The organism is Undibacterium pigrum (assembly GCF_003201815.1).
GTDB classification, from domain to species: domain Bacteria; phylum Pseudomonadota; class Gammaproteobacteria; order Burkholderiales; family Burkholderiaceae_D; genus Undibacterium; species Undibacterium pigrum.
On the sequence record NZ_QJKB01000002.1, the window covers coordinates 461,371 to 519,041 of the forward strand.

The following is a 57,671-nucleotide window of genomic DNA, read 5'->3' on the forward strand; positions in this document are numbered from 1 at the left end:
CCGATTCTTCAAAACGGCGCTTTCACCTGTTTAGCTTGAGACACAAAATGGTGGATGGTGATGGAATTGAACCACCTACGTCTAGCGTGCTTGCGGGTTACAGCCGCACCCCTTACCGTTCGGGCAACCATCCGTAAAACTGTTAATACTGGAGTCTTTGAGCGGAATCGAACCGCTATTAGCTGAACGAAAATCAGCTGTCCTACCATTAGACGACAAAGACATCATGAAAATAACCTCGGCAATAGTAAGTACTTATAAAGTCACTTTCATGATGGAGCGGGAGAAGGGAATTGAACCCTTATCTTAAGCTTGGAAGGCTTCAGCTCTACCTTTGAGCTACACCCGCATCTAGTATTAATTTTCAGCTTTACCCCAAAAGCAGATGTTCCTGCCCTTGGGATAAAACTGTTTGAACTTCCCAAATTGTTAAAGAGCTTCCATGATCCGGTGTTGTCCGGTCACGACCGCGTTGGCGGGTTTGACTGCGGTGGTTTGCATCAAGTGTTTTATGCAAACCAAAAAATCTAAAATAAAAAATCAAAACCAAAAAATCAAAAAGCCCAGAGCTTTTCAGGGCATCCGGGCTTTTCAGCGCTAGGGTCTTGGGTAGCTTTAACTGCCGCCTGTGACCTTCAGGGTTTCCCCTCGAATGCTTGTGTTACTAAACCATGTCGCCGCAAAATTAATTGGGCTGACATCATTGGACATTTGACTATCTGTATCTTTAGTTGTGCGTGTGGCTGTACTCATGCGATACGAGGCTTCATCCTTATTCCATGTGCCATTCGCTGCAGCTTCAACTTTGGCAACCGACGCCAAAGCCCGCGCTGTCTTGCGCAAGTTTTGTATCAGTTCTTGTATCAAAGTTGTTTTCACGATTTTTCCTAAATGTTTGTTGGTGTTGCTTTGTTGATGTACGTATCTTGCCACAGCTTTTTTATAAAAACAAGCATGGCATGACGAATTTATTCAATTAATTGATATTTTTGTGCAACAGGTGAAAACTATCTGATTTCCCATGCACTTGAAAAAGCCTGCCTTAAGCCCTGTTTACACTATGAAAAAAAGAACACTCACATCAGGTGTTGATGCAGGATGTGAGCGCCAAACTGGTTTCGTATTTGTACTTATTTATTTTTGCAAATGAGCGAAATGAATCGCAAATCTGTTTGTTTAAGCCTCAATGGCAAAGGCCTTGCCACTGATATTTTTTATTTTTGCAGAACGTCGATTTGCTTTTGCAAAGATTTATCGACGACAAAATTTGGATAAGTCGTGCGGAATTTTTTCCATTCTTCCAGTGCTTCCTGGTGTTGTTTTTCCTTGAGCAGCTTTTCTATTTTTGCCAGCCAGTCAGGAGCATCTGGCAGTGGGGCCGGTGGCAAAGGCGCCAGGGATTGAAGCGGGAGGGGAACAATAACGCGAGCCGGACTATTGCCTTGCACATCGAGTTTCTTGTCTGCCACCATGCTGTCCATTGTTGCTCTGGGAGCAGGGGCCGTAGCATAAACGGGAGCAGCAGCAGGGGCGGCAGCAGGAGCAGGAGCAGCAGGAGCTGCGGCACTCCTTGCCATCACAGGTGGGGTGGCAGTTTGCAGGCGGCCTTCCGCTTCCGCCACCTTGGCAAGGTGTCTTGGCGCTTCTTCCCTGGCAGCGACTTTAAACGAGTCTGTATTCCTTGCGCGCTCTGCTTCAGCGGCACGCACTACCTCAGGCATCTTCTCGTTGGCAATGACTGCGGCTGCTGCTTTTGGTGCTGGTGGCGGTGCTTCAGCAATCACTACAGGCGCAGGCGAGGCTACCACCGGCATTGGTGGTGCAGCGAGAACAGGCTTGGCAGCTGTATCCGCAACAATGACGGGAGCTGGTTTCATTTCTACGTCGGCCCTGCGCTCAGACTTCACACTGGATTCTGTTGCAACATCTTTCGCAGCAATTTTTCGCTCTGTGTCAGGCTGCCGCTGTGGCATAGGTGCTGCCTGCGCCATTTCGGCCACTGCCGGAACCGGGACTATTTCCTTATTCTTTACTTCCCGCGGGTAAAAGATTTTTTCCGGTGCCGGGCCAGTATTTGCAGCTTCAATTTCTGCTTCATGCTCTTGATGTGAAAAGAATAGCGGAACCGCAAGCATGACACTGGCGGCCAGACCAAGAGGCGTTTTCCAGCGCCACAAGAAAGAAGGGCGATGGCGCGATGCTTCAGGATTTTGTGCGTCATTGGCAGCAGCAAGCATGCTATCAGCCCTAGGCTCAATCACTGGTGCAATGACAGCATCAGTTACAGGCGCAACTGCAGGCTTGCTACTTGTAGCCGTCAGCGCCGCTGCAGCATCCGCCATGATGGCAGCGTCCAGTTCAGCTGATGGTGTGTCTTGTGGCAGGTCTTGCAGCAAGAGTGCGAGTTCATCCCCGCCTTGTAAAAAAGCGTCGAATTCGGCATCTGCCAAATCCATGTCGATGTTGCTATCCTTGATGTTTTTATCACTCATGCTGGCTCACCTTGCTTCGTCTGGCTATGCAATTGGGAGCGTAGTTTTTGCATCGCATAGCGTAATCTGCTTTTGACAGTCTCCACTGGCACTGCAGTCACCTGGGCAATTTCTTCCAGGCCGAGTCCATTGAACTGCTGCAAGACCAGTGCTTCTTTCTGGTCATTCGGTAAAGTGCGTATGGCAGCATGCAGTCTGTCGTTTTGCTGCTTCTTGTCCAGCGCTGCTTCCGGTGACAAACCATCATGGGCGATATTGGCAGTGCCATTTGATTCAGTGTCGTCATGATCCTGGACGAGCTGGCTTTCTTTTTGTCGCAATAAGTCAATCAGGCGGTTGCGGGCAATCTGGTATAGATAAGTGCGAAAACCGGACAAGGGTGTGTAGCTGGCCCTTGCCGTATGCAGGGCAGCCCAACTGTCCTGCACAATTTCATCCACCCATTCACGGCGCGGTGAACGCCAACTGATAAAGCGGTACAAACCATGACTATGCCGCTGATACAGTTCCTTGAAAGCGAGCAAGTCGCCTTCGCAGTAAAGCAGCATCAAAGCTTCATCGTTGTCAGGTTGGGGTAGCATGTCTCCTAGTTTACCGGAAATCTCTGCGGCCCCGGAAAAATTTCTGAGACCCCGTGCTGGTAGATACTTGCATACCCATGCCAGGTACAGCACTTTTCCTTCAGCGTATATCCTGTGGAAAAAATGCTGCACCTTACCCCTGCTATTACTCAGTATGCTCAGGGCGTGATGTTGATGTTCAGTGGACTGGTCCACGTTTTGTCCGTATCGTTGTAGTACAGGTAGGCCGATGATGCAGGGCCGCTATAAGTGCCTGGCACACTTGCCACCAGGTCTATGCCCAGTTTCTTGACTTCACCAGGCTTCATGTCGCGGAAGTACAGTATTACTTCACGGGCACGGGTTTCAAAGAAAGCGATCTGGCCTTTTTCACGCAATTCCTTGAGCTGCCAGTTCTGGAAAGTCAGTCCACCAGGCAAGCCCAGGCGAACCAGGCTCATGGGTTGACCAGTCTGGGTCTTATTGCTGATGACTGCATCCAGCCTGACGGTTTCACCCATTTTTAATTCCGACCTGGCTAAATGGGTTTGCAGATCAAGTACCGCAGTTTTTGAAGATGCCGGTTCGGTAGTTCGATATTCAACGGCAATCGAATAAGGCAGGGCATCGCTGTTTTGCGACTTCAGAGTGATGGTATGTTTGCCAGGTGCCAGTGCCTGATCAAAGTCTGTAAACAAGATCGCGTCACGACGACCTGCCTCATAACTTTTTTCGCTGACGACAAGGCCATCAACCAGTAAGCTGATCTTGCCAGATTTAGGCGCAACGCGGGTGGCATTGTCAAAGGCAATCATGGCTTTCAAGGCCAGCACGGTTGCCTGTGTTGCACCCCATTGACCAAAGCCACTGCGGTTATTTTGCAGCCAGTTGATACCCTTGCGCGCCTGCTCCATATGATCGCCCGATTTCAGCATGGCCAGTATCGCCAGTGAAGTGGTTTCTATATGTAGATTGCTGCCACCACTGCGGGTGATGGAATGATCGGCATTGGTCCATGCGCCGGATGCAGCTTGCATATTCGCCAGTTTTTCTACTGCAGTTTTACGAGTTTTTTCTGCAACGACTGTTTTGCCATTGCCTTCCAGCATGCTGCCAACTGCCAGTGCCATTTGATAAGCATCCTGGGTGTTCTCAGCCAGCGCCACAGATTTGGCAATCTCTTTATCCAGACCAGTCTCACCTGCACTCACCAGTGCCCAGGTGATATAGGCATCGGTTACTGCAGGATTGGCACGGCCAAAACTATCAAGTGCCTTGTCATCTTTTTTATAACCACCATTGCCATCGCGCCTGGACTTCAGCCATGCTGCAGTGCGCGTCATCATGGACGTATCGACGGCACCGTAGACAGGTTTCATGTCAGCAAATTCCAGCAGGCCATAGGCAGTCAGTGCCTCATGTCCCGGGTCGCCACCAAACCATTCATAGCCTTTTTTCGGTGATTCAAAACCAGCCAGTTTCTTGTAGCCACTATCCAGCAATTTGCCTGTACGCTCCAGCAAGGCAGTGTCTGCTACATCATGCTGTTTCAGGTATTGCATGATCATCACATTCGGGTAATTGGTAGACGAGGTTTGCTCGAAACAACCAGATGGTTCACGCAACATGCCTTCCAGGCCAGAGATCATGGTAGACAGTGAAGAAGTGTAGACCTTGATACTGGCCTGTACACTGCCTTTACTGGCTTTGCTCAAATCGACCTCATAACTGGCTTCGCCTTTAATTTGCCCTGACTTTTCTGCCAGTTGCGGAAAACCAGGTGCTACCACAGGTATGCTGCGCAAGACCTCATCCTTCAAGCCCGATGCCTTGGCTGACAACTGCACTTCAGATTGCCCACGCGTGCCCGTCACTTCCAGCGGGATGAACATGCTCTTGCGCTGACCTGCTGCCAGCTTGTCATTATTCCCCTTGCTATTTGTCGCTTTCAACAACTTGCCAAAATTGGCATCCAGCGTCACATCCAGGGCTTGTTCGCTATCATTGCTGAGTGTTACCGGGATCAGCGGCTTGTCACCTGCCGATATTTCCAGCGGCAGTTTGGCTGACAATGAAAATGGCAGTGAAGACTTGATGACAGTTTCATCCCGTCCCGCCAGGCCCGCACCCGTGGCACTGATACCCTCAGTAGAAACGCGGAAAGAAGTCACAGCATCAGACAAGGTGAACTTTACCCTTGCTTTACCCTGCTTGTCGGTCTGGACTTTAGGTGCCCACATGACAGTTTCGCGATAGTCGTCGCGTGGCCCGGCATAATCTGGTTTGAATGTAGGTACAGGAAAGACCCGTACAGCGGCCCAGGTCTGGCGCCGTCTGGCTTCAGGTTCTTCCACTTTGGCGGCAGCCCGGGCAAAGTCCTTGTCTACGGCGATTTCCTTCGTGGCTTGAGCGGGGAAGAATTTTTCTTCAGCGACCAGACCATTTACCATATCGGCCCTGACGACAGGCTTAGCGAGAATTTCTACTTTTGGTGCAGGCGGCATGACGGCATTTGCTGCAAGCACAGATTTCACTTCAGGTCTGGCATCAGGTGGTGGAGCGGCCATCTTGTTTAATTCAACTGGTGCCGGGGCCATTTGCATTGCCATCATTGGAACTGGCACCATCACTACAGGTGGTGCTGCCATCGGCTGTATAAACGCTATCTCCGGACGCATGCCAGCTTTGCGCTTTACTCTGCCGTCTATCACTGTGCCGACGGACATATCGGCATTCAGCACTGCTTGCCATTCAAAACGACGATAGCCACGCGTACCCATCAACATGTCCAGTGCCAGTGCGCTTTTTTCTTCTGTCAGGTCAGTATAGAAATTGGGTTCTTCTATCTTGCCTGGCAATTCTGTTTCCAGCATAAGGCGCGACAAGAGATGCGCGCTCTTGTCATCTGCAAAAGAGATCACAGTGTCATCCACCACAGCCAGCGTCAACTCGGCGGGCACGACTTTGCCATTGCTATCTCTGGTCGTGATATTCAAGGCGACCTGGCCGCGCGGCACATAGGATTTTTTATCCGGCTCCACCTTCACATTCAGGCGGTGACGACGATTGCGGAACACCAGGCGTTCTGCCAATGGGTTCAGATTCTGATCAAACAAGGTGACCCTGGCAATGCCTGCCGCATCTTGTATTGCCGCATCCTTGGCTTTTAAATAAATCACCGCAGGCTTGTCAGTGCCAGCCTCAATAGAGCCGACATCAAAAACGTTTTCGCGTACCGTGGCAGCCACTACGACCTTTTGTTTTTCCGTGCACTGCACAGCTATGCGCAAAGCTTTTTCCTGACCATCGAGATCATCATAATTACGCAAGACGCAGCCTTTTTCTTCTACCAGTGGCAGTGCATACGTTTCGGTGACGGTATCAGGCTTACTGATTTCTGCACGATAACTGCGGCCAGTAGCGGGTGTGAAATTGATACGGCCCAAACCATTTTTATAAGTAGAGAAACGGGCAACGGCATTGCCCAGATCATCGACCAGACGACCCTCTACATCTGCTGGTTTGCCTTGCTTGTTCTTTGCTTCAAAATACAAACGGCTGGGCAAACCTGCCACCATCTTGCCACCTTCAGGGAAGAAATCCAGCGAGAGTTTTTTCTGCAGGATGGGGATGGATTTGGAGATGGATTCTGTAATGCCACCATCCTCCACCAGAATGGTGAGCAAACCTTCATCTGATTCAATTTTTTTGGGCAAGTCGAACTTGACCAGAGCATCACCGCTGGCATTGGTCGTGGTTTTTATACGCGGCAGCTCAACACCATCCACCGTTGCAATCGCAATCAATTGCTTACCCGCCAGCACTTCTCCAGTAGGTAGTTTGACTTCGATAGTGGCACTGACCTGGTCTCCTGCGCCATAAGATTTTTTGACAAATTCCAGTTTCTTTTTCATGCGTGGTGCTTCATAGGCCGAGACGATGATACTGCGCTCCGCTCTTTGCCCTTCACCTGTGCTGGCGCGCAAAGTGTATTCACCTCCCTGTGCTTCTGGCGGGATGATGAAATCATTGGCTGCGCTACCAGCAGCCACTTCCAGTTGCTTGCTCAATACCACGCTACCCTTGGGTGAAATCAATTCTATGGTGATGGCGGCAGTGTCTGCGGGGGCCAAGGTTTTGGTCTTCAAATCCCAGGCTTTGAACCAGATGGTTTCACCTGGTTTGTACAAGGGCTTGTCTACCTGTATCAACATCTGCCGCCCGGCATTGCCTTCAAAGTGATTATTGATCAAGGCTGGCAAGTCTTTACCGCGCACAGTGTTGTCACGATTGGCAGCGGCAGGCGCGGGTTCTGCGGCGACGGGTGCCTGCACAGTCTTGCTTGCAGCCTTTGTCGCATCCTTGCTGTCTTTGGTCTCTGTGACATCACTATCTGCTTCCAGCGGCCCGGCTTGTCGCGCCAGTTCTGTCACTTGAGCGGGATCTTGTTCAGCGACATTGCTGATCTGGCAGGCACTGAGCATGAGCGTCAGTATTAAGCTGCTTGGTTTTTTTATCATGGTGGTCTCCGAAAATTGGATGCTGTAGGGCGTGTTTTTCCACACGCCAGGTAAAACCATGGCGCGTGTGGATATGGATGATGGAAATTTACTTAGAACCTGTTTACGATCTGTAGCGAGCGTGCGTCAGCGGGGTGAAGAGCTGCACAAAAAACGGAATGCACTTAAGTACATGAGCATTTTGAGCCGCGCATGAGCCCCGCATCGATACAAATTGCGCACGCGCAGTAAGATCGTAAATAGGTTCTTAGCGGTAGTGACCAGGGTCAGGCACAAAACCACCAGGGAAGGGATTGGGCTGTGCAGGATAGACATCGCGACCGCGCGGGATAATCCCACGCGCCACCAGGTTGGCATAACTGTCATAGCGTATGCTGATGATTTCATCTGCCTGTGAACTGGCGCGCTGGAAGTCGGTTGACCTTACTGCGCTGTTAATCCTTTCGCCATGGCCTGTGCCTATGCGGGTATCGGCTTTTTCAGCGCGACTCTCTGCGCTCTTGGACATGATGCCAGATGCTGCGGGAGCAGGCGCAATGGGGGCCGTGGGTGCCATGCGTTCATATTCTGGCTGGACCACAGGCGCAGGCACAACATATTCGCGGAACAAGGCCACGCCTATGACACCGACATTGTCGGGCCGCCCTGTGCGCGCCGCATAAGAATCAGACAATTGCGTGAAGTAGAAAGCGGCCACTTCATCCATATTCTTGCGCCAGCCCTTGATTTCCACTGGCTGCCAGGCACCCAGCACATAGCCGGATTGCGCCTGTGATGCCGTGCTGCCTGTCAATGCATTGACGCCATCGACGGATAATACTGACAAGATGCGCTCACCAGTCTTGTTCCTGACTTCTATCGCATAACGCTCACCCGGCTTGCCAGCGACATAATTATTACCCTGGTGCCGCCAGACAGGCAGGCGTTCGCCTGTGCTTTGATTGATGATGCTGACTGCCGCCAATTGCCCGGCACCAGCAATGCTGGTGATACTGGCTAATACCAGGCTGGCCAGTATGGGTATCCATTTTTTCATTTTCTTCTCCATAAACATGAGGGCGATGATCATTAAACGGAGCAGCAAAACAAAAGGGGTTAAGATTTTTAAAAATAATTGAAGAGATTGCTGCTTTCTTATCATCTGGTGTCACATTTTCAATTTTTAAGGATAATATGAAGCCATCGCGAGCTTGTACCGTTCGCAGCAATCATCTGAGGAAGACCTATGAACACAGAAAATACCAGCGAATCAGGCAGCACAGCAGCCACGCCAGCAGCAGATGCACAATTCCTCGACGCAGTTGAAGTGCGCGTACTGGGCGTGCTGGCAGAAAAAGAAGCCGCTACGCCCGACAATTACCCCTTGTCACTCAATACCCTGGTCAATGCCTGCAACCAGCTCACCAGCCGCGACCCCGTCATGTCCGTCACTGAGTCTGAGGTACTGGAAGCCATAGACAGGCTGGCCGCCAAAAAACTGGTGAATGCCATCCACCAGGCCGGTGCTCGTGTCGCCAAGTATGAACATCGCATGCGCATAAAATGGATGCTGGACCAGCCCAAGGTGGCCGTGCTGACCATACTCATGCTGCGCGGTTTCCAGACCGCAGGCGAAATCCGTGCCCGCGTTGGCCGCCTGCATGAATTTGCCAGCGTCGCAGATGTGGAAAAATGCCTCGACTACTTGATGGATAAATATCCGCCCCTGGTCGCCCGCCTGAACCTGACACCTGGCACCAAGGAACCGCGCTATGCGCACCTGCTGTCTTGCGATGAAGAGGGCCTGGACCAGGCAGAAGCCAGTAGCCCTGCCAGCGCTGGTGGCTCAAAAAATGACAGGGTCAGCCTGCTCGAAGCAGAAGTTGCTCAACTCAAACAGCAGGTGAGCGACTTGAGTGCACAGTTTGCAGAGTTCAAGAAGCAGTTTGAATAATTGACTGTAAGACCAAAAAGCTCACCACAGAGACACTGAGACATAGAGATATAGAGATATAGAGACATAGAGTAGACACCGAGAATTTTCTACTGAGTGTGTTTTCTCTGTGTCTTGTTGAGAAATATTGAGTTTGATTATTTGTGATTCAACATGATTTCAAAACAGTACGTCAGCCGCGTCAGTTTGCGCAGGGATATCGTTGAGTCTTTTGAGCGTTACCCGTTTTCATTACCGGCGATAAAAAACTTCGAGTATGTGGATCTGCATCCCAAGATCACCTATTTTGTTGGTGAAAATGGTTCAGGTAAATCTACCTTGCTTGAGGCGATTGCTGTTTCTCTGGGCTTTAATGCCGAGGGTGGCACCAAGAATTTCAGCTTTGGCACACGGCGTTCGCACTCTGTGCTGGATGAATATCTGCGCATAGCCAAGGGCGTGCGCAAGCCGCGTGATGGTTTCTTTTTACGTGCCGAGAGTTTCTTCAATGTGGCTACGGAAATTGAAAAGCTGGATGAAGAACCTAGTTGTGCCCCACCGATTATCAATTCCTATGGCGGCATCTCCCTGCATGAACAGTCGCATGGTGAATCTTTCCTGAAACTGATGACAGAACGCTTTGGCGGCCAGGGCCTGTATATACTTGATGAACCAGAAGCTGCGCTGTCACCACAAAGGCAGCTCGCGGTCTTGTCGCGCATCCATGACCTGGTCGAGGACAATTCCCAATTCATCATCGCCACCCATTCGCCCATACTTATGGCTTATCCCGATGCCTGCATCTACCAATGCGGCAAGGAAGGCATCGCAGAAATTGCATATGAAGACACCGAGCACTACAAAGTCACGCGGGATTTCCTGGCAAATCCAAAGCGTATGCTGGATGAATTGATGCAGCGTTGAGCCTTGAACGATTTATCCAGGTGCATGGATTTCACATAGCTTATCAATGAATAATAACACCTTCAGTGCGGGCATCATGGCCGCTGAAACCCTGGAAGATCTTGCGCAGTATCTGTCCGCTTTTGCTGTAAAAGAACTGCGTACCAGACTGTTTGATGAACTGAAACAGCATGTCGAATATGAGGATGCTGATCAATGGGCCGTCGCTGTCAGGTTGTGTGAATCTCTGGCGATAGTCGGTTGGGGCGAGCTGGAGCGTGTAGATGCTGTCAGTCATTTCAATGGCGATTGTTGGAATACCCGCTTCATCAATGGAAAAAATCAAAGCAGGTTCAGGGAAGGTAGCTGGAGTAAAAGAAAAGCAGGCTGGGTATTACGCAACCCGAGTTATCACCTCAGCCCGGATTTGCCAGATACACCGGGCCACGACTGGCAGCGATATGCCAGTGTGGATTTCCCGGCAGTTGCATGCGCGTCATTGCCATCACAGCGTAATTATCAAGCACAAATGCCTGTCATCATGGGTATGTACGGCAGTGATAACCCCAGCTGTCTGGCAATGAATGAAATCAGATTGGCTTTGATGGCGCAGCTATATGAAAGCATGCGGCCAGCGCAGTATGGTGAAAATCTTGAGTATTTCTATTTCACTCTGCATGGGCCTGCCATATCTGAAGAGTCGCCAGCACCTCATTTGAAGGTAGCAAATTACAATGCAAATCAGCGCAGCTTCAGTGCCGCGCTTTACTTTGATCAGACGCTGGCAAGCTGGTCACCCGGGCAACAGCGCAAGTTTTACTTTGATAGTTTATTGGCCGCTATTGATGCGCTGGAAGAGAAGTTGCGCAAGCGCGGTATTGAATATGATACGCAGGCATTTCGCGCAGATGTGACTGCAGCAATCCAGGCTAGCATGCGTGCGCAGGGCGAGTAGCTGTTACCCGCCCCGCTCATGCCAATCAAGAGGCTGTACTAATACTATTGTTTTTGCCCCAGCATAATCACCACACCCACCACTATCAGCCCCAGCAAGATGGCACCTGCAATCTTCCATGCAGAATACGGACGCTCACCCTGCACTTCGCCAGTCTGGCCATTCACCAGAAAGCGGTATACCTTGTCGCTGTATTTGTATGACGACAGCCAGATAGGCAGCAGGATGTGCTTGAAACTGATATTTGAATAGCGCGGCTGCATGGCGCTGATGCGCTGGTGGTCACCGCCGATATCACGGCAAATCGCATCGCGGATCACGCTTTCCATCTTGCCCTGGGCATCTACAAAGCCGGGCTCCAGGCCAACCTGATAAGCCTCGACCGTGAAGCCGGATACATAATCATCACGGTAACCCTGCAATTTTTCAAGCTTCCAGGGAGCCAGGTTTTCTGCATATGAAGTCGGCAGGGTTTTCGAGCCTATGACCAGTACATCATCAAAGGCCACCTGCACCGCACCCGAAACCGGATACCAGTTGGTTCTGGTGACCTGCCGGGTCTTGGTTTCGCCATTCTCGGTATAGGTCTCAGTCACTGTGTAATCAACACCGCGCTGGCCCTGGTAGGTGGTATAGCTGTCGGCATCATAAGTCCAGTAAGGGGTGTAGATGCCCTTGAGACCACGCTCGGCCCGGTAAGCCTGCTTCAGCGCATTCGGGGCAAACCACAAACCTTTGACCCAGTCGGCAAACTTGCCGCGGGCTTCAGACTCCTTGATATCAAACGGGGCAATCGCCTTGGGCCTGATCTTGCGCGCAGCATAGGCATTGGTCGCAATCAGCGGTACGGCGCAAAACGGGCAACGGTCAGAGACCAGATTGGCCGCCAGTTGCGATTCTGCACCGCAACCCGTGCACTTCACATTCTGGCTGGCGATGGTGGGTTCATTGCCTGCCTGGTTTGCCAGGTAAGCCTGATAGTCCAGTTCTTCTACGGCCGCAATGGTGGCTTCCTGGTCTTCAGGAATGTCATTCTTGGCACCGCAATAAGGGCATTGCAGGGCATGCTGACCAGGCGCGTATTCCAGCTTGGCACCACAAGATTTACAGGGATAGTTTTTTGTCGTCACAGATGATGATTCCAGAACAAAACACTGGGCGTCGCTACCCGCAGGTGCGACGCCATATCAGATGAAGGATGGATTGCGCAGGACTGCTATGGATTGTTATGGCAAAGGCGGCGGCATGGATGCAAACAAGCCAGCCAGGTCAGCCTGGTCACCCGCCTTGCCCCAGGCAGCCATGCCCTGACGCCACACCAGGCTGTCACGTGTCAGGCTGCCATTGCCTACATGCGATTGCAGCACATGCTGATCAAACGGCCCGGTCTGTGCACCATTTTGCGCGACAAAGTATTGCACTGCCGTTGGTAACGGTGGTGGCATGCCAGCACCAGCAGCCGGGCTGGCGGCTGGTTGCGGGTTATTGCCAAACAGCGTGCCCATGCTCTGGCTCAGCATGCCACCCACACCCACGCCCATCATGGTGCCTGCTGCGCCCGGGTTTTGCGCAGCATCACGCAAGGCTTGCGCACCCTGGTACTGGGCAAACTGGTTCATATTGCCTATCACCCGCATGGCACCTTGCTGGTCTATGGCTTTTTCCACTTCTTCCGGCAAGCCTATGTCCTGCACCTGCACTTCACACAGTTCCAGACCATATTGCACAAAGTCAGGCGCAATTTTTTCCTGTATGCGCCTGCCCACTTCGGTGACCTTGGCTTCCAGGTCGATGATGGGCACGCCTATCTCAGGCATGACTTCCTTGATGCGCGTGCCTATCTTGCCGCGCAGGTTTTCTTCTATATCGGCTGTCGTGAAATCAGCCTTGGTGCCCACCAGCTCCACCAGCATGGCCTTGGCATCGACTATGCGTATGCCATAAATACCAAAGGCAGTCACACGCACCACACCAAATTCAGGGTCGCGCATGGTCGCAGGGCCAGCCGTACCCCATTTCATATTGGTGAAACGAGTCGTCTTGAAGAAATACACTTCTGCCTTGAAAGGGCTGTTGAAGCCATACTTCCAGCCCTTGAGCGTACTCAGCAAAGGCATATTGGCGGTCGACAATTCATACATGCCGGGCGTGAACACATCCGCCACCTGGCCCTTGCCCATCTGGCCTTCATTGACCATCACCGCAATCTGCCCCTCGCGCACCGTCAGCTTGGCACCCATCTTGATTTCATTCTGATAGCGCTCAAAGCGATGCACCATGACATCGGGACTGTCATCCAGCCATTCGACAATATCGATAAATTCATTGCTGAGCTTATTCCACAGACCCATAGTGTTCTCCAAAAAACAAAATTCTTGCAGGATGCTGGCAGGCAATTCATTGATAGCGGCCAGCAGCTATTCGGCGAATAGGCGCAAGTGACTGAATTTCACCAGCACATTCGGCGTAGGCAGAGTATTGCTGAATTGGTACATTATCACAAGGGTGGGGAGGGGAATTATTGATATTGTTTCTGAAGGTAAATAAGCAAAACTGGTATTTTCAAAAACACATTAATTGCTTTAATTACTTTTTAATAGTACATGTCCTGTTTTAATATGGATTCCTATATTCTTCTTTAGTTTTGCAATTTATCTCCAATAGGAGTATTTATGCCCGTTTCCTGGAATGAACTGATTGCAAAGGCCATTGGACCTGAAGGCCTGAAAGCAGATGGGCAATTAACATTGCCTAGAAGTTACGGTGTGTACGAGATTAAGGGGGCGAAGCAAGACACCATTTACAGGCAAGGAAATTATCCTGGGCGTTTGCGTGAGATTCAAAAAGAATTTCCTGAGGCTGCATTGAAGTATTTATTTTCCTCAAAAGAAGATGCAGTTCAGGTAGCTGCCATACTAAATTCCAAAGATAAAAACACAGTTCCGGAGAGAATATCCAGGCGGACTAGTATTCCATCAAGTCCGAAGTCGACAATTTCTGGACAAAGTATCGTACATCCAAGCAAAATCCTGGTTGAACTTTTCGTGCATAAGCCATATCAAGGTGTTGCACCCGAACGATCGCGTTTTCTGTTTATCGGGCTTGATGCAAATTATGATGTCGATATAGAAAAGATATCTATTTTTCCAAAGGTGCTTGAGTATCATGAGGATGCCGAGAAATTTTGGCATGCTCACGAAGTCCATCATCCGTTTTTGCTAAGTGAATATCAAGGTGATGGAAAGCGCTATCACCAAAATTTTGAGCGTATAGGATTCGGAGCAGAACACGCCAATTTGATTTCTTTCGTTGAGTTATTTCATCTCCCGACTGTTGGTCGCAACAAGCTCTCTGTTGAAGATTTGGATGCCACTCATTTGAAGAGATTGAATCAAGCAATACTCGAAGGTGATGCCACGCACATCTTCATTACTCCTACGGTTGCCAGCTTGATGCGTTCCAGTGGTGCATTTAATTGGCTGCCCAGTAAATCAATAGATACGGCGGATGTATTGCCCGTCTTATTTAGAAATAGTAACAAAACCGTTTATTCTCTATTGCACTTTTCCAGCTATGGGAAGTATTACAGAAAATTGCATTTGCAAATAGAAGAAATCAGAAAACTTATTGCGCAGTTTCAAATTTAGATGTGTAGTTTTGATCTATTCGCCTCAATGACTTTGCCCACCGCCGTCAATGTCTTTTTCGAGATAGGTAAATCTCGCGCAGTATTCTTGAAATCAGAACCAGTAATTAACCCCAGCATCTCATCAATAATATTCTGCGCTTCTTTTTCTTTTATCCCACCGTCTTGCGCAACTTTCAGGATGTGTGTACGCGTTGGTGCTTTGCCTTCGCCAGCGATATCCATGAAATGCTCACCTCTACAGCCAGTGCAATAAGTCAGGTCATAAGGTGGGGCGAGTTCCCATTCATTATTTTTGTTAAGCAGGTAGGAAAGGTTTTTTGCATGGTCATCCCGATTGTTCATCAAGACGTTGAAGACACAACGCTGTAATGCTTTTTTTAGTTCTCTTGCATCCCGCGTCAGTCTGCGGGTTGCGCGCATGAAATCGCTATAGCCCAGGGCGGGTATCTGGAAATTGACATGCATCATGCCTGCCAGTGAATGAACGTGGACACGCTGCTCATTATTGCGGTCAAAACGCTTTGCACCGAATGCTGTCATGCCGTCTGGCAATTCAAAGAATTGTGTATCACCCATGCCCAGGCCGCATTTGCGTGCCAGTCGGGCATATAGTTCTTCCAGGGCACAGCTATCGCTGGCATCTTCTTTCGCTGGGAACTTGATGAGCCAGGCCTCTGCATCTGGCATGTATTCAGTGCTCATCTGACTCGTTGCAGGCTTGTAGTAAACCACGGCCTTGGGCCGTGCACCGCCGGGTGAACCGCCTGCCTTGGCCAGTTCATCGAGGACCTCGTGACTATCGTCTGCTTGTACTGCCCGCACTTCCTTTGCGAGTTCGATTAATGCAAGGTCTGTGATTGCCAAGTCGCTTTCGCTGGCGGGTTCATAGGTCAAAGCGCCCATGGTGTTTTCACCAAGGTAGGCGAGTCTGTCCAATACTGAGACAGTGTCAGTATTGATACCCTTCGCCTTCATGCGGCGGTTCATCAGGTGGAAACCCCAACTATCCGGCAAAGAGTCGTAGATTAATCCTGGCACACGGGTGATGGTCAGATAATCTGTTTGTTTGTCCGGGTAGGCAGATGGCCGTAGTGGCAGGCGTATAGGGGATAGTTCCAGCCCACGTGCGAGTGCTTCAGGCGAATACTGGAACAAGATGTCGCTGCCATCGTCGGCCAGTGTCCCCAGCCAAAGGGATTCACCATGTGCCTTGTAATTAACCTTGAGCTCTTTCATGACGGGCTCTTGGATTTACGGTAAGCCCGCTGCCTGGCTTGTACGGCAGACTTTGCCCGCATATCTTCTATGGAATTAGTTTGCGATGCCAGAACTGTCTGCAAATCTGGTGTGGCATTCAGTGACTCAAGTATGCGAACAAAGTTACTCAAGGTACATTTACCCGTACGTTCAAAGCTGCTGACAGTTTGCGCCGAGATACCTGTACGTTGCGCCAACTCTTCTACGCTGATGTTCAACATTAAGCGACGCTCACGCGTTCTTTCGCCGAGTGTCTGGCAAATTTCATCAGGTAAAAGCAGGGAGAAATCCATTGGTTTTATATAGATTAAGGTTAGATAATCTAACTTTCCAATAGAATTATACTGGTTATGGTATGAGACCAGGCCTATTTTTTAAGCAAATTCTTCTCAAATTGTTGCCTTATGATTAAGCCTCATCCTCGCTATTGCAAGGATGAGGCTATCGTAGCATGAGAATCAGGCGTTATCTCACCCTGCCTGATCCACCCTTTCCAGATGTCCTGCACCAGCCCTCCAGCTCCTCAACTTATGCCCCTTCACCGCATAAAAGAAAATCATCAGATAGCAGGGCAGCATGACCCAGTAGGCGGTTTGGGGGTTGCCTGTGTCGGAGAATTTTCCGTATAACATGGGTAGCAGTGCGCCGCCGGCGATGCCCATGATGAGCAGGGCGGAACCGGCTGCGGTGTATTTGCCCAGGCCTTGCAGGGCCAGTGGCCAGATGGAGGGCCAGACCAGGGCGTTGGCCAGGCCGAGCATGGCGAGGAAGAAAACCGTGTTGGGTACGACGGGCACGCCTGCCCAGCCGACCAGGGCCTGAGCAATGCCGGTATCGGTGGCTGAGCTGGTGGCGACGCCGATGGTGAACAGCAGGCCGCTGATGGCGGAGAACAGCAGGGCGGTTTTTTGTGTCATCAGTTTGGGGATGGTGGTGGCACCAAGCAGGTAACCCAGCACCATGAAACCCATGGTGTAGGACGTCAGCACGGCATAGTTGCTGACACCCAGGTTGCGGCCATACAGACCTATGGTGTCACCGGCGATGACTTCCACGCCTACGTAGGCGAACAGTGACAGTGCGCCCAGCACCAGTTGCGGGTATTGCAGCACGCCCCATCTGGTGACTTCTGGCTGGTTCTTTTCTTCTTCTGCCCGCAATTCTGGCAGCGAAGAAAAATGCACTATGCCCATCACCAGCAGCAAGCCGCCTGCCATGATGGCATAGGGGTAGACCAGGCGTGATGACAGTTCAGAGCGCAAGGCAAGGCGGCCAGCATGATCCAGTGCGGCCAGTGCCGTATCAGAATATTGCTCTATGCCGGACAGAATCAGGGCAGAAAACACCAGTGGCACGACGATGCCAGCACCCTTGTTGAACAGGCCCATGATACTGATGCGCATGGCGGCACTCTCGCGTGAACCTATGCAAACGATATAGGGGTTGATGGCGGTCTGCATCAGGGTCATGCCAGTGGCCAGCGTGAACAGGGCCAGCAGGAACAAGCCGTAATAGCTGGACTTTGCTGCGGGAATAAACAGCACGGCTCCCACGGCCATGATGCCCAGGCCCAGTGTCATGCCGTTCTTGTAACCGGTACGGCTGAGTATCGCTGCCGAGGGCAGGGCCATGACGGTGTAGGCAATGTAAAACGCAAACGTCACCCACAGCGCCTGGAAGTTATTGAGGTCGCAGACTATTTTGAGGAAAGGGATAAGCGAGCCATTGAGCCAGGTGGCAAAGCCCAGGATAAAAAACAGCAGGCTGATAAAGAACATGGCAATGACCACGTCCTTGCCTGATCCTGCAGGTTGATCATTGTTATTCATGAGGTATTCCAAAGATATGTAAGATGGTCATACTGGTGCAGAGGGACGATGAAGCCCCTGCTGACTGAGCAAAAAAGCCTCCCCTGCTGCTTGTATGGGGAGGCTCTTACAGCACTCTATACGATGATCCCTATGCTGCAGATCACCTTGGTACAGATCAGAACTTTGCTCTGACACCTACGCTGTAACGTGCACCGTTTTCATACACGCCGACGGGCAAACCGTCGGTAGTATTGGTGCGTATTACCGAGTTGGTCAGGTTGACGGCTGTGGCAAACAGGCTGATCTTTGGTGTGATATCCCAGTTGGCCGTGGCATCCCACTGTCCATAGGCGCTGGTGACATCCTGGCCACCTTCATCCAGGCCGCCATAAGACTTTGAACGGTAGTTATATGACAGGCGTACGCTGAAGCCATTTTTTTCATAATAGCCGCTGGCATTCAACTGGTTGCGTGAGTTGCCGATAACATTCAGTTTTTGACCACCAGCGATGGAGCCTGCCTTGGCATCAGTGAAAGTGTAGTTCACGATGGCACCGAAGCCATTACCAAATGCCTGTTGCCATTGCAGTTCCAGACCATTGATGACGGCACCGTTGTCGGCATTATGCGGACGTGTTACCGGACGCGTGACACCGCCTACATTTTCTTGCGCAGTCGAGGTGTAGATGAAGGTATCCAGGCGTTTGGTGAACAGCGTGGCAGACAACATCGAGGCATCAGCAAAATACCATTCTGCACCTATCTCTGCCTGATCAGCATGGTAGGGTTTCAGCAAAGGGTTACCGGCAGTTGCTGCATTGGTCGTGCCGCTGACTTCGGTACTGGCACTGAGGTCGCTGTAAGTGTTGCGTGCCATGACGCGGGCGATGGCGCCACGCAGTATCAGGTCTTTACGTAAGTCATACACCACGTTCAGGCTGGGCAATACATCGTTATAAGTACGTGTCGTGCTACTGATGACATAGTTGCCCTTGCCTGTCAGGTCTTGATAAGCTTCAGAAGTTTGCTCGGTCTTGACCAGACGCACACCAAAATCACCACGCCATTTGTCGATGGCATAGTCAGCCTTGATATAAGCTGCGGTAATCTTCTCTTGTATCTTGTAGTACTCGCCTTTGGCTTCGTTATAAACCATGCCCTTGTCATACATGGCAAAGCCCTTGCTGGCGGCCAGTGCATCATTCACCCAAGCATACTGGGTCAGGGAGCCGCCAGTTGCAGCGGCCTGGCTCAACAGTGGCGATGGACCAGTCGATAAATCAGCCAGGCTCAGGGATTCCCAGCCAGTGCTTCCCGGGCCTACCGTGCCTATGGTGCGGTGGTTTTGCACAGTGTTGTCGCGGTACTTCAGGCCTACTTTGATATCCTTGATGAAGGAGCCAGTCAGATCCCATGTCAGGTCGCCCTGTACATAGTTTTCTTTGCTTTCCATCTTGCGTACCCAGTCACGTGCATTTTGTAATGTGAGTTTGGTCGGGTCGAGCGGGTTCATGTCGAGGTAAGATACTTCATAAGTATCTGGTGCGATATTCACAGTCGCACGGGTATTGCCAGTGAACCAGAAATTGCGGTCATGCTTGCTGCCACCTTCGGCAGAAGTACTGCCAGCCTGGCCATGCAGCTTCCAGCCATCGCCTTCATAATTACCTTCCAGATCCAGTATCTTGGACTTGATATAGGCTTCGCGGTAGATAGGTTCAAAAGAGACGCCAGTCGTCGGGCCGACTGTGCCACCGACGACTGCCTTGGTGCCGTCAGAGGTCGTGATGAAACGTGGATTGGTGATATTGATGACATTTTGCTTGTTGGCCAGGCCGCCTATTTGCCACAGGTAGTTCTGGTTATTATTATCCATGTTCATGTCTGAATTGATGTAATTCAGAGAGATATCGCTGTCACGGTTAGGTTTGATTTGCAGCGTGACATTGCCAGTAGTGCGTTCACGGTCCTGGCGGAAAATCGCAGAACCACCGCCCCATGACGCATAGGCATTCGGCGTCGCCACATTGTTTTGATCGATGATGGTGTACTTGGTGGAGTCAGTGAAATTCTCCAGGCCATCACGACGCATGGTGCGCTTTTGTTTGCTCAGGGACAGCAAGAGACCCAGCGTGCCTTCATCATTTTTCCAGTTTACCAGGCCAGATACTTGCGGATCGGTTTTCTTGGGCAAGTCAGAGTAAGTTGCTTCCAGCGAGAATTGCGCAGTCAGAGGCGTTTTGAATTGCAGGGGTTTGCGTGTCTTGACGTTGACCAGGCCACCGATACTGCCTTCATCCAGATCTGCCGACGGGCTTTTGTAAACATCAAGACTGCCGACCAGTTCAGATGGCAGGATGTCATAGTTGAAGCCGCGACTTTGTGAATCGTTTTTCCACCAGTAGGCAGATGCTACAGACTGCCCATTCAATTGCGTCATGTTCAGGCTTTTGTCGGTGCCGCGTACGAAAATGTCACGACCTTCACCCCAGGTGCGGTCGACAGAAATACCAGGCACGCGTTGCAGGGAATCGGCGACGTTCTTATCCGGGAATTTACCCAGGTCTTCTGAGTTGACGCTGTCAACGATGTTTTGCGAATCGCGTTTGCCAGCCAGGTTTTTTTTCAGGGTATCGCGTATGCCGCGTACTTCTACGACTTGTGAGCCAGGTGCAGCTTCAGGTGCTTCATCGGCAGCATAAACAACATCAAACGCCGTGGTACTAAGAATGATGGCAATCAATTGCGGTAAGAGTTTTTTCTTGAATACAGGTGTGTTCATGTACGTCTCCTTCAGTTAGTTTTACTCATTGTTATCACATCTATTTTTTGTACTGCAATTTGACCTCGCCTTTAATTCCAGCCAGCGGGATAAAAATCATTCATGGCATCTTATTTTTATTCTTGTTTTTTATTGCGGCATACCGCAGAAAAAAAATGCCGACGCCGCGCTAAGCGTCGGCAAAATAGTCATACTTCTTGGGGGAGGTATGATCTTAGAACCTGTTTACGATCTTACTGCGCGAGCGTGATCGAGTCTCATGCGCTGCTCAAAATGCTCATGTACTTAGAGTACATTCCGCTTTTTGCGCTGCGTTTTTGTTACACTGAACCCGCTGACGCACGCTCGCTACAGATCGTAAACACGTTCTTAGCGCTTGAGCCTGTACACACTTGCAAAACTGTTCTGTATCTTTGTTGCTGCTTCCTTGCCTGTCACCGTGCCGTTCAAGAGATCGGCATTCACATTCCATAATTCCTGTTCCATGCTGGGCTGGCCGCGGTTTAGTATCTGTGCATTGACGCGTATGCTCGATTCACAAGCCGTGCGCCATTCCATCATCTGTTTTCCTATAGGGTCACGTACGGCAATCAAGTGATTCGACAATGAAAAAAATCCTGTGACGCGGTTGGTGTACAGGTCAGCAAACTCCTGTGAACCCAGCCATTCGAGAAACTTATAGGCATCTTCCTTGTTGCGTGATTTTTTATTGATGCCTATACCTATATCCATGTGATCGAGGATGTAGCACTTGTCACCAGCGGCGCGCACAGGCGGTGCAAATACCCCAAAATCCAGGCCCTGCACCTGATTGAAGTAAGAGATGTCCCAGGAACCAACTGGGTAGACCGCTGCTTTGCCAGCGGCGAACTGATGCTGGCTGTCGCTATAGGTTTGCGTGCTGGCTGTACTGGGCAGGTAGGAACCCAGCTTGGCGGCATAATCAAAAGCAGCCACATATTGTGCGTCGGTAAATTTTGCTTTGCCTGCAATGAGCGCCTTGCGGCCAGTTTCACCATGCCAGTAATTAGGCCCTATGCTGGTGAACAGGGTTTGTGTGGCTTCCCATTTTTCTGCTGTGCCCAGCGCCAGTGGAATGTAGGTGCCATTCTTCTTTACCGCATCCAGCACGGTCAAAAATTCAGCCTGGGTTTTTGGTGCCTGCAGATTGAGTTTCTTGAAGATTTTTTTGTTGTACAAAAAACCGTGGATAACAGAAGCCACCGGCATGCAAAAAGTCGTTTTCGCATCATCGGTCTGCCAGGCCAGCAGTGCAGTTGCTTCAAAATGCTCCATACCTGCTTTGCCATCCAGTTTTTCGAGATAGCCTTTGTTGTACAAGGATTGCGACACATCAAACGGACGGCACGCTACCAGGTCACCTGCAGTACCATTGGCAAAATGGGCTTGCAGGCTGGCGTCATATTCTGTCGGCGTGGTCGGTGCAAAGCGTATATCTATGCCGGGATGGCGTTTGGCAAATGCAGGTATCAGGACTGTTTCCCACAAGGCCTTGTCATCGACGCGCCAGCTTTCCAGGATGAGCGTGCCAGCATTGGCAGTGCTCATCATGGCGGTGATGCATAACATGGCGATTTTGGGGATGCGGTTCAAAAGAGATCCTGTCAAGAATATTTTCAAGCTCAACAAATCGGTATAAATAAATTACTTGAAACTGATACTAGCAATGCGATGAATGTAATGCCACTTGCATATCTGTTTAGTGCGTCTTTTTATAAGTGATTGATTTATTGAGGGTTTGTGCAAACTGGTCAGGTGAACAGCTTACAAATCCTTACCCGGTTCTGGCGCTGGTATTGCTGTTTGCTAGGGTGTGGATGATTTACAGATGTGCGAATTCCCAAGCTGACAAAACTTAACTTAAGAATTCCTTACAAAACTTTACAAAAGTCTGGATTCGGGTGTTGTGATTCGCGCAGAGGCTTGTCAGCTTGTGCGTGCGCGACAAGCTGAAACGAGAAAGCATAGACGTGGGAAATGCCCGTTCAGGCAGTGTTTTCCTTGGGCAGGTTGATGATGGCCTTCAAGCCGCCTTCAGCATGGTTTTCCAGTACCAGCTTGCCGCCGTGAGCTTCGATGACGCTGCGGGCTATGCCCAGGCCCAGACCCATACCGCTTTCATTCTGGCTGCGGCCATGTACCAAGCGCACATAGGGATCAAACAAACTTGGCAGGGCATCTTCCGGCACGCCAGGGCCGTGGTCGCGCACTTCTATGATGACGCTATCCGCAGCAGCGTGTACGCTGATTTCAGCACGTTCACCATAGTAGAGGGCATTGTCGAGCAGATTACCTATTGCACGTTTCAGTGCCAGTGGCTTGCCATGCACAGTCAGGCCTGAATCTGCGTATGCCACATTATGTTTGGCCAGATGGGCACTGCGTACCAGTCTGCGTATCAGCGGGTCCAGCCTGACTTCAGTAGGGTTTTCATGGATGTCGCTATCCTTCACGCATTGCAGAGCGCCCTTGACCATCATGTCAAGGTCATCCAGGTCTTCTTCAAATTCACCACGCAAGACATCATCGTCTAGTAGCTCTGAACGCAGCTTGAGACGCGTGATAGGCGTGCGCAGGTCGTGCGAGATAGAGATGAACAGGCGTTCACGGTCTTCGATATAGCTTTGTATGCGCTGGCGCATGGCACTGAAGGCGCGGGCGGTATTGATGAATTCCTTGCTGCCTGTCTCAGGCAAGTCTGGCACCTGCTCACCCTTGCCAAAGGCTGCAGCCGCATCTGACAAGGCCGCCAGTGGCCGCGTGATCCAGCGTACCACCATGATGGAGAGCAGCAATACCGCCGCCAGTGACAGACCCTGCAAGACCAGGCGGTCAAAGGACAGAGGATCATTGCCCTTCAAAAAATAAGGATTGGGCATCAGGGCAGCCAGGTATAACCAGTTGCCTGGTTCCAGCTCGGTCTGTATCACCAGCACTGGTGCGGGTTCAGGCTTGATCAGCAGGATATGCTGCACCCAGCTCTCGGGCAGGTCGGTGATGCGGGTGCCTTCGACAGAGGTTGTCAGTTGATCCGGCCACGCAAAGGCCAGCTTGAATTCAGGGTATTGCGGCAAGTCAGTCTTGAGGGTATTGCCAACCTTGCCCAGCACCGCATGCACCAGTGCTTGCGATTCTATTTCTGTGATGGGGACATAGGCATTGTTCGCCTGCACAAAAAAACGCGTTCCACCCATCTCACGGAATTGCTGTATCAACACGGTACGGTAATTAGGTGGCAGGCTGCGAAAGAATCGTATCGCGCTTGATGCACTGTGCGCCAGGTATTGTGCAGCCGTGGTGGCTTCTATCTCAGCCTTGGCGCGTTGCTGGGTGGTCCAGATGGCGCTGCCCACGAGTTGTGTCAGCAACACACCGCACACCATGACCAGCGACAAACGGCCCAGCAGCGATTGCGGCAACCAGCGCCTCAGCACGATGGCCGCTTCAGGCACTGACCACGCTCACATCAGCAGAAAACACATATCCAGCCCCACGCACAGTCTTGATCAGGGTGGGCTGTTTACTGTCATCCTTGAGCAGCAGGCGCAGGCGGCTGATCTGTACATCGAGAGAGCGGTCCAGCGGGCCGGCATCACGGCCACGGGTTTCTTCTGACAACACATTACGGTCGAGCACATCGCCCGGGTGCTCGACGAAATATTTCAGCAATTGATAATCCAGTCCCGTCAGTGCCACCAGTTCACCAGTGTTGTCGGTGACCTTGCGTTCTGTCAGGTCCAGCGTGAAACCCAGGAAACGGTAATAACGCGGCGCTGCTGCAACATCGGCAATTGCAGTACGGCGCAGTATCGCCTTGATACGCGCCAGCAGTTCACGCGGGTTATAAGGTTTGGCGATATAGTCATCGGCACCCAGTTCCAGCCCGACAATGCGGTCAGTGTCATCTGAACTGGCAGTCAGCATGATGATGGGTATATTGGATTTTTGCCGCACTACCTTGCACAGGGCAAAGCCGTCGGTGTCGGGCAACATCACATCCAGTATCACCAGCGACAACTGGTTCATCTGGCTATTGAATTCAGCCACAAAGCTCTCTCCATTGTGTGAGAGGATGACTTCATACTGATTTTTTTCCAGATAGGTTTTCAGTAACACCCGGGTTTTCTGGTCATCGTCGACTATCAGTATTTTGCGTGTCATCTTTGTCTGCCTCACATTTTATGGAGTTTGTTTTTTATTATTGCCAAATGTCTTATACATCGCCACCAGTCTGGCCTGGGTGTCGGAGGGGCTGACCGTGGCATCGATAAAGTATCTGTGTATTACGGCGATGATGGCGTCCTTGCTGGTTTCGTCGGTAGCCATGCGGTGCACCAGGCTGGGCGCTTGCGTGGTTGCGCCCTGGGCAAAGGCATTCCAGGAAGCACGGGCACAGCTATCCATGCGCGCCGGGTCAGCATCACGCCTTACCGAGACCGAACCCTTGACGGCATTGTAGTCAACCTGCACCGCAGGCGTGGCGACCAGGCGGGCCAGTTTTTCTTGGGCGGCGATGCGCGAATAATCGTTGGTGAACATCGAAAAAGTATCGACACTATACAAATGGTATTTGCCCGTACCCGGCATGGCCGTGCAGGAGAAAGCCTCGTCCGTGACAAAACCGCCATCATTGAGTTCACCCTTGACCCAGTCACCGGTGATCATCATGGCCGCTTCATTTTTTGAAAACTGACGTACCACTTCTGTCCACGGACGTTCATCAACAGGATTATTCATCCAGCTTTTCATCTGGCGCAAGCGTTCCAGCGCATGGCTGAAGCGTTTGTCCATCACGGCCTGGGCATTTTGTCTGACGAATAATTCGCGATGGTATTCTGGTCCGCCCTCGGCCAGTATCAGGTTTTCAAACAGGGTGGCTACTTGCCAGGGTTCGCTGCTTTGTGCCAGTGGTATCAGACCTGCGGCTTTCAGTTTGGCTGCAACCATGACCAGCTCATCCCAGTTTTCTGGTGGCGAAAGCTTTAGCGTGCTGAATATTTTCTTGTTATAAAACAGGGTGTTGATGCGATGTATGCCCAGCGGTGCAGCCACCACATGCTTGCGGTGCTGTATCAGGTTTTGTATGGTCGGGAAGAAACTGGTATTCCATTTATTGGCCGCTGCCACCTTGTCCAGCTCCAGCAAGAAACCCAGGTCTGCCCATTCACGTATGGAGACACCGATGATTTGCGTGACTTCGGGCGCATCATTGGCCAGTACGCGACTCTTCAATACTTTGCCCGCACCTATGCCTGCACCACCGGGTATGCCCGCATCGCGCCAGGTGATACCTTCATCTGCCATGCGTGCCGCCAGCAGGCTGGCCGCCTTGCGTTCGCTGGCCGAGGTCCACCAGTGCAAGACTTGCAGCGTGCTGTCAGACTGCGGTGTAGCTGCATGGATTTTAGCTGTGCAAAACGCCATGCACAAAACCCCAAGCGCCGCCGCCCTGGCAAAGCGCCAGACGGGTGGTGATGCAGCGACATGATGGGCGGGCGAAATCAAAAGAGCTTTTCCGGGCAGGTTATTGCAGCAGGGAAATCAGGTTTTCAGGATTGATCTGGAAAACCGAACCGGATGCATATTACCAAAGGGGGATGCTTTCTGGTAGGCATTGTTCTTTTGTGTACACAATAGGGCCTGGGATGTAATACCTTGCCCTGCTCACTTCGGATGTCGCATACGTACAAAGATAAAGTGGCTATACATGCTTGAAAATCGTAGGTTGGGCTACGCTTTACCAGCCCAACACTCGGCGTTTAGATGACGTATACGTTTCTTGAGGCCCAGTGTTGGGCTGATACCCCGTAGCCCAACCTACACGAGTCGTAGGCCTTCTATATTTCTTTAAGAGTGACCGGCACCGTATTTTGATCAATCCCTTTTCCTCACGACCGCCCTCTCCAACAAATCAAACCCCCACTGCGTCAGCAAAGCCAAAGCCGCAGCAGGCAAGGCACCTGCCAGCAACATCTGGTTGTCATTCAAGGCCAGGCCTATGGTGATGCGCTCGCCGTAACCACCGGCACCGATGAAGGCGGCGATGGTTGCTGTGCCTACACTCATGACAGCTGCCGTCTTCACACCCGCCAGTATCATGGGTAGGGCCAGAGGCAAGTCTATATTCAGCAAACGGTCACGGGCTGACAAACCCAGGGCCTGTGCTGCGAGGCGCAATCCGGCTGCTACCTGTACCAGACCTACACAGGTATTACGGACGATAGGCAGCAAGGCATACAGCGACAGGGTGATCAGCGCGGGGACAAAACCTATCCTGCCCAGCAGAGGGATCAGCATCGCCAGCAAGGCCAGTGAGGGGATAGTTTGCAAAATGCCGACAGTCGCCATGACAAGCTCACGCAAGCGTGGGGCAAAGGCAGCGATGATACCCAGTGGGATTCCTACCAGGCAGGCCAGCGCAACTGACAGCAATACCAGTGTCAGATGCTGCCAGGTCAGCTTCAAAAAATCTGCGCCAAATAATTTGGACATGAAACCTGCTCGTTCAACGCTTGCCGGTGACTTTGCCAAAAATTGCTGCGCTGCCTGGGCAAAGCTCTGCCCGTCAATTTCTACCGCTGCATTCATCGCTATCATTTGCGCATTATCTATCTTGCCCTCCAGTTTCTGTATTGCTGCCCAGGCTTGCGGGAAGCGCGCAGGCACATCCAGACGATAAAGCAAGACCGCGTCATAACGCGGGAAATAATTTGCATCATCCTGCAGCACGCGCAAGCCCAGTTGTTTGATCTTGGCATCGGTAGAGTAAATATCGATGACATCTACCTGTTTCGCAGTCAGGGCTTCGTAGGCGATGCCATGATCCAGTCCACTGGCTTGTTGCGGCAAGTGATAACGTTTGACCAGGCCTGGCCAGCCATCTGCGCGGCCTAAAAATTCATGGGAGAGACCAAAGCGTAATGCAGTTTTTTTTGCCAGATCAGTCAGTGATTTGATATCTCCGGCTTCTGGCCGCATTGCCAGCGCATAGGTATTATTAAAACCCAGAGGTACGGCAACACCCAGGCCCTGTTTAGCCAGTTCAGTCTGCATCTCCTGCATGCTGATTGCTTGCTCATGTTTCAGTATCTCGGTATTGATGGTGCCCATGTACTCGGGATAAACATCAATGCTGCCATTCTTGAGCGCGTTGAAGACGATGGCAGTGTTACCCAGCCCTTGCTGGTGCAATGCAGGACTATGGGCAGCAGCAGTCTGCGTCAGGATTTCTCCCAGCACATAGGATTCAGTAAAGCGTTTGGAACCGACTTTGAGCGTATCAGCGGCCTGTGCCTGTACTGCAAAACTGCTTAGCAATAACAGTTTCAAGACTAAAGACAAAAGATATTGCAGCCTGCACCAGATCAGCATGGGTTTGCGCTCCGCTAAATTGTGACCGAAACTGCGATGGGGTATTTACCTTGTATTCTACATGGCGTTTGCCAATGTCCAATTCCACCCTGATTCTGGCTGAACCGCCGCTACTCCTGTTTCTGACTCAGACTTACACTGCAAACTCCAGATAAATCAGGAGCTGCCATGCCAAGCGCAGGAACGACGCACATATCAATTGTAGTAAGCACATTTAGCACTAAACAGGACATGCGTGCCGATGACCCGCTCAGCGACTTCAGTGCTCGCGAGATCATGCTCAATGAAATCAGCAAGCGTGTCTATGTTACGGGCACAGGGCCAGCCGTCATTGTCATGACAGAGATGCCCGGCATCAGTCCGCATGTGGCGCGCTTTGCGCGCTGGGTGCGTGATGCGGGTTTTACGGTGTATATGCCTTCTTTGTTCGGACGCGATGGCGTGGTGGCATCGGCAGAAGAGGGCGCTGCGGTATTCCAGAAAGCCTGTGTCAGTGCAGAATTTCGTGCTTTTGCAGGCAAAGGATCCAGCCCCGTCACTTTGTGGCTGAGGGCGCTGGCAAGACTGGCGCATGAAGAATCTGGCGGACCAGGTGTAGGGGCTATAGGCATGTGCTTCACCGGTAATTTTGCCTTGTCGATGATGCTGGAGCCAGCGGTGCTTGCACCAGTGGTATCGCAACCATCCCTGCCCATGGATGACCCGGCAGGAACGGGGATGGATGCGGCCGATTTGCAAGCCGTACGCCAGCGTCTCGAGGCAGAAGACCTGACTGTCATGGCTTACCGTTTTGCTGGCGATGCATTTTGCCGCGCCCAGCGTTTTGCCGCATTTTCAGAAGCCTTGGGTGAACGCTTCGTCAGCAAGGTATTGCCAGACAGCGCCGCCAGTCAGGATACTGCCCCTTTCTTTACACGTTATGTGACTACACCGCATAGCGTAGTAACGGCGCACCTGATCGATGAGGCAGGGCAGCCAACTATCGCTGCAAGGGATGAGATACTGGATTTTTTTGCCAGCAGGCTTAAACCAATGTAAAAAAAATGCCTGGACCAGGATCCAGGCATTTGCATTCACTATCTTCAGATCATTACTTTTTGAATGCAGTCACGGCAGCACGGCCAACAGCTGGATCATCGGTAAAGAAACCATCTATGCCTGCTTTAAGATAGGCTGTGATTTCTGCAATGGAATCACCGCGCTGTGTCAATGAAGCAGCATCACCCAGACGCATACTAGGCGGCAGGAAAGGGTTTTCCGGGCGCAGTGTCCAGGTATGGACTTTCAAACCGGCAGCATGGGCATCAGTGACAAAGCTGGTGGCCGCACCCAGTTCATTCTTTGCGTCACGCGGAATGATGACTTCCTTGTACGGTGACACCGCATCTGCATATTGCGCGATTTCTTTCAGACCGGCAGGTTTGACGAGATCTGCATAAGTACGGCTGCTGCCCGCAGCAACGAAGTCATACGGCGCATTGCGTGGTACGCCATTGACAGGCGGGTTCAAGGGATTGTCTATCAATTGCACCAGACGCATTTCTGTCATGCCGCGTAACTCTTTCAGGTTGGCGACTTCAAAAGACTGAATGAAGACGGCTGCATTCTTACCCTTATAGCCATTCGCTACCAGTACATCGACCAGACGTTTTTCCAGAGGCAGGCCTATGGATTTGAAATAAGTCGGGTGCTTGGTTTCTGGATAGATACCGATGACGCGGTTTTTTTCTTTCGCCTGTTGTTTGACGAGATCAATCACTTCTTGCAGTGTTGGTACTTCAAACTGACCATCATAAGCCGTGTTGGCTGGGCGGTTAGCCGGGATGCGTTCCTTGGCGCGCAGGGTCTTCAATTCTGCCAGCGTGAAATCTTCCGTAAACCAGCCTGCGACAGGGATGCCATCTATGGTCTTGGTCGCTTTGCGGCCAGCAAATTGCGCCAGTGTGGAGACATTGGTGGTGCCAGAAATTTCATTTTCATGACGCGCTACCAGTACACCATCCTTGGTTGCGACCAGATCAGGTTCAACGATATCAGCGCCGTCATCTATGGCTTTTTGATATGAAGCCAGGGTATGTTCAGGGCGCAGGGCAGATGCACCACGGTGACCGGTGACTGTAGGCAGTGGTGGCCAGGATAAGCCAGGATTCTGGAAATCTACAGGCTCAGTGCTACTGCCACCGCAGGCACTCAGACTCATAGTGGCAAAGACTGCGCACAGTAAGCGCGCAGTATGTTTGGACAAGTGTTTCATCAAAGTCTTCCTCTATATGCATTGCAAGAAAATGGTGCCAAACTTATTGGCCAGAAATGCTTCGCAGCCATCAGTATGGCGATGGCAGGAATGTAATGCGAAAGAATGACTAGATGATGACTTGTGGAAATATTTATGCGCTCAGAGCTTGCTATGGAATGGCGAGTTTACATGCTGCTGTAAAACGGCTTATCAACGAAAACCAGTTTTTCGTTTGTCAGCACGTGGATTGCTTCTATGGCCAGGGCTTTTGCTGTTGGCGTATCCAAGGGAGCGATGCTGCTGTCCAGTACAGCTTCAATCTGTTTTTGGTCGCTAATTGACTTGGCAGAAAAGGCATCAACCATGAAGATGTATTGCTCGTGTCCATGCAATAAGAAATACCAGTAATAGCCCTCACGCATGGCATAAGTACTGCTTACCAACTGCACACAAAATAATTGACGCTCTTCGTCTATTACCCACTCTGCATTAATGTGTGGGCAGCGTTCAGACGAGACATGGCGTTGGAGTTCAATTTTTTGTAATTCAGTTTCTGTCAGTGGTCGTTTGATAAGAGTCATAAGCATCCCGATGTTGATAGGTCTTATTAAAGCATAAAAGCGGCATTGATTTTCAATGCCGCTTTAACTTTGGCTATATCGATAGCCATGACTCAAGATGAAACCAGTGAATTATGCAGCTTGCAGACTAGGATAATCCGTATAACCTTTTGCACCCGGTGTATAGAAAGTCGCTGCATCAGGTGCATTCAAAGCTGCGCCTTCCTTAATGCGTGCAGGCAGGTCAGGGTTAGCCAGGAAGCTGGTGCCAAATGCTACTGCATCCAGTGTGGAGTTGCTGATCGCTTGCGCAGCTTCGTCGGCGTTGTAACCCATATTGCCGATCAACACGCCTTTGTAGTTAGCACGGGCGATCGTCAATACATCGCCAGTTTGAGCCTGGAAAAAATCAGAGCGCATCACATGCAAATAGGCCAGGTTGAATTCATTCAGACGTGTCGTCAGATAAGAAATCAAAGCCAGCGGATCGCTGTCTTTCATGCTGTTATAGCTGTTGATGGGGGACAGGCGCAGGCCGACTTTATCAGAGCCAATTGCCGCACTGACGGCAGTCAATACTTCAAACAAAAAGCGTGCACGGTTTTCTATAGAGCCACCATAGCTGTCAGTGCGCTGGTTGGCACTGTCACGCAGAAATTCGTCGATCAGATAGCCATTGGCACCATGTACCTCCACGCCATCAAAGCCAGCAGCAATCGCATTTTTTGCGCCTTGTGCATAAGCCGCAACCAGAGCAGGGATTTCATCCAGACGCAATTCACGTGGCACTGCATTCGGGATTTTGCCGTTTGGCGTATGCACTTCGCTGTCAATCGCGATGGCGCTGGGGCCGACGTTTTCCACACCATTATTGAATGCAGGAACAGCGGCGCGGCCAGCGTGCCAGATTTGCATGAAGATCTTGCCGCCTTTGGCGTGCACTGCTTCAGTCACTTGTTTCCATGCCGTGACTTGTTCGGCATTGTAGATGCCAGGTTCTGCATAGAAGGCGGATGTATTTTCAGCCACCATGGTGCACTCAGTCACGATCAGGCCTGCGCTAGCGCGCTGGCTATAGTATTCGGCCATCAGAGCGTTCGGCATATGGCCAGCATCAGCACGCGCACGTGTCAAAGGGGCCATCAGGATGCGATTAGCGAGGGAAACAGAACCGGTTTGCAGAGGATTGAATAACATTTCTTAATTCCTTTATTGGGCGTGTTGGGCAGCAAAAAAACTTGTGAGCAAACTTATGGCAAAACTTGACTGGGTAAGCAAATCCAGAACTCTATGTGTAGCCAACCCAGGGTACTTCAAGATAAAAATTAGACTGGTCGTCTAGAAAAAACTGATAAGAATAAATGTTTTATAAAATGTTTACTAAAAGGGATGCACTTGATGTTTCAGGCTCAGAACTTTACAGCTTGAGCATCTTGCGGGTAGCCAGCATGGCACTTTCCAGCGCACTCATGTCACGCCGCATCTTGGTCAGCAAGGTGGCACCCAGCCACATCTGGTACAGGGTCAGTGCGCAATGGTCTGCGTCAAGGTCAGCCGGCAGCGAACCATCGATGATACCTTCGCGCATGCAATCTGCCAGCCTGGCAATAATGCTATCAGTCCCATGTTGCAAGGCCAGTCGCATGGCTTCAGACAAGTCTGAGACTTCACCCCCCAGCTTGGCTGCCAGACACTGGCATTGCACACCCTCACCCGGACGCTCAGGCAACCAGCCCTGCCAGTAACGCATCAGGCGCTTGGCTGCAGGTATGTCCTGATTTTTCAACACCACATCAACGGCTGCCAGATAACCGGCAAAGTAATCTTCCAGCAAGGCTTCGCCAAATAATTCCTTGGACTTGAAATAATGATAAAACGAGCCTTTGGGTACTGCCGCCGCCTTCAATACCTCGTTCAAGCCAACCACGGAAAAGCCCTTACCCAGGATAATGGGTTTGGCTGTATCGAGGATATGTTGCCTGACATCGGTGCGCGGAGTATTCATAGCTTGAATTCTAAAACAAATTAGACCAGTCGTCTAGTAAATTTTTGAAAGAGGAAAAATGAGAGTGGATAGAGACATGGGCTGGCGCTGACAAAGGCTTTTTATGAGGGAAATGAAACGCTAACCGCTTATATTAAGTATGTACATTCGTCAGTGACAAACGGCGCTGGGCTCCAGCCTGGCGGCGTTCGTTGATCACCATAGACATTTTTTTGCTGGCAAGGATCAAAAGCTAAAGTTATGGCAAAAAAATTGCGATTCCCTAATCCATCAACCCCCAAAAAACTCCGCATGTATAGCCTGCAAAGCCAGCTTCCTGTCTTCTTGCTGCACCAGCATATAAGCTGCCACTTCGCTGGCACCCGCAGCCGCCAGGCAGACATGTACGCCAGCCGCAATCGCCGCCGACAAGGCACGGCTGGCAATTGCACCGCCTACGTCAGATGCCTCCAGCACGCCATCACCCACCACGGCAACGATGGCGACATCGGCATTGCGTGACACTTCCACCACACCAGCCAGGTGATGCTCTACCAGTGCCGCATAGCCAGCATCCAGATGATCACGAGATACTAAAATATTGATGGCAGTCTGGGCTGTAAGTACGCTCTTGATATTGATGCCGCTGGCATCCAGGGTTTGGGTCACTTGCGCCAGTATGCCGGGTTTGAAACCCACGCCGGGGCCGTGCAGTTTCAGTATTGCCACGTCTTCTGTCGAAGTGACACTCTTCACCACGTCGCGTGTCACCTTGCGCTGGGCATTGATGACGGAATACGGTTGCAGGCCACGCTCGGGGCGGGTGATGTTCAGGATACGGATAGGGATATTCTGATCAAACAAAGGTTCCACCGTGCGCGGGTGCAAGATCTTGGCACCAAAGTAAGATAGCTCCGCTGCTTCCAGATAATTCAACTGGCTGATCGTATGGGGTTCGTTCACCGTGCCAGGGTCGGCGCTGAGAAAACCATCCACATCTTTCCATACATCCAGCGATTCTGCACCTATGCAACAGGCTATCGATGCTGCTGAATAGTCTGAGCCGCCACGACCAAACAGAGTAGCCTTGCCATCACGGTCCACGCCATAAAAGCCGGGCACGACGATGACTTCATCACCTTCCAGTGCTCGCGACACGGCGGGCGCACTGGCATCGAAATCACAGGCAGCATTGCCAAATACACCATCGGTGATCAGACCTATGTCTTCTGGCAGGGCTTCACGTGCCCGTATGCCATGGCTGAGCAAGACTTCAGTCAGCAACAGGCTGGACAGACGCTCGCCATAACTGAGGATGGCATCATTCACAAAAGTGGGTACGTCGCCTATGCAATGTATACCAGTCAGGTAACGGTCCAGCTGGTTCAGGCGCACCGACAATGCCTGTTCTATGCGCGCGCGATGGGTGGGGGCGCTGATATTGGCTTCCAGTATCTGCTTCTTCAGGGCACGCAGGTTTTGCGTGTAATCCTGGCTCTCGGCCAGTGCCGCTGCTGTACCCGCACCCTGCTTGGCCGCTTGCACACAGGCAATCAGGGCATTGGTAATGCCATAAAAGGCTGATACCACCAGCACCAGGGGTTGTTGATAGCTTTGCACCACACTCACAACGCGGCTGATATCTTCAGGCTGGCGCAGGTTGGAGCCGCCAAATTTCACGACGATTTTTTTCATTGAGTTTCCAGGGCAGGGGTAGCAGGTCAAAGACATTTCGCCAAAAAAAAGCGAAATGAACTATATCGTATCCGACAAGGTTAAAGCAGCGCCGCAGTCAGGTCAACGTCGCTGCCCTGACCTGGGGGAAAACAGAGGGCAAAACCCCGTCGTATTCCGGCATTTGATACTGAGGCTTTATCCGTATAGTCCTAACATCGCCCGTACTGTGACCTCGCTTCACCTTTTCACCATCACCATCGCCATGAAAAAATGCCAAGCTCCCGATCACCCGTACTGCACGCACTGGGTGGCAGAGGGTGAAGCCGTGTGTGCGGCAGGCCATGCGCAAAAATCTCTACAGGCCAGGTCTGATCCGCAAAGGCTGGAGTTGCTCAATGCATCTGCAGGTAGTCTCACCCAAAATCGCGAGGCTAGCGCACCGGTTAACTTGCATCTGCATTTCAGCGGCTACGACCCGCGTGCCGCTGGTGGCCGTTTAACCGTCAAGCTGGACTTGCGTGGCAAGCTGCCGCCGGAAGTCAGTGTCCTTGAAGTGCAATTGCGTTCCGAGCTTGTGCCTGCCGCTGTTTCCAGACAACGTTTGCAGCGTACCGTGTCCGGGCAATGGCAACCTTTGCTGATCAGTTTTTCATCCAAAAACAAAGAGCATGGACAATACCCGCTCGAAGTCATTTTGTCGCATGAGCAAGTGTCCAGAGCCAGGCGGAAATGGATATGCACCAGTGTCATCTTTGTCCCGCGTGCAGATGCTTCGCTGACAGAAATTCACAGCGTCTTTCTGGCTGCGCAAAAGAATGTCAGGGTGGTAGCAGAAGATGGTGCCATCGCCACCCTCAGTGGACTGGGGCAGTCCAGCGGCTATGCGCAAGGCAATATGAATATAGAAATCAATGCCAAAGACGCCTCCATCGCCAAACTGGACATGCTGCCGCCTACCGGAAAATATGAGATTGCCATGGGTACCATCGCCTGGGATGAAGAACTCATAGAAGTAGACGCCACGCCCGAAATTGCCAGTACTACCAGCAGCATCAGGCCTGCAAAGACTATCACTGCACCAGTCCAGCTGCTGGCAAAGCCGGCAGCAACTGCAAACATAATAAGTGCCAGCCTGATAGCAGAGCAGTCACGGCGCAATCAAACGATACGTTTGTTTGCCAGGGATGAATGGGTGCTTGGCCGCATGGAAGAAAAGCCAGGGGCAGATATCCTGTTAAGCCATAAAGCCGGTAATGCCGTAGAAAGCGCCAGGCTGACACGCCGCATCAGCGCCCGTCATGCCATCATCCGCAGGAAAGGCGAGGGCGCAGAAATCGTTGATGTATCGCGTTATGGTACTTTGCTGGATGGTATCAGCATGGAAAAAGACCAGGCATATGCTTTGCGCGCAGGCATGCAAATTGAATTCTGTGCCAGTGTCCGTGGCATAACGAGGTTGCAAGTCATGGCGATATTACCGCATCTGATCATTCTTGCTTCAGCAGATGGCGGGCCGGATACTGAATTGCTGTACCTGATAAAACCGGAAATTGAGCCTGTATCAGCGCCAGTATCCGCAGACACGACAGCCATGACTGCACTGCCTTTGCTATTCCATTTTCAAGGTAACTTTTGGCATAGGGATATGCTCTCTTCACAGGACAGCAAACTGGATGGGAATGCAGATTTGAGACTGTTTTCACATTTGCCACTGACTTGTCGTTATGCCAGCCTGCCATATGCAGATATCTATAGGCAGGGGGCAGCATAAAAGGCTTTGCCATTGAAAACTTTTGTTAATACTGGCTAATCAAAAAAAGCATTTCTCTGTGCTCTCCCGGTGTCACCGCAGCTCTGCGGTGACAGGCCTTGCCATTTAAATATAAATCACGATCTGGCCCCTAAACCCCCTTCTGTTCCAGTCTTTCAAATCCGCCCCCGGTGCTAAGATTTTGCTCAGGTGCAAAACTAGTCCCCGCACCGCGCCGCGATTGAAGGAGTCTCGCATGTTCAGCATCTTTGGCAGTTCCAAACTCAAATGTCCCCAGTGCGACCATCACAATATACAAGATGCCGTGTATTGCACGCATTGCGGCCTCATGCTGAGCAGCCCAAGGCATGAGACTGTCTTGCGCCAGAAACGCTGGTTGCCCAAAGAGAATGAAGTCGCCATGTATTTTGGTGTGCGCCCGCTCAGCAGTATTGCCAGGCAAGACCTGAATATCCCTGTTAATGCCCGCGCCTATGTCGTCCAGGAAGGGCATTTCGCAGAATTGCAGACAGGTGATTACATCAATCAGGATATTTCCGGCCAGCTACTGGGATTGCAAACCGATAAGGCTGCAGAAATCCTGCTGACACGTCTCAATCCATTTGCCCTGCTGTTTTCCTTTGATGATTTGCATACGGCAGAATTTCTGGCGATGGCGGCCAAGTTTGTCATCAGCATCAAGATTGCCGATGTGCCTGCATTTGCCAAACACTTCATGAACGCTCCTGGCATCATCACTTGCCAGCAGTTGCAACAATTGCTGGAGCCCATGGTGCGCCAGATAGCGGTAGAGTTTCTGGGTGCACAATCCTTGCGTGAGCTGCAAGACAATGTGCACCTGCGTCTGCAATTGGATGAACGCCTCTTGTCCACCTTGAACCAGGCCATAGTCCAGTACGGCTTTGTAGCAACCCAGGCCGTGACCCGCGAATTGCGCCACGACAAACTGACAGATCATCGTGAAAAACTCAGCGAAAAAATTGAAAGCCTGCATCTTGTCATCGACGGCCAGCGTGCCCAGCTTGAGCACAGCAAACTCGTCGATGCACTGTACACCAATACTGAATGGCAAAAAATCGCCAGGCAGGAAGAGCAAATCCGCCTGCGTTATCGCCATGAAGAAATGCGCCATCAATTTGGCAAAGACCTGAGCTGGTTATACATGCAAGGCCAGCTGGAAAATGCCAAAAAACGACTGAGCCGCGCCAAGCTGCGCCAGGACGAAGATGAACGCCTGCAAACCATACGCGCCCGTGAACTGGAACTGTATGGCCGCATTGTCGAAGCAGGCACCCGCAAGCAGGCGCTGGAACGTGGTGCAGGTGACACCATCAAGGAACTTGAACACAGTCTCAAGCAAAAGTCTGAACAACGCCAGAATGAAGCTGACCAATGGTTGCACATACGCACCATGGCACGCATCAAGATGCGCTCAGAATCTGAAATCACCCAGTTGCAAGCCAAGGAAGCCGCGCAACTGATGCAACAAAAAATCCAGCATCAACTGCAAAAATTTCAATTCGAGCATGAGACCGCACAAGCAGGCCTGATCGCCGACCAGGAACAGCAAAAAGTCCAGACAGAATTACTGCGTCAAAAGCAAAGCCAGCTGGCCCGCCGTGAACAGGAGCTGGAAGATGAAGAACAAAAAAACCGCCTGATACTCATCAGCATAGAAGCTGAAGCCAGGGCGCGTGAATTCCAGCGCATGCAAGCCTGGGAAGAAGAGTTGCAGCAGCAGCGCAAGCGTGGCATGCAACGTGAAGACAGTATCCAAGATGTAGAGACTGAATTCAAGCTCAGCCAGGTACAGGAAAAAATCCAGGCCATCAGGCGCAGTGATGAGCAGGCTGATGCGATGGTTCAGCATGAAAAATTGCTGGGCACCCTGAAAGCCCATGCCCTGTTCGAACAACAAAACCAGCAACAGCAACATCAGGCCACACTCGCCAGCGTAGAAGTAGAAACCCTGAGGCAGCAACTCAGACAGCAAGAAGATGAACGTCGCTGGAAAAAAGAATTACAACAGGCAGAAGCCGAACGCGCCGACAAGTTTGCCAGACTGAGCCTGGAGCGTGAACAACGCCAGGCAGAACAAGCCCATGATGCCCTGCTGGCCCGCATTGCCATAGAGCGCATGAATGCCATCGCCAACTTCAGCGAAACCGGCAAGATCGCCACCGCTGACCCAGCTAATGCACTGGCACTGGCCGAGATCGTCAAGGTACAGGCGCAAGCCAGCCTGACGACAGAACAGATACTCGCCATGCAGGCAGGCAGCTCCGAACATGCTGCCCATGCCATGAGCGCCATGGCCAGTGCGCAGCAAGGCATGACTTGGGAGCAGGCAGTCAAACTGCTGCAAGAACGCATACAGGATGAGCGCAGCCAAAGAGAAGCTGAGCAACAAAGACGCCATGAGATAGACCTCAGCATGGCGCAAAACATGCTCAGCCGTGTTGCACCAACGGCACAAGCAAGCAGGAAATAAGCAGGCAGCCAGATTAAAAAATGCAGCAAGAATTCAATTTTCATCATTTACGCAAGTTCGAGAAAATAAATCATCCTCATGCAAACGCCATTACAAAAAATTCGTGAATTGCGCGCATTGCTGGATGAAGGCTTGCTCAGCGAAGATGAATTCAGTCAACGCAAGAATGCCATACTCGATACCGAACTGGCACCCGTCATTGTCAGGCAGGACAAGCAAAACAAGCACGACAGGCAGGATAATGAGCAAGGTACAGACCTGGGTTTTCTGGCCGGGCAAGAAGTGGGCGGTCTGTCGAAACGCTATCGCCTTGAGCGCTTGTTAGGGCAAGGGGGGATGGGCCAGGTCTGGCAAGCCAGCGACCTGGCAACCCAGGCAGAACTGGGCCATAGCGAAATGGTGGCACTCAAGATCTTGCCGCCGCAACTGACACAAAGCGCCCTGCATGCCCGCTTGCTGGTAGAAGAAGCTTCGCTGGTGCGCAAGCTCGCGCATGAGCATATCGTCAGGGTCTATGACTGGGCACGCGACCCCGCCACCAACAGCTATTTCATCATCATGGAATATCTGGACGGACAAGACCTGGAAAACTATCTGACCAGGCACACCCGCTGCACACTCAAGCAAGTGCTGGACATGCTCAGCCCCGTGGCCGATGCGCTGGACTATGCCTGGGCCAGACATAAACTTGTGCATCGTGATCTGAAGCCCAGCAATCTCCTGCTGACCAATACTGGCGATATCAAGTTGCTGGACTTTGGCATTTCTGCCCGCTTGCGCAGCCATACCCAGGCTGGCCTGATCTCCACCAGCATGACGCCATCGCGCTCACCGTATGCAGGCACGGCAGGTTACCGTGCGCCAGAAGCCGGCAGCCACCAGCACAGCCCCGCGCTCGATGTGTACGCCGTAGCCGTCATGATTTACCAGATGCTGGAAGCTGGCATGCCCTTTGGTGAATACCGCCATCCTCAGCAACAACCCATACAACCCGCCGCGCTCAATGCCGCGCAATGGCAAGTCTTGCAAAGCGGGTTTGCCATCCAGCCAGACCAGCGGCCTGCCAGCGTACGCGCCCTGTTGCAGACCTTGCAGGCTGCTGGCAAGTCAGCGGCGATTACCACCGCAGCTAAAGCGACTGGCCACAGCAGGCAGCAGCCCGAGCCTGGTGCTGCGTCTGGCGTTTCACTGATAGAGGCTGCTGCCCGCCAGCGTGCAGAATTAAGACGGCAACGCAAGGAGCTGGAAAAGCAAAGGCGCGAACAAGCAAGTGCTGCCCTGCATGCCCTCATCGCCAGGCAAAACCGCCAGCGTGCCATAGAAGATGCCCAGCGTCGCCAGAAAGAAGAGCAGATCCGGCAATACAAAGAACAGCAAGAACAAAAACGCCTGCAAGAAGAAGCCATCGCCGCTATGGCACAGGCAGATACACCGGGCGATGTCACCATCACCTGGGAAGAAGCGCAACGCTACCTGGCCGCCATCAGCCGCACTAGCGGTCCAGAGAACGGGCAGATGCCCGCGGCAGTCTGAGGAAGAAGCCGTCTTGAAATAAATATTAATTTTAGCAATCATCTTGCTAAAATACTGACGACCTAATTGCTTTTCCAGGAGCAGGCTTTGTTAGCAAAAAGCTGCCAGACCAGCAAATTCCATCATCAGGCAATGCTGCCCTTGGAAACCCAGACGCCACCTACCTTGCGGGGCCAATATGAAACTGCCAGTCTTTTTGTCGAGCATGCTTGTTGCTGCCAATGCTTTTTCTGTCAGTAAAGACAGTCAAGTCAACACCTGGTTGGTAGAGCCGATAAGAACGATGACTACCGCCAGGGCAGTACATCAGGTCATCCCCATCAACACCAATGAGTTACTGGTAAGCGGTGGCTGCGGCGGCGAGGGGTGTAGCCCCGTTCATAAAAGCACAGAAATATTCAATATCGCTGACAAATCCTTCAAGCCAGCATCCAGCATGAATACGCCGCGCGTCAGTCATGGCGTGGCCGTTCTTGGAAACGGCGATGTCCTCATTGCTGGTGGCTGGACAGGCCAGGCATCTACCGCCAGTGCCGAGCTGTTCAATAGCAAGACCAGGTCATTTCAAAATTTGCCGTCGATGACAACACCCAGGATAGACCCTGTGGTACTGGCCCTGAATGATGGCCGTGTTCTGGTGGCAGGAGGTGCCACGGCGATAGGTGCGGCAGTATCCAGTGCTGAGATATTCAACCCGGCAAGTGCAAAATTTTCAGCCACCAGCGCCATGCAGCAGCCACGTACCCACCATGCTGCAGTCAAACTGGCAGATGGCCGCATACTCATCACTGGCGGCTTGCGCGCAAAAAATGCGCCCTTGGCGAGTGCCGAGATTTTTGATCCGCGAAGCAATACCTTTGTCAGCACTGCTTCCATGAGCGGCCCACGTTACAAGCATGCCGCAGTAGCTTTGGCAGATGGCCGCGTAATGGTGATAGGTGGCTCTGCCGGCCGTGACGAACATAATCGCCTGGCCAGCACAGAAATTTATGATCCTGCTGCCAATAGCTTCAAGCCTGGTCCCAACCTGATTTCACCACGTTTCAAGATCCCCGCTTCTGCCGCCGTCCTGCCCTCAGGCGCGGTGTTTATTGCTGGTGGTGCCGATGATGTCGAGGTATGGCAGCCCGGTGCTGCGTCTTTTAACAAGGTGAATGGCACACTCGGCACTGCAGTCGAATTCGCAAGCGCAACCGCACTTCCAAACGGGCACATACTGGTGCTAGGTGGCTATGATGAACAGATCAGGTCAACAGCCAGGGCATGGCTGGTAAAGCCTAAAATCTAAAAATCATGCGTAGTTCGCAAATCTCAAAGACATAAAGATACAGGCCGCGCCATTCATGAAAATGGCGCGGCCTGCGCATTTACTGACGGCTTAAGTCTTGCCAGGTTTATTGTTTAACCGCAGCCAGAATCGCTTCTGCAACTGCCTTGGGTTGTGACAGCATAGGTACATGGCTGGTCGGCAGGGTAGTGGTGACAGCATTGATTTTTTTCGCAAATGCAGCCTGCAAACCTGGATCTATCATGCGGTCTTTGCTGGCGATGATGTAATGATTTGGCTTGTTTTTCCATGCAGCGAATGTCACAGGTTCGCCAAATACCTTGGCAGGCAGCAAGCCTTGCGTAGTAGCCAGCACAGCAGTTTTTGCTTTAGGGACGTCTTGCGCAAAATTGGTCGCAAATGATACTGGTGACAATTCCATGTTGCCATTGGCATCCGGTTTCAGGGTCGCAATACCTGGAGGTACAGGATAATCTTTACCCAGACCACCCAGTGCCTCACCTTCAGACGGTGCAAAGGCGGCCACATACACCAGCGCCTTGATCTTGTCGCTGACACCAGCCTGCGTGATCACAGCGCCACCCCATGAGTGGCCTACCAGGACCACCTTGCCAGTCTGTGCATCTACTACGCGCTGTACTGCAGCCACATCATCTGCCAGCGAAGAAAGCGGGTTTTGCACGGCGACGACTTTCACGCCTTTTGCTTGCAGAAAGGGTGTGACCTGGTTCCAGCTTGAACCGTCAGCGAAAGCGCCGTGGACCAGGACTACGGTGGTGTCATTGCCAGAGGCAGCCAATGCATGGCCCGGCAAGGCAACAGCAGAGGAAAGGGCAGCAGACAAGATCAATGCGGTTTTGCTTATGTTTTTCATGATGAACTTTCAAAGAAAATTTAAAAACAGATAAATTAGTTAGCGCGCTAAGTATTTGAATGGCATTTCCTGTCTTTGCGCTTTGCCATGTTGCGAATAATAGCGCGCTAAAAATTAGCGTGCAAGTTAATTTTAAATATTTTTTATTGCGGCTTGCTTTAAGTTTAACTATCCAGATGGCTACTCAACTTGTTCAGGCCAGCCATGAGTTGCTTGAAGTCAGCCATCTGCAAATCGCAGGCGGCAGCAATTTGCTGGCTGATACGCACACCTGCGGCACGCAGTTTATTGCCTTCCTCCGTCAGCGTCAGTACGCGGTTGCGCTCATCTTTTGGGTCGCGGTTACGCAAGAGATAACCCTCTGCTTCCAGTCGTTTGACCACAGGTGTGATAGAGCCAGAGTCCTGCCCCAGACGGTTTGCCAGATCGCGTATGCCCAGGCCTTCCTCTTCCCACAGCACCACCATGACCAGGTATTGTGGGTAAGTCAGATTCAACTCAGCCAGCAGCGGCTTGTACAACTGCGTCATCTTCAAAGACGTGGAGTACAGGTTGAAACACAGATGGTCTGCGAGCAGGGGTGGTTTGCGGGTGGTCATTTGGTAAAAGCTTATTTGGAGGAGCTTAGCGTAACGCAATTTGGGATAGTCAGCAAATGTGAGTGGCGTTGGCACGGGCGTAGGTTGGGCCGGGCCTCGCTAGGCTACGGGGTATCAGCCCAACACTCGGCGTTTAAATAACGCATACGTTTATTGCGGCCCAGTGTTGGGCTGGTAAATCGTAGCCCAACCTACAATCCTTCAACCAAGTCCCGCATCTGCACATGCAATTCATCTTCCCAGTCCACATTCAACTGCTGCTTGGCCCGTAGATAATGATCCGTGAACACATCGAGATACATCTCCAGCGCCTGTGCAGTCGCAGCTTCGCCCGCCAGCCCCAGGCACAGAGCCGCAACTTCTGAAGTACACAAATGATCATCACGTCGTGAACGGCGCAGGCGGTAGCGTGAGAGCTGTTCCGGCAACAGGCTCAACACCGGGAACTGTGCCAGATAAGGGCTTTTCTTGAATATCTTGCGCGCCTCTGGCCAGGTGGCATCCAGCAATATGAATAGCGGACGCTTGTTGCCGTTCTGCTCGGCATCGACAGGCGGCAATCCTGTAATCACCCGCTCAGGTGCCACAAACTCACCCGGAAAGACCACGTAAGGCTGCCATTGCGGGTCAGCCAGCACGGCCAGCAAGACCGGGTCAACTTCAGTACGGGCCCAGCCAAAGGCCATGGTGTCAGGCACCACATCGGCAATCAGCCAGCCAGTGTTACTGGGTTTTAATGTTTCATGCTCGGCCATCAGCAGGCATACGCCAGCGCGAGTTGGCACGATGGGGCGCAATTCGCACAGGCAATGGCTGAGTATCAGCCGGCAGCCACCGCAACGCTCACCCTTGGGGCCGCCACGCGCCAGAAACGGCCTGGTACTGCGCTCCAGGCGCGACGAGCGCAAACGGGAAACAGCATGGGGCGGATGGGGCAAAGGTGATGGCTTCATCAGGGACATAAATCAGGGCAGACCAGCATGGCACTATGCCTGTTTGAAAGACAGACAGGCAATATTCCGGGATGCTTAAGAATGGCGCAAGGCGCGCAGACAACCAACAAGTTGGCCGAAAAGAAAGGGTGCAAGACCAGCGCTTGCACCATAATAAAAATCAGCGGTAAAACGCCTCAACCACGCCCTTGACCTTGATCATCAAAGGATTGCCCTTGCGGTCACGCGCCTTGCCAGCAGCAACACTGATCCAGCCTTCGCTGATGCAATATTCTTCAACATCGTTGCGCTCTTTGCCATTGAGCTTAATACCGACATCGTGTTCAAACACGGCGGCAACATGATAAGGGCTGCGCGGATCAACCGACAGGCGATCAGGCAATGGAGGGTATTGTGTAGTATCGTTCATGGACGTAATTATCCCTTAGAACGGAAGGGGATTCAATGAGAACAGCGTGTCGCTGACCATCGCAGTATTACCAGGCATGACCGGAATTGCATGTCTCGCATTGGTTAATAGTAAAAACAAATCGAATCAATAAATTAAATTAAGTATATCTATCAATCTTCCATCTCTATAATCGATCAGGTAGCCAGTGTGTCACTCAATCAAAGGAGATAATGATGTCAAACGAAGCAAAATGCCCGTTCTCAGGTAGCGCTCATTTAACTGCTGTAGCCAGCACCCCCGGCAACGCAGGCTGGTGGCCAAACCAGCTTAACCTCAAAATCCTCCACCAGCATTCCCCCTCGTCCAATCCCATGGAAAAGGACTTCAACTATGCCAAAGCCTTCAAGACCCTCGATCTCGACGCAGTGATACAGGACTTGCATGCACTGATGACAGACTCGCAAGACTGGTGGCCAGCAGACTATGGTCATTACGGCCCCTTCTTCATCCGCATGGCCTGGCATAGCGCAGGCACCTATCGCACTGCCGATGGTCGCGGTGGCGCAGGTGCGGGCGCACAACGTTTTGCACCACTCAATAGCTGGCCAGACAATGGCAACCTCGACAAGGCCCGCCGCCTGCTCTGGCCCATCAAGCAAAAATATGGCAACAAACTGTCATGGGCAGACTTGATGATACTGGCTGGTAACGTCGCGCTTGACTCCATGGGCTTCAAGACCTTCGGCTTTGCCGGCGGCCGCCCCGACGTATGGGAACCGCAAGACGATATCTACTGGGGATCAGAAGGCAAATGGCTGGATGACCAGCGTTACACTGGCGACCGCGAACTCGAAAACCCCCTCGCTGCCGTACAAATGGGCCTGATCTATGTTAATCCGGAAGGCCCGAATGGCAAGCCAGACCCGCTGGCATCTGCCCGCGATATCCGCGAAACCTTTGCCCGCATGGCCATGAACGATGAAGAAACCGTCGCCCTGGTCGCAGGCGGCCACACCTTCGGCAAAGCCCATGGCGCTGGCGACCCCAGCCTTGTCGGTGCAGAACCAGAAGGCGGCAGCATAGAAGAACAGGGCCTGGGCTGGACCAACAGCTTTGGCAGCGGCATAGGTGTGCACACCACCACCAGCGGTATAGAAGGCGCATGGACGCCCACGCCCACCAAATGGGACAATAGCTATTTCGAAACTTTGTTCGGCTACGAATGGCAACTTACCAAGAGCCCGGCCGGTGCCCATCAATGGACGCCGACTGACCCAGCCGCCAAGACCACCGTGCCAGATGCGCATGACCCATCCTTGCGTCACGCCCCCATGATGACCACTGCAGACCTGGCCCTGCGTGCAGACCCGGCTTACGAAAAAATCTCTCGCCGTTTCCTGCAAAACCCGCAAGAACTGGCTGACGCCTTCGCCCGTGCCTGGTTCAAACTGACGCACCGCGACATGGGTCCTGTCACCCGTTACCTCGGCCCGCTGGTACCAAAAGAAGTCCTGCTGTGGCAAGACCCTGTCCCGGCTGTAGATCATGCGCTGGTTGATGATAAAGATATCGCCAGCCTCAAAGCCAAACTGCTGGCATCTGGCCTGTCGATATCTCAACTCGTCAACACTGCATGGGCATCTGCTTCCACCTTCCGTGGCAGCGACAAACGCGGCGGTGCCAACGGCGCGCGCATACGCCTGTCACCACAAAAAGGCTGGGAAGCCAACCAGCCAGAAGAACTGGCCAGGGTACTGACAAAACTGGAAGCCATACAGGCAGAGTTCAATGCCGCGCAATCTGGTGGTAAAAAAATCTCACTGGCTGATTTGATTGTCTTAGGTGGCAGCGCCGCTATCGAAGCTGCAGCTAAAAAAGCCAGGCAAGACATCACCGTACCATTTACCCCGGGCCGCACCGATGCCAGCCAGGAGCAAACCGATGTTGAATCTTTCAGCGTACTTGAACCCCTGGCAGACGGTTTCCGCAATTACCTGCGCAAAGGTCTCGAAGAGTCAGCAGCAGCCCTGCTCATCGACAAGGCACAACTGCTGAACCTGAGCGCGCCAGAAATGACAGCACTGGTCGGCGGCCTGCGCGCACTTGATGGCAAATCTGTACTCAGCAAACATGCAGAGACACTCAACAACGATTTTTTCGTCAACCTGCTGGACATGAGAACCAAATGGCAAAAATCCGGGACTGACGGCCAGCTCGAAGGCCGCGACAGAAAAACCGGTGACTTGAAATGGACAGCAAGTGTAGTAGACCTCGTCTTCGGTTCCAACTCACAATTACGGGCACTGGCAGAAGTCTATGCCAGCAGCGATGCGCAGCAGGCTTTTGTACGCGATTTTGTGAGAGCCTGGGTCAAGGTCATGAATGCAGACAGGTTTGATTTGCTGTGAGTCCTAATTCTCAATATCCCTGTAGCATTGTTTGATGATAAGTATTCCCTCCCCTTCAAGGGGAGGGTTAGGGTGGGGATGGGGTTCAGTTGACCGACTACGTACATAATTTTCTGGAGTCGTAAATTGGGTCGGACCTAGCCAGGCCGCGCTTCGCCAGGCCCGTCCCCATCTACACTTTTGGACCCAGCTTCTCCGCCACACCTGTCAAAGACATGGCATCCTTGTCAAATCCCGCCAGCCGCTTATACCGCAAAGAAATCGCCTCAAGCTCAGCCTGCGCAATCACCTCATTCACATCTGCAAAACCTTGAGGCGCACGTTCTTCCGCCATCTGCATCACCTGCTCAGGCCCATTCATGCGGTTACGCAATACGATGCCCGTAGTACGCGGCAAACGCTCAGCCTCATACTCACGCAACGCGTACAAAATACTCGCTTCACCAACGAGACAGTCAGTCAGATAGCGCGCATCCAGTATCGCCTGCGCACTGCCGTTTGAACCTATAGGGTACATGGGGTGGGCAGCATCACCCAACAAAGTCACCCGCTCAAAAGTCCAGCGCGGCAAAGGGTCACGATCCACAAGTGGGAACTCATACACCACTTCTGATTTCTCGATCAGATCAGGAATATCTATCCAGCCCCAGTTCCAGCTGTCAAAGGGTTTGCTGAAAGTGGCTTTATCGACTTTACGATTCCAGTCCGACGCTGGCAATTCGCCACCCGGTACACGTAACTCCGCGATCCAGTTAATCAGCGAACGCCCTTGCGCCCGCAAAGGCTCAGAGATAGGGTAGCAAACAAATTTCTGATCCTGATGCCCCGCCATGAACATGCTGCGTCCATCCATATAAGGTGCAGCTTCTGTCACACCGCGCCACAACATGCGGCCAGAAAAACGCGGCTGGTCACCCTGTGGGTACAAGAAGCGCCGTACAGCAGAGTGTATGCCATCCGCACCGATGAGCAAATCAGACTCCACTTGCACAGCCGCTTTATCCGTTTGCCGGGTGAAAGTAGAAATTACCTTGTCGGCCACCTGCTCAAAAGACGTGAATGCATGGCCCTGGTGTATGCGCGCAGCACCCAGGCGATCTATGACATTTTGTAGTAAAGTCATCTGCAACTCACCACGGTGTATGGAATATTGCGGCCAGTCATACCCAGCAGCACGTCCCCGTGGCTCCTGCCAGATTTTTTGCCCAAACTTATTGAAATAAGACAGCGATGCAGTTTCGATGCCGCGCTCGGCCAGACAAGTTTCCAGGCCTAGCTGACACAATTGCTGGCTCGCATGTGGCAATAAATTGATACCCACACCCAGCGGCTTGATCTCCTTGACCGCTTCATAGACTTCAACATCTATCCCGTGCTCATGCAGCATCAGTGCGAGAGTGAGTCCACCTATGCCAGCACCGGCGATTACTACTTTCATGTCTTCCTCCAGCAAATTTATGATGTCGCACACGTATGTCGACTTTGATTTATTGTTCTACTGTATAACAATTATTCCAGGCGAGACAAGACTTATTGAAATTTATAACCGGCTGGTTTGAGCAAAGCTATCGCCAGATTCAATAGATGCTAATAATGTCGTATCAATAAGATTTTCTGTTTTGATATATACGCGCACATGTACAATAGTGCAAATAAAAACATCATCAATCTCAGCTCATTACATGCCCAAACAAAAAGAAACCGCCCCCAGCCAGGTTGTCGCTTTCAATGCACGCATAGAAGGCATCAACTACGACATCCTTGAAGAACTCACCGGCTATGCCGTGCGCCGCGCCCAGCTCTCCATCTATGCCGATTTCACTGCCAGCCTCGGTGTTTACGACATAACGCCACAGCGCTTTTCTTCACTGGTCATCGTTTGCAATAACCCCGGTATTTCTCAAACCCGCCTGGCAGAAGTCATGGGCATCGCCCGTTCAAACGTCGTCGCCATCATCGACAATTTTGAACAGGCAGGCCTGCTGGAACGTCAGGGCTCAGGCGACCGCAGATCCTATATGCTGCACCTGACCAAAGAAGGCCAGCGCCAACTGGAAAAATACAAACAGGCAGTCAAAGAACACGACGACAGGGTCAGCCAGCACCTGACGATGAAGGAAAGGCAGCAATTGCGTGCCCTGTTAGGGAAGTTGTGTATGGAGCCTAAGTGAGAGAGCGCTTGTTTGAGGGAAAGGCTGCAATGTTTGTACGTATTGTAGGTTGGGCTACGGGGTATCAGCCCAACACTTGGCCTTAGTAAACGTGTATGTTATTTAACCGCTGAGTGTTGGGCTGGTAAATCGTAGCCCAACCTACAATGCTAGCGAGGCCCGGACCAAGCTACGAGATACGAGCCCAAGTTTTCATGCAGCAATGCTTACATCACCGTCGTCAACGCGAAACCTGAAAAACCCGAATCCGTACTTGCATCCCATCCAAAATATTATTATATTAAATAACTGTTACACGATATAACAATATTGCGCCGCAATAAAAAATCATAAGCCCAGCCAGCAAACAAGGCCAAAACCGCATCCGCAATACCAACAATAATTCAGGAGACTGCAATGCAAATCAAACTCAGACCCACCCTGCTGGCCCTGCTGATCGCCACCACCACAGGCATGGCTCAGGCCGACATCACCATCGGTGTCAGCCTGCCCCTGACCGGCCCGGCATCTGGCCTCGGCATACCCACCAAGAACGGCATAGGCCTGTGGCCAGAAACCATAGGCGGTGAAAAAGTAAAGCTCATTATCCTTGACGACGCATCCGACACCACGCAGTCCAGCAAGAACGCTCGCAGGCTCATCACGGATGACAAGGTCGATATCATCGTCGGCTCCACTGCCACACCCGCCTCTGTTGCCCTGGCAGAAGTCGCGACTGAACTCAAGGTGCCACAAATCTCCACTTCACCGGTTGAGCTGGCAGCAGGCAAAGGCGCATGGACCTTCCGCGTTGCCCAGTCCACCCAGCTCATGGCCAATGCCGTGGCTGACCACATGAAAAAAGAAGGCGTCAAAACCTATGCCTACCTCGGTTATTCAGACGCCTATGGCGAAGCCTGGTTCAAAGCCATCAGCGCCGCCGCCAGCAAGGCAGGCTTGCAATCCGTCGCCACAGAACGCTTCAACCGTCCCGACACCACGGTCACTGCTCAAAGCCTCAAGATAGTCGCCACCAAGCCAGACGCCATCCTCATCGGTGCATCTGGCAGCGGCGCAGCCATGCCACACAAGGCCCTGATAGAACGCGGCTACAAAGGCAAAATCTACCAGACCCACGGCGCAGCATCGCGTGACCTGATACGCCTGGGCGGCAAAGACGTAGAAGGTGCTTTCGTCGTCGCAGGCCTCGCCATGCTGCCCGAACTGCTGCCAGAAAGCCACCCGTCAAAACATCTGGCAACCGACTTTACCAGCCGCTATGAAAAACAATACGGCGAAGGCACAAGAAACCAGTTCGCCGCCCACGGCTACGATGCCTACCTGTTACTGAACCGCGTCATCCCCCTGGCCCTGAAAAAGGCCAAACCCGGCACGCCAGAATTCCGCACAGCTTTGAAAGACGCGATGGAATCTGAAATCGATATCCCTATCACCCAGGGTGTTTTGCATTACACAGCGAATGACCATTTTGGCCTGGAAGAAAAGGCGAGGGTGATGCTGACGATACAGGGCGGGAACTGGAAGGCAGTTGGACCTTGATGAGTAAGAGCAAATGAACGGTACGTTTCATTTGCCTGGATCTGAGTTCTAAATAAATTTGATCTGGTAATGGCATATGCTACCAGATCAAATTTCTGATAAGTATTGAGACAAAAAAATTATGTCCGGGTACATTAAAAGAGCACAATATTTCCCGCGCTTTAAACCACGGCAGTGCTGAACGACCAGGGCTGCTGCGCAAGTAGGTGAGACAGCCTTTGCAGAGCCGCTCGCAAGCGTCCACGGTCCTTGATACTACCCAAAGAGATACGAATTGCATTCACCGACTCGCTACCAGTTGCAAATGCCTCCGCCGGCATGACTGTGACGCCCTCGCTCTCGGCGGCACGTACAAATTGTGCGGAGTCCCAATACGCTGGCAAGGCTAGCCATACATGCAGGCCGTCTCCGCTGCCGTTATACTTCCCCGCCAGAATATCTCTTGCCATGCTGTGACGCAGACGCGCCTCTTTGCGTACGACTTCCATCAATCCCTTGGCCGAACCATCGAGTATCCACTGCGTGGCTAATGCGGCAGTCAGAGGAGCGCCCATCAGCGCAAATGATCTTAGCGCGACCAGGAAGCGTTCACGCTCCTGCGGGTCGCGTATCAGCACGAAGGCCACACGCAAGCCGGGCGTCAGGCATTTAGACAGCGTTGAGATGTAGTACACCTGTTCCGGCGCAAACCTGGCAATAGGTGGTGGCGGGGCATCGGCAAGCAGCCAGTAGGGATCGTCTTCGATGATGCGTACATTGCAGCGCTGCGCGATGCTGGCAAGCTCCTTGCGCCGTTGTTCCGGCATGGTGATGGCGGTCGGGTTTTGCAATGTTGGATTGAGGTAGACCAGCCCAGGCTTGTGCTGGCGGCACGCTTGCTCAAGCATTTCTGGCAGCATGCCGTGCTGGTCCGTTTCCACCGCAATGATGCGCCTTCCGAACTGGGTCGCTGCGGCAAGCAAGCCGGGATAAGTCATCGCTTCTGCCAGGATGACATCGCCAGGTTCAGTAAGCGCAAGTATCAATGCCGCAATCGCTGCCTGCGCACCCGGACAGACAACAAGCTGTTGAGTATCCACATGCCCAAACATCGGTTCCAGCCACTTGGCCCCAGCCTTGCGATCAGATTCACCCCCTCCGGCCAGGTGGTAAGTCATCAGTTGTTCATTATCTGCACTCATCAGCACCTGAGACAAACCTTGCTTCAGCATGTCGTCAAAGTCCACACCATCCGGCGGCGGTGGGGTATTCATGCTCAGGTCTAGGATAGCGTTCAATGCGACTTTGGGCGCGGCGACATAAGTACCCCGGGCACCCCGACCCTCCAGCAAGTTGCGGCGTCTGGCTTCATCGTATGCACGCGTGACGGTCGTCAGGTCTACGGCCAGTTGCGCTGCCAGCTGCCGCTGGGTAGGCAGACGCTCACCCGGTTTCAACGATCCTGCTACCACCGCCGCCTGCAAGGCATCCGCAATCTGCAAGAAGCGCGGCCCGCCATGCATGGCCAGTCGCGGCAGCCAGACTGGCACATTTTCATCTTGTATGTTTTTCAACTGGGACATTTTGTCCTAATGTATGGAAATTGCTTTCGAGTAGTATGCATCAGGGCACACAGCAATACCATGCTTGCATGGTGGTTGCCGATGTTTCCTCATCTCGCGTCTGCATCCAGCAAATCACTACGTAGGATGCGAGAGGGGATGGTTAAACATAAAATGAAGCTGCTGAAGCAGCGATTTAAGTAGTACTCCAAACGATAAAATGAAGCTGCTGAAGCAGCGATTTAAGTAGTACTCCAAACGATAGTTAGTGTCATTATTAACCTGGAAATACTCAAAATGATGGATTGGATCCCTATAGTCCTGGTGACATTCAAGCTTCTCGTGCTCGCCATAGGCATGTTCTTCGCCATCAAGTGGCATTATGACCAAGGGAAGAAGTTGGCAACGAATGCGGTACTACGCGCGGGCGGCAAGGTGGCCGCAATCTTCATGCTATCGCTTCTGGGCCTGGGGCTTTTCACCCTCGTCCTTGCCAGGACGTTTGGTCTGGACTTGAGCTTTCCGTGATGACAAAGAATAGCCGACAGATATCCAGTGATGCGGCTGCAGTTTCCTGATGCGGCTATTGAGCAGCGTCGCAGAAATAAGGCAGTTCATGCGATATTGTTTGCTTTGTCATATTGAATCTTCAATTCCGGGATAATCTCAAGCAGGCTATCAATTTCCTTAATCCTCTTGGGGAAGACGGTTGAATAACTATCGTCCCGATAATTATAAGTGAAATCAAAATCCCCAGTCAGCGCACGTGCAATACAAACCATAACCCCTTTACTTCTTTCAAATTCGTCATAAGGAACCTTGTCACTGCCAGGAGTGTACTTGGGTGGAAGATTACGTAAAAAACTTTCTTCAGAATCAAGATGATAAAGTTTTTCTATAAGAGCAATGCCATCAGCCACCACTGCTCGCAAGATTGGTCGAGACTCGGTGATATCTATCATCGCTTTTTGAGCCCCTTCGGATGGTGGGGCTACATTCATCTGAAGATTTTTATCCGCCAGTATCCAACATATCCTGCGCAAATTTTCAGGCATATGCTTTAGCAAATGGGGAACACTTTGAAATCGTACTATAGAGGTGGGCTGATCATACCCGTTGAGTTTCTTGAATAAGGCCATTGATCTCTTGTGATAAATAAAGATTGCTGGCTGCAATGGAGTATTGTTCAACGCAAAACCAAATCCCAGATTGATTGCCAATGTCGAGTGTTTTAACGATTTATTTTTGAATTCACCGGACGAAAAATCCCAGCCGGGATATTCCGATGCGACATCACTGCAAATCTCGTATAGTTTGTTTTTTAAACTACCCATTTTTCCTCACTTACTGTTAACAAGAACTGGCGTTACTGGTAAAGAATTTTCCACATCTGCTTGAGCGGCATTTCCCTGGTTCCCGTGCTCTACCAGATAGTCCAATTGGAAATGTATTTTTTATGAAGCCGAAAATACAAATATTAAAACGAAATAAGTTTGAGTTGACAGTGCTTCATAAAAAGTTAAATGCAGTAATAAAGTTTTATTTATTTAAATGCATTTCAGAATGATGGCTTCTTTACCGCATTCGCCTAATCGAAGCCCGCGCCAACTCAATCAAAGTCGCTTTTACCGCAGAATGCCGTGCAGGCAGAACAGCCTCTACCCCCATTGCGATCTGCCTCGCTGTCTCAGCCCGCGTATCCTCCAGTGCCTCATTGGCGACCAGCCATGCACGGACCTCTACAGCATCAGCAAAACCATTCGCGGCCATGGCGGTGCATGCAAAGTTGAGGGCGAATGACAATAGACAAATAGAATTTTTTCCGCATTTTGGCAGGCATCAATTAAAGCCTGGTTATCTTCGATACGCAAGTCATTGCGAAACCAATAGATAATGGTGCCTTGCGTGCCGGGATTTTGTAGATCGATATTCATTGCATTTATGTTCCGATTTCACCAGTCTAATTCTAACTGTGTGCTAACTGGTTTTTCAGGCACAGAAGGCTGGCGCGATGTACTGGAACTTTTTCTACGCGAGCCATGCTTTTCTAAAATGATTAAATTCTCTGGTTGCATATGTGCTTGTTTGCGCAAATCAAATAGCCGAGTCTTGGCAACGCGGGTCGCCAGTTCCAGATCTACAACAGGTTCAGTAATATCAACACCAACTTTGACACTACAAGCTGCCTGAACTTCAGGTGGCATGCGCCAGGGCTCAAACAACCACGTGTCAGGGACGCGCCGCATCACAGGCAACCAGCGACGCACAAAATGCCCATGGGGATCATGATCACCCGCTTGCTTGATCGGGTTATAAATACGAGGTACATTCGTCCCTGTTGTGCCTGATTGCATCTGCATCTGGCTCCAGTGTATGCCAGGCTCATAATCCAAAAACTGGCGTGCAAGCCAATGCCCTACTCGTCGCCAGTCCAGCCACAAGGGATAGGCTGCGACAGAAACCAGCATGGCCCGCATTCTAAAATTAAGCCAGCCTGTTTGCCGTAACATGGTGACACACGCATCGACCAGCGGCCAGCCTGTGCGTGCAGAAACGAGTGCATCAAAATGCGCCTGATTCCATTCCTGCTCACGCAGCCCATCATAACCGCGATGCATATTGCGGTATTCTATTTCAGGCTCGCTCTCCAGTTTTTGAATAAAGTGGCAATGCCAGTACAAGCGGCTGATGAATGCATCCAGGCCCTTTTTTTGCCGATCAGCCGTTGCTGGTAACTCTGCAAGTTTCTGCCGTGTGGCGTGCACGACTTCTCGCAAGCTAAGGCAGCCAAATGCCAGATACGGCGACAAGCGCGAACATGCCGTAGGTGCTGACAAGGGTGATGAAATCCCGCCGCGGTACTGATAACTACGTTCGCGCAAAAAACTATCCAGTAGAATCAAACCATTCTGCCTGCCGCCATGCTGGCGCTCAGGCGGATCATAAGGGTCCAGATGTAATTCTTGCAGCGAAGGTGGTAAGCGCGGCAGCGTAAGTGCGGTTGTCAATTGAATAAATTTTTCTGCGCTTGATTTCGGCAGGGGCAGGCAAGGCAAGTCATTATGCGCATTCCACCTGGCTTGCCAGTCATCTCTATTTTGCAAACGTCGTACCACACCAAACTGCGCAAATTCATGCCATTCAATCTGCTGGGTGCGACACCAGCGGCCTAATGCTTTATCGCGTTGATAAGTGGCATCATTGCCAGTTTCTTCGTGTGAATAAATAGCCGAGAAAGGCTGATGTGCAAAAATGTGTGCAAAGACCTCGGTGACTTCGCCCGTCAGGATATGCAGTTGCCCACCATTTTTGCGGAGTGCTGTGTAAAGCTCACGCAAGCTTTCCAATAAAAACTGGTAATGCTGATTCGCCGCATCAGCTTGCGTCCATAAAGAAGGCTCGACCACATACAAGCACAACACCGGCCCACGACTGACCGCAGTGTAGAGTGCGAGATGATCATGCAAACGCAGATCGCGTTTGAACCAAACGATGCCATATGTCATGCAGGCATTATATCAATGCCTGCTTATTTTATCTGGCAAGCGCAATACCAGCAGGGAGAACCTGCTACTCCTGTTTAGTAAGTACCAGTTTGCTCACATCAAGACCTTGTATCACCAGTCGTGCAATAAGAGCATCGTACTTTTCCTTGTCAACTTTCTTCGTGCGCGACAATATCCACAAGAACTCACGATTGGCTTCGCTGACGGCAGCCAGTTGATAATCCTTGTCCAGATCGATAACCCAATAGTCGCCCCATACCATAGGCAGGAAAGACAAAAACGCCGGAGCAAAGCGCACTTTCAACTTTGGTGAACTTGAATTACCAACCTGACGTGCCTCGCCAATAGCTTCAATGATTTCTCCACTACTACCCTGGCAGCGGTTCACAACCTGCACCTTGTCATCAGGCAATGCAGAATACGTAGCAGACGTGAATCCCACGCATTTCTTTTGGAATTTATTTTCAAACTTTGCGATTTCATACCATGTTCCCATATAGCGCGGCACATCCAGGGCAGCGATGGTGACAACAGGTTTGGCTGCAGCCATTGGCGTATCAGCTGCATTCGCGTGCAGGCTTAATGCAAACAATATCGCAGTGGTGATTACTTTTTTCATTACATACTCCAAATCATTTCATATACTGTAGCGGCCGCATGACTGCGGAGTAGCGAAAAATGGTGACAAATAGAGAGAAGCATACATGCCACTGAGCCTGACAATATACAGTTACCTGGCTATCTCGCGCAAAGGCCAGGCGGCGCTCGATATTCGGCTGGCATGACCTTGCATATGCTGCACACTGTTCACCTAAAAGTCATGCGCCAGCGCAGTGATGCTGCTGCGCAAATAAGCCCAGCGTCGTACCCGAGCATCGCGCTGCACCATAGACAATTATGCGTAAAGCTAAACACTTTGTTTGTTGGGTATCAAACATAAGAAAGCTTGATTTTGTAAGCATTTTTAATATGCAACAGCCACTCTTCCAAGCTACACAAGGCAATAGAAAAGCGTGGCTACATAGGCAACTCTACCAAGCCCACGGCCACGAAACCTGGTTTTTGCTTACCGCAACCGTTTAGTAGAAGCCCGCGCCAACTCAATCAACGTCGCCTTCGCCGCAGAATGCCGCACAGGCAGCAAAGCCTCCACCCCCATTGCAATCTGCCTCGCAGCCTCAGCCCGCGTATCCTCCAGCGCTTCATTGGCGACCAGCCATGCACTGATTTCGGCAGCATCTGCAAAGCCATTGGCTGCCAGTGCATCAAAGCCCTGCGGGTCGCGCTGGCGGGCCAGCAGCAAGGGGTAGGTCAGCAGGCCGGTGCTGAGGTCGGTGTAGCGGGTTTTGCCTGTGTCGTTGGTATCCGGGGCGAGGTCGATGATGTCGTCGATGAGCTGGAAGGCCAGGCCCATGTGGCGGCCGAAATGGGCGGTGGCGGTAACAGTGGCGGCGTTGCAGCCGCCTACTGTGGCACCGGCGCGGCAGGACCAGGCGAACAGGCCGGCGGTTTTGCCGTCGATGATGCGCAGGTAATCCTGTTCGCAGGCTTCCAGGTTGCGGCGGCCTGATAGCTGGTCGGATTCGGCGGCGATCATGGATTCTATGACTTCAAACAAGTCGTCTGCCAGGCCGTTATAGCCTATGCGGTACAGTGAGCGCACGGCGCGTGATACCAGCAGGTTGCCTGCCAGCACACCGGCACCGACGCCATATTTTTTCCATGCAGTAGGGTGGCCGCGGCGCTGGTCGGCTTCATCGATGATGTCATCGTGCAGCAGGGTGGCGGCGTGTATGGATTCGGTGATGATGGCGACCTGTACCGCTTCTTCTGACAAGAAGCGTCGCATCAGCATGGAGCAGAGCAGGGCGCAGCTTGCCCGCAGGCGCTTGCCGGACTGGAATAGCGAATCTGCC

At 51.7% G+C, this 57,671-nt stretch carries 45 protein-coding genes and 3 tRNA genes (1 of these 48 running past the window's edge); 13 read left to right on the forward strand and 35 right to left on the reverse strand.

The window, feature by feature from the left end; genetic code table 11:
- Positions 1-48: 48 nt before the first annotated feature.
- From DFR42_RS09045 to DFR42_RS09080, 8 genes are all read right to left on the reverse strand, one after another.
- A tRNA-Tyr gene (locus DFR42_RS09045) sits at positions 49-133 on the reverse strand.
- A gap of 16 nt (positions 134-149) precedes the next feature.
- Positions 150-223: transfer RNA gene (locus DFR42_RS09050), tRNA-Glu, on the reverse strand.
- 52 nt (positions 224-275) lie between these two features.
- Positions 276-349, reverse strand: a tRNA-Gly gene (locus DFR42_RS09055).
- Positions 350-615: 266 nt separating this feature from the next.
- Complete coding sequence (locus DFR42_RS09060) at positions 616-879, reverse strand: hypothetical protein (protein ID WP_110254636.1); 264 nt, start codon at positions 877-879, stop codon at positions 616-618.
- Between the two features lie 335 nt (positions 880-1,214).
- On the reverse strand, positions 1,215-2,492 hold the full coding sequence (locus DFR42_RS09065; protein ID WP_110254637.1) for a hypothetical protein: 1,278 nt from the start codon (positions 2,490-2,492) through the stop codon (positions 1,215-1,217).
- Positions 2,489-3,073, reverse strand: a complete 585-nt coding sequence (locus tag DFR42_RS09070; protein WP_245936896.1) for a sigma-70 family RNA polymerase sigma factor — start codon at positions 3,071-3,073, stop codon at positions 2,489-2,491. The genes DFR42_RS09065 and DFR42_RS09070 overlap by 4 nt, the downstream gene beginning before the upstream one ends.
- Before the next feature lie 158 nt (positions 3,074-3,231).
- Positions 3,232-7,572 carry an MG2 domain-containing protein gene (locus tag DFR42_RS09075; protein ID WP_170133462.1) on the reverse strand — a complete coding sequence of 1,447 codons (4,341 nt, stop codon included), beginning with the start codon at positions 7,570-7,572 and terminating at the stop codon, positions 3,232-3,234.
- A 247-nt stretch (positions 7,573-7,819) separates the two neighbouring features.
- The gene (locus DFR42_RS09080; RefSeq protein WP_110254639.1) at positions 7,820-8,608 is read right to left on the reverse strand and encodes a hypothetical protein; all 789 of its coding nucleotides are present in this window, start codon (positions 8,606-8,608) and stop codon (positions 7,820-7,822) included.
- 189 nt (positions 8,609-8,797) lie between these two features.
- On the opposite strand from DFR42_RS09080, the gene DFR42_RS09085 reads away from it, so the two are divergent.
- The 3 genes from DFR42_RS09085 to DFR42_RS09095 all read left to right on the forward strand — a co-directional run bounded on the left by DFR42_RS09085 (position 8,798) and on the right by DFR42_RS09095 (position 11,342).
- Positions 8,798-9,505 (forward strand): YceH family protein, encoded by a 708-nt coding sequence (locus DFR42_RS09085; protein ID WP_110254640.1) that lies wholly within the window; start codon positions 8,798-8,800, stop codon positions 9,503-9,505.
- Positions 9,506-9,658: 153 nt separating this feature from the next.
- Positions 9,659-10,408 (forward strand): AAA family ATPase, encoded by a 750-nt coding sequence (locus tag DFR42_RS09090; RefSeq protein ID WP_110254641.1) that lies wholly within the window; start codon positions 9,659-9,661, stop codon positions 10,406-10,408.
- A 46-nt stretch (positions 10,409-10,454) separates the two neighbouring features.
- Positions 10,455-11,342 (forward strand): hypothetical protein, encoded by an 888-nt coding sequence (locus DFR42_RS09095; RefSeq protein ID WP_110254642.1) that lies wholly within the window; start codon positions 10,455-10,457, stop codon positions 11,340-11,342.
- Positions 11,343-11,386: 44 nt separating this feature from the next.
- Here the strand turns inward: DFR42_RS09095 and DFR42_RS09100 are convergent, their stop codons facing one another.
- Positions 11,387-12,472 (reverse strand): TFIIB-type zinc ribbon-containing protein, encoded by a 1,086-nt coding sequence (locus tag DFR42_RS09100; RefSeq protein ID WP_110254643.1) that lies wholly within the window; start codon positions 12,470-12,472, stop codon positions 11,387-11,389.
- Positions 12,473-12,568: 96 nt separating this feature from the next.
- A complete protein-coding gene (locus DFR42_RS09105) occupies positions 12,569-13,693 on the reverse strand; it encodes an SPFH domain-containing protein (protein ID WP_110254644.1) in 1,125 nt (374 codons plus the stop codon).
- Between the two features lie 321 nt (positions 13,694-14,014).
- Between DFR42_RS09105 and DFR42_RS29740 the strand changes: the two genes are divergently transcribed.
- The gene (locus tag DFR42_RS29740; protein ID WP_245936897.1) at positions 14,015-14,989 is read left to right on the forward strand and encodes a hypothetical protein; all 975 of its coding nucleotides are present in this window, start codon (positions 14,015-14,017) and stop codon (positions 14,987-14,989) included.
- Here the strand turns inward: DFR42_RS29740 and DFR42_RS09115 are convergent.
- The 9 genes from DFR42_RS09115 to DFR42_RS09155 all read right to left on the reverse strand — a co-directional run bounded on the left by DFR42_RS09115 (position 14,986) and on the right by DFR42_RS09155 (position 28,233).
- Entirely contained in the window at positions 14,986-16,227 is a 1,242-nt protein-coding gene (locus DFR42_RS09115) for a type II toxin-antitoxin system HipA family toxin (RefSeq protein ID WP_110254645.1), read from the reverse strand. The genes DFR42_RS29740 and DFR42_RS09115 overlap by 4 nt on opposite strands.
- Positions 16,224-16,541: a helix-turn-helix domain-containing protein gene (locus DFR42_RS09120; RefSeq protein WP_110254646.1), complete on the reverse strand. Its 318-nt coding sequence runs from the start codon at positions 16,539-16,541 to the stop codon at positions 16,224-16,226. The genes DFR42_RS09115 and DFR42_RS09120 overlap by 4 nt, the downstream gene beginning before the upstream one ends.
- A gap of 177 nt (positions 16,542-16,718) precedes the next feature.
- On the reverse strand, positions 16,719-18,077 hold the full coding sequence (locus tag DFR42_RS09125) for a sugar MFS transporter (protein WP_110254647.1): 1,359 nt from the start codon (positions 18,075-18,077) through the stop codon (positions 16,719-16,721).
- Positions 18,078-18,234: 157 nt separating this feature from the next.
- Positions 18,235-20,841: a TonB-dependent receptor gene (locus DFR42_RS09130; protein WP_110254648.1), complete on the reverse strand. Its 2,607-nt coding sequence runs from the start codon at positions 20,839-20,841 to the stop codon at positions 18,235-18,237.
- A 369-nt stretch (positions 20,842-21,210) separates the two neighbouring features.
- Positions 21,211-22,431: an ABC transporter substrate-binding protein gene (locus tag DFR42_RS09135; protein ID WP_110254997.1), complete on the reverse strand. Its 1,221-nt coding sequence runs from the start codon at positions 22,429-22,431 to the stop codon at positions 21,211-21,213.
- A gap of 416 nt (positions 22,432-22,847) precedes the next feature.
- Positions 22,848-24,245 (reverse strand): ATP-binding protein, encoded by a 1,398-nt coding sequence (locus tag DFR42_RS09140; RefSeq protein ID WP_110254998.1) that lies wholly within the window; start codon positions 24,243-24,245, stop codon positions 22,848-22,850.
- Between the two features lie 61 nt (positions 24,246-24,306).
- Positions 24,307-25,023 (reverse strand): response regulator, encoded by a 717-nt coding sequence (locus DFR42_RS09145; RefSeq protein WP_110254649.1) that lies wholly within the window; start codon positions 25,021-25,023, stop codon positions 24,307-24,309.
- 18 nt (positions 25,024-25,041) lie between these two features.
- Positions 25,042-26,367 carry an ABC transporter substrate-binding protein gene (locus DFR42_RS09150; RefSeq protein WP_245936899.1) on the reverse strand — a complete coding sequence of 442 codons (1,326 nt, stop codon included), beginning with the start codon at positions 26,365-26,367 and terminating at the stop codon, positions 25,042-25,044.
- A gap of 369 nt (positions 26,368-26,736) precedes the next feature.
- The gene (locus DFR42_RS09155) at positions 26,737-28,233 is read right to left on the reverse strand and encodes an ABC transporter permease/substrate-binding protein (protein ID WP_110254651.1); all 1,497 of its coding nucleotides are present in this window, start codon (positions 28,231-28,233) and stop codon (positions 26,737-26,739) included.
- A 231-nt stretch (positions 28,234-28,464) separates the two neighbouring features.
- On the opposite strand from DFR42_RS09155, the gene DFR42_RS09160 reads away from it, so the two are divergent.
- A complete protein-coding gene (locus DFR42_RS09160; RefSeq protein WP_211324212.1) occupies positions 28,465-29,271 on the forward strand; it encodes a dienelactone hydrolase family protein in 807 nt (268 codons plus the stop codon).
- 52 nt (positions 29,272-29,323) lie between these two features.
- Here DFR42_RS09160 and DFR42_RS09165 read toward each other — a convergent pair whose 3' ends face one another.
- The 5 genes from DFR42_RS09165 to DFR42_RS09185 all read right to left on the reverse strand — a co-directional run bounded on the left by DFR42_RS09165 (position 29,324) and on the right by DFR42_RS09185 (position 34,708).
- The gene (locus tag DFR42_RS09165; RefSeq protein ID WP_110254653.1) at positions 29,324-30,487 is read right to left on the reverse strand and encodes a glycerophosphodiester phosphodiesterase; all 1,164 of its coding nucleotides are present in this window, start codon (positions 30,485-30,487) and stop codon (positions 29,324-29,326) included.
- Between the two features lie 167 nt (positions 30,488-30,654).
- A complete protein-coding gene (locus DFR42_RS09170; RefSeq protein ID WP_146218811.1) occupies positions 30,655-31,050 on the reverse strand; it encodes a hypothetical protein in 396 nt (131 codons plus the stop codon).
- A gap of 111 nt (positions 31,051-31,161) precedes the next feature.
- A complete protein-coding gene (locus tag DFR42_RS09175) occupies positions 31,162-32,226 on the reverse strand; it encodes an alkene reductase (RefSeq protein ID WP_110254655.1) in 1,065 nt (354 codons plus the stop codon).
- 220 nt (positions 32,227-32,446) lie between these two features.
- Entirely contained in the window at positions 32,447-33,034 is a 588-nt protein-coding gene (locus DFR42_RS09180; protein WP_110254656.1) for a TetR/AcrR family transcriptional regulator, read from the reverse strand.
- 270 nt (positions 33,035-33,304) lie between these two features.
- Positions 33,305-34,708, reverse strand: a complete 1,404-nt coding sequence (locus tag DFR42_RS09185) for an aspartate kinase (protein ID WP_170133463.1) — start codon at positions 34,706-34,708, stop codon at positions 33,305-33,307.
- 244 nt (positions 34,709-34,952) lie between these two features.
- Between DFR42_RS09185 and DFR42_RS09190 the strand changes: the two genes are divergently transcribed.
- The 4 genes from DFR42_RS09190 to DFR42_RS09205 all read left to right on the forward strand — a co-directional run bounded on the left by DFR42_RS09190 (position 34,953) and on the right by DFR42_RS09205 (position 41,773).
- Positions 34,953-36,461 carry an FHA domain-containing protein gene (locus DFR42_RS09190; RefSeq protein WP_170133464.1) on the forward strand — a complete coding sequence of 503 codons (1,509 nt, stop codon included), beginning with the start codon at positions 34,953-34,955 and terminating at the stop codon, positions 36,459-36,461.
- 235 nt (positions 36,462-36,696) lie between these two features.
- A complete protein-coding gene (locus DFR42_RS09195) occupies positions 36,697-38,952 on the forward strand; it encodes a hypothetical protein (protein WP_110254659.1) in 2,256 nt (751 codons plus the stop codon).
- Positions 38,953-39,030: 78 nt separating this feature from the next.
- Positions 39,031-40,485 carry a serine/threonine-protein kinase gene (locus tag DFR42_RS09200; RefSeq protein ID WP_110254660.1) on the forward strand — a complete coding sequence of 485 codons (1,455 nt, stop codon included), beginning with the start codon at positions 39,031-39,033 and terminating at the stop codon, positions 40,483-40,485.
- A 178-nt stretch (positions 40,486-40,663) separates the two neighbouring features.
- The gene (locus tag DFR42_RS09205; protein WP_110254661.1) at positions 40,664-41,773 is read left to right on the forward strand and encodes a Kelch repeat-containing protein; all 1,110 of its coding nucleotides are present in this window, start codon (positions 40,664-40,666) and stop codon (positions 41,771-41,773) included.
- 106 nt (positions 41,774-41,879) lie between these two features.
- Here the strand turns inward: DFR42_RS09205 and DFR42_RS09210 are convergent, their stop codons facing one another.
- The 4 genes from DFR42_RS09210 to DFR42_RS09225 form a co-directional block, all read right to left on the reverse strand.
- Positions 41,880-42,647, reverse strand: a complete 768-nt coding sequence (locus tag DFR42_RS09210) for an alpha/beta fold hydrolase (RefSeq protein ID WP_110254662.1) — start codon at positions 42,645-42,647, stop codon at positions 41,880-41,882.
- Positions 42,648-42,811: 164 nt separating this feature from the next.
- Complete coding sequence (locus tag DFR42_RS09215) at positions 42,812-43,246, reverse strand: MarR family winged helix-turn-helix transcriptional regulator (protein ID WP_110254663.1); 435 nt, start codon at positions 43,244-43,246, stop codon at positions 42,812-42,814.
- 191 nt (positions 43,247-43,437) lie between these two features.
- On the reverse strand, positions 43,438-44,199 hold the full coding sequence (locus DFR42_RS09220; RefSeq protein ID WP_245936900.1) for a tRNA-uridine aminocarboxypropyltransferase: 762 nt from the start codon (positions 44,197-44,199) through the stop codon (positions 43,438-43,440).
- 160 nt (positions 44,200-44,359) lie between these two features.
- The gene (locus DFR42_RS09225; protein ID WP_110254665.1) at positions 44,360-44,608 is read right to left on the reverse strand and encodes a DUF3297 family protein; all 249 of its coding nucleotides are present in this window, start codon (positions 44,606-44,608) and stop codon (positions 44,360-44,362) included.
- Positions 44,609-44,823: 215 nt separating this feature from the next.
- On the opposite strand from DFR42_RS09225, the gene katG reads away from it, so the two are divergent.
- A complete protein-coding gene (gene katG / locus DFR42_RS09230) occupies positions 44,824-46,998 on the forward strand; it encodes a catalase/peroxidase HPI (protein ID WP_110254666.1) in 2,175 nt (724 codons plus the stop codon).
- A 172-nt stretch (positions 46,999-47,170) separates the two neighbouring features.
- On the opposite strand, the gene DFR42_RS09235 is transcribed toward katG, so the two are convergent.
- On the reverse strand, positions 47,171-48,436 hold the full coding sequence (locus tag DFR42_RS09235) for a flavin-dependent oxidoreductase (protein ID WP_110254667.1): 1,266 nt from the start codon (positions 48,434-48,436) through the stop codon (positions 47,171-47,173).
- 244 nt (positions 48,437-48,680) lie between these two features.
- On the opposite strand from DFR42_RS09235, the gene DFR42_RS09240 reads away from it, so the two are divergent.
- Positions 48,681-49,169 (forward strand): MarR family winged helix-turn-helix transcriptional regulator, encoded by a 489-nt coding sequence (locus DFR42_RS09240; RefSeq protein ID WP_110254668.1) that lies wholly within the window; start codon positions 48,681-48,683, stop codon positions 49,167-49,169.
- Between the two features lie 396 nt (positions 49,170-49,565).
- A complete protein-coding gene (locus DFR42_RS09245; protein ID WP_110254669.1) occupies positions 49,566-50,708 on the forward strand; it encodes an ABC transporter substrate-binding protein in 1,143 nt (380 codons plus the stop codon).
- 161 nt (positions 50,709-50,869) lie between these two features.
- On the opposite strand, the gene DFR42_RS09250 is transcribed toward DFR42_RS09245, so the two are convergent.
- Positions 50,870-52,270: an aminotransferase-like domain-containing protein gene (locus DFR42_RS09250; RefSeq protein ID WP_211324213.1), complete on the reverse strand. Its 1,401-nt coding sequence runs from the start codon at positions 52,268-52,270 to the stop codon at positions 50,870-50,872.
- A gap of 276 nt (positions 52,271-52,546) precedes the next feature.
- On the opposite strand from DFR42_RS09250, the gene DFR42_RS09255 reads away from it, so the two are divergent.
- Positions 52,547-52,777 carry a hypothetical protein gene (locus DFR42_RS09255; protein ID WP_110254670.1) on the forward strand — a complete coding sequence of 77 codons (231 nt, stop codon included), beginning with the start codon at positions 52,547-52,549 and terminating at the stop codon, positions 52,775-52,777.
- Between the two features lie 86 nt (positions 52,778-52,863).
- On the opposite strand, the gene DFR42_RS09260 is transcribed toward DFR42_RS09255, so the two are convergent.
- The 5 genes from DFR42_RS09260 to DFR42_RS09280 all read right to left on the reverse strand — a co-directional run.
- Positions 52,864-53,583: a hypothetical protein gene (locus tag DFR42_RS09260; RefSeq protein WP_110254671.1), complete on the reverse strand. Its 720-nt coding sequence runs from the start codon at positions 53,581-53,583 to the stop codon at positions 52,864-52,866.
- 405 nt (positions 53,584-53,988) lie between these two features.
- A complete protein-coding gene (locus DFR42_RS09265) occupies positions 53,989-54,183 on the reverse strand; it encodes a deoxyribodipyrimidine photo-lyase (protein WP_110254672.1) in 195 nt (64 codons plus the stop codon).
- Between the two features lie 18 nt (positions 54,184-54,201).
- On the reverse strand, positions 54,202-55,755 hold the full coding sequence (locus DFR42_RS09270) for an FAD-binding domain-containing protein (protein WP_110254673.1): 1,554 nt from the start codon (positions 55,753-55,755) through the stop codon (positions 54,202-54,204).
- A 64-nt stretch (positions 55,756-55,819) separates the two neighbouring features.
- Positions 55,820-56,374 carry a lipocalin family protein gene (locus DFR42_RS09275; protein WP_110254674.1) on the reverse strand — a complete coding sequence of 185 codons (555 nt, stop codon included), beginning with the start codon at positions 56,372-56,374 and terminating at the stop codon, positions 55,820-55,822.
- A 447-nt stretch (positions 56,375-56,821) separates the two neighbouring features.
- Positions 56,822-57,671, reverse strand: partial view of an FAD-dependent oxidoreductase gene (locus tag DFR42_RS09280; RefSeq protein ID WP_110254675.1) — the end only. It continues 2,039 nt past the right edge of the window; 850 of the gene's 2,889 nt are visible here — the last part of the coding sequence; its start codon lies beyond the right edge, outside the window — the gene reads right to left on this strand; the stop codon is at positions 56,822-56,824.

Excerpts from the sequence above, each read along its gene's own strand:
- DFR42_RS09070 (WP_245936896.1), bottom strand. The coding sequence starts at position 3,073 with ATGCTACCCCAACCTGACAACGATGAAGCTTTGATGCTGCTTTACTGC.
- DFR42_RS09250 (WP_211324213.1), bottom strand. The coding sequence starts at position 52,270 with ATGTCCCAGTTGAAAAACATACAAGATGAAAATGTGCCAGTCTGGCTG.
- DFR42_RS09220 (WP_245936900.1), bottom strand. The coding sequence starts at position 44,199 with ATGAAGCCATCACCTTTGCCCCATCCGCCCCATGCTGTTTCCCGTTTG.
- DFR42_RS09200 (WP_110254660.1), top strand. The coding sequence starts at position 39,031 with ATGCAAACGCCATTACAAAAAATTCGTGAATTGCGCGCATTGCTGGAT.
- DFR42_RS09120 (WP_110254646.1), bottom strand. The coding sequence starts at position 16,541 with ATGGATTTCTCCCTGCTTTTACCTGATGAAATTTGCCAGACACTCGGC.
- DFR42_RS09190 (WP_170133464.1), top strand. The coding sequence starts at position 34,953 with ATGAAAAAATGCCAAGCTCCCGATCACCCGTACTGCACGCACTGGGTG.
- DFR42_RS09065 (WP_110254637.1), bottom strand. The coding sequence starts at position 2,492 with ATGAGTGATAAAAACATCAAGGATAGCAACATCGACATGGATTTGGCA.
- DFR42_RS29740 (WP_245936897.1), top strand. The coding sequence starts at position 14,015 with ATGCCCGTTTCCTGGAATGAACTGATTGCAAAGGCCATTGGACCTGAA.
- DFR42_RS09215 (WP_110254663.1), bottom strand. The coding sequence starts at position 43,246 with ATGACCACCCGCAAACCACCCCTGCTCGCAGACCATCTGTGTTTCAAC.
- DFR42_RS09130 (WP_110254648.1), bottom strand. The coding sequence starts at position 20,841 with ATGAACACACCTGTATTCAAGAAAAAACTCTTACCGCAATTGATTGCC.
- DFR42_RS09245 (WP_110254669.1), top strand. The coding sequence starts at position 49,566 with ATGCAAATCAAACTCAGACCCACCCTGCTGGCCCTGCTGATCGCCACC.
- DFR42_RS09175 (WP_110254655.1), bottom strand. The coding sequence starts at position 32,226 with ATGTTATTCAATCCTCTGCAAACCGGTTCTGTTTCCCTCGCTAATCGC.
- DFR42_RS09235 (WP_110254667.1), bottom strand. The coding sequence starts at position 48,436 with ATGAAAGTAGTAATCGCCGGTGCTGGCATAGGTGGACTCACTCTCGCA.
- DFR42_RS09225 (WP_110254665.1), bottom strand. The coding sequence starts at position 44,608 with ATGAACGATACTACACAATACCCTCCATTGCCTGATCGCCTGTCGGTT.
- DFR42_RS09180 (WP_110254656.1), bottom strand. The coding sequence starts at position 33,034 with ATGAATACTCCGCGCACCGATGTCAGGCAACATATCCTCGATACAGCC.
- DFR42_RS09240 (WP_110254668.1), top strand. The coding sequence starts at position 48,681 with ATGCCCAAACAAAAAGAAACCGCCCCCAGCCAGGTTGTCGCTTTCAAT.
- DFR42_RS09185 (WP_170133463.1), bottom strand. The coding sequence starts at position 34,708 with ATGAAAAAAATCGTCGTGAAATTTGGCGGCTCCAACCTGCGCCAGCCT.
- DFR42_RS09160 (WP_211324212.1), top strand. The coding sequence starts at position 28,465 with ATGCGTGCCGATGACCCGCTCAGCGACTTCAGTGCTCGCGAGATCATG.
- DFR42_RS09105 (WP_110254644.1), bottom strand. The coding sequence starts at position 13,693 with ATGGGTCTGTGGAATAAGCTCAGCAATGAATTTATCGATATTGTCGAA.
- DFR42_RS09095 (WP_110254642.1), top strand. The coding sequence starts at position 10,455 with ATGAATAATAACACCTTCAGTGCGGGCATCATGGCCGCTGAAACCCTG.
- DFR42_RS09090 (WP_110254641.1), top strand. The coding sequence starts at position 9,659 with ATGATTTCAAAACAGTACGTCAGCCGCGTCAGTTTGCGCAGGGATATC.
- DFR42_RS09115 (WP_110254645.1), bottom strand. The coding sequence starts at position 16,227 with ATGAAAGAGCTCAAGGTTAATTACAAGGCACATGGTGAATCCCTTTGG.
- DFR42_RS09265 (WP_110254672.1), bottom strand. The coding sequence starts at position 54,183 with ATGAATATCGATCTACAAAATCCCGGCACGCAAGGCACCATTATCTAT.
- DFR42_RS09135 (WP_110254997.1), bottom strand. The coding sequence starts at position 22,431 with ATGTTATGCATCACCGCCATGATGAGCACTGCCAATGCTGGCACGCTC.
- DFR42_RS09170 (WP_146218811.1), bottom strand. The coding sequence starts at position 31,050 with ATGACTCTTATCAAACGACCACTGACAGAAACTGAATTACAAAAAATT.
- katG (WP_110254666.1), top strand. The coding sequence starts at position 44,824 with ATGTCAAACGAAGCAAAATGCCCGTTCTCAGGTAGCGCTCATTTAACT.
- DFR42_RS09270 (WP_110254673.1), bottom strand. The coding sequence starts at position 55,755 with ATGACATATGGCATCGTTTGGTTCAAACGCGATCTGCGTTTGCATGAT.
- DFR42_RS09155 (WP_110254651.1), bottom strand. The coding sequence starts at position 28,233 with ATGCTGATCTGGTGCAGGCTGCAATATCTTTTGTCTTTAGTCTTGAAA.
- DFR42_RS09195 (WP_110254659.1), top strand. The coding sequence starts at position 36,697 with ATGTTCAGCATCTTTGGCAGTTCCAAACTCAAATGTCCCCAGTGCGAC.
- DFR42_RS09085 (WP_110254640.1), top strand. The coding sequence starts at position 8,798 with ATGAACACAGAAAATACCAGCGAATCAGGCAGCACAGCAGCCACGCCA.
- DFR42_RS09260 (WP_110254671.1), bottom strand. The coding sequence starts at position 53,583 with ATGGGTAGTTTAAAAAACAAACTATACGAGATTTGCAGTGATGTCGCA.
- DFR42_RS09255 (WP_110254670.1), top strand. The coding sequence starts at position 52,547 with ATGATGGATTGGATCCCTATAGTCCTGGTGACATTCAAGCTTCTCGTG.
- DFR42_RS09205 (WP_110254661.1), top strand. The coding sequence starts at position 40,664 with ATGAAACTGCCAGTCTTTTTGTCGAGCATGCTTGTTGCTGCCAATGCT.
- DFR42_RS09275 (WP_110254674.1), bottom strand. The coding sequence starts at position 56,374 with ATGAAAAAAGTAATCACCACTGCGATATTGTTTGCATTAAGCCTGCAC.
- DFR42_RS09145 (WP_110254649.1), bottom strand. The coding sequence starts at position 25,023 with ATGACACGCAAAATACTGATAGTCGACGATGACCAGAAAACCCGGGTG.
- DFR42_RS09075 (WP_170133462.1), bottom strand. The coding sequence starts at position 7,572 with ATGATAAAAAAACCAAGCAGCTTAATACTGACGCTCATGCTCAGTGCC.
- DFR42_RS09165 (WP_110254653.1), bottom strand. The coding sequence starts at position 30,487 with ATGAAACACTTGTCCAAACATACTGCGCGCTTACTGTGCGCAGTCTTT.
- DFR42_RS09140 (WP_110254998.1), bottom strand. The coding sequence starts at position 24,245 with ATGGTGTGCGGTGTGTTGCTGACACAACTCGTGGGCAGCGCCATCTGG.
- DFR42_RS09210 (WP_110254662.1), bottom strand. The coding sequence starts at position 42,647 with ATGAAAAACATAAGCAAAACCGCATTGATCTTGTCTGCTGCCCTTTCC.
- DFR42_RS09080 (WP_110254639.1), bottom strand. The coding sequence starts at position 8,608 with ATGAAAAAATGGATACCCATACTGGCCAGCCTGGTATTAGCCAGTATC.
- DFR42_RS09125 (WP_110254647.1), bottom strand. The coding sequence starts at position 18,077 with ATGAATAACAATGATCAACCTGCAGGATCAGGCAAGGACGTGGTCATT.